This is a genomic window from Aeromonas sp. TW 6 (assembly GCF_013168745.1).
GTDB lineage: Bacteria > Pseudomonadota > Gammaproteobacteria > Enterobacterales > Aeromonadaceae > Aeromonas > Aeromonas caviae.
Genome location: NZ_JABERS010000029.1, coordinates 1 through 53287, shown reverse-complemented (window position 1 = coordinate 53287; position 53287 = coordinate 1). Strand labels below are relative to the sequence as shown.

The 53287-nt window shown below is 60.8% G+C and carries 50 protein-coding genes, 9 tRNA genes and 2 pseudogenes; 36 read left to right on the top strand and 25 right to left on the bottom strand.

Annotation, left to right across the window (positions count from 1 at the left end):
- Window positions 1-187: 187 nt before the first annotated feature.
- Window positions 188-1015, bottom strand: coding sequence for a M23 family metallopeptidase (locus HKD46_RS14595; RefSeq protein WP_010673811.1), 828 nt, complete (start codon window positions 1013-1015; stop codon window positions 188-190).
- 484 nt (window positions 1016-1499) lie between these two features.
- On the opposite strand from HKD46_RS14595, the gene HKD46_RS14585 reads away from it, so the two are divergent.
- Entirely contained in the window at window positions 1500-2282 is a 783-nt protein-coding gene (locus tag HKD46_RS14585; RefSeq protein WP_042880272.1) for a BPSS1780 family membrane protein, read from the top strand.
- A gap of 60 nt (window positions 2283-2342) precedes the next feature.
- Here the strand turns inward: HKD46_RS14585 and HKD46_RS14580 are convergent, their stop codons facing one another.
- Window positions 2343-3257 (bottom strand): LysR family transcriptional regulator, encoded by a 915-nt coding sequence (locus HKD46_RS14580; RefSeq protein WP_041212561.1) that lies wholly within the window; start codon window positions 3255-3257, stop codon window positions 2343-2345.
- 120 nt (window positions 3258-3377) lie between these two features.
- On the opposite strand from HKD46_RS14580, the gene HKD46_RS14575 reads away from it, so the two are divergent.
- The 3 genes from HKD46_RS14575 (at window position 3378) to oxyR (ending at window position 5980) form a co-directional block, all read left to right on the top strand.
- Entirely contained in the window at window positions 3378-4235 is an 858-nt protein-coding gene (locus HKD46_RS14575; protein WP_010673815.1) for a Vmh family MBL fold metallo-hydrolase, read from the top strand.
- 74 nt (window positions 4236-4309) lie between these two features.
- Entirely contained in the window at window positions 4310-4954 is a 645-nt protein-coding gene (locus HKD46_RS14570) for a DsbA family protein (RefSeq protein WP_010673816.1), read from the top strand.
- 129 nt (window positions 4955-5083) lie between these two features.
- Entirely contained in the window at window positions 5084-5980 is an 897-nt protein-coding gene (gene oxyR / locus HKD46_RS14565) for a DNA-binding transcriptional regulator OxyR (protein ID WP_010673817.1), read from the top strand.
- 70 nt (window positions 5981-6050) lie between these two features.
- Here the strand turns inward: oxyR and HKD46_RS14560 are convergent, their stop codons facing one another.
- Window positions 6051-8540: a penicillin-binding protein 1A gene (locus tag HKD46_RS14560; RefSeq protein ID WP_010673818.1), complete on the bottom strand. Its 2490-nt coding sequence runs from the start codon at window positions 8538-8540 to the stop codon at window positions 6051-6053.
- Between the two features lie 298 nt (window positions 8541-8838).
- On the opposite strand from HKD46_RS14560, the gene tapM reads away from it, so the two are divergent.
- The 19 genes from tapM (at window position 8839) to HKD46_RS14465 (ending at window position 27357) form a co-directional block, all read left to right on the top strand.
- Complete coding sequence (gene tapM, locus HKD46_RS14555) at window positions 8839-9900, top strand: PilM family type IVa pilus assembly protein TapM (protein ID WP_171865584.1); 1062 nt, start codon at window positions 8839-8841, stop codon at window positions 9898-9900.
- Entirely contained in the window at window positions 9888-10445 is a 558-nt protein-coding gene (gene tapN, locus HKD46_RS14550) for a PilN family type IV pilus biogenesis protein TapN (protein WP_161470102.1), read from the top strand. Before tapM ends, tapN begins: the two co-directional genes overlap by 13 nt.
- An 8-nt stretch (window positions 10446-10453) precedes the next feature.
- Window positions 10454-11050, top strand: a complete 597-nt coding sequence (tapO, locus tag HKD46_RS14545) for a PilO family type IV pilus biogenesis protein TapO (protein WP_041212566.1) — start codon at window positions 10454-10456, stop codon at window positions 11048-11050.
- A gap of 2 nt (window positions 11051-11052) precedes the next feature.
- Window positions 11053-11580, top strand: coding sequence for a pilus assembly protein PilP (locus HKD46_RS14540; RefSeq protein ID WP_039039609.1), 528 nt, complete (start codon window positions 11053-11055; stop codon window positions 11578-11580).
- A gap of 16 nt (window positions 11581-11596) precedes the next feature.
- A complete protein-coding gene (locus HKD46_RS14535) occupies window positions 11597-13822 on the top strand; it encodes a type IV pilus secretin PilQ (RefSeq protein WP_053288716.1) in 2226 nt (741 codons plus the stop codon).
- Between the two features lie 191 nt (window positions 13823-14013).
- Window positions 14014-14532 carry a shikimate kinase AroK gene (gene aroK, locus HKD46_RS14530; RefSeq protein WP_010673824.1) on the top strand — a complete coding sequence of 173 codons (519 nt, stop codon included), beginning with the start codon at window positions 14014-14016 and terminating at the stop codon, window positions 14530-14532.
- A gap of 17 nt (window positions 14533-14549) precedes the next feature.
- On the top strand, window positions 14550-15632 hold the full coding sequence (aroB, locus tag HKD46_RS14525) for a 3-dehydroquinate synthase (RefSeq protein ID WP_039039582.1): 1083 nt from the start codon (window positions 14550-14552) through the stop codon (window positions 15630-15632).
- The gene (locus HKD46_RS14520) at window positions 15622-17178 is read left to right on the top strand and encodes an SPOR domain-containing protein (protein WP_053288714.1); all 1557 of its coding nucleotides are present in this window, start codon (window positions 15622-15624) and stop codon (window positions 17176-17178) included. Before aroB ends, HKD46_RS14520 begins: the two co-directional genes overlap by 11 nt.
- A gap of 70 nt (window positions 17179-17248) precedes the next feature.
- A complete protein-coding gene (locus HKD46_RS14515; RefSeq protein WP_029314124.1) occupies window positions 17249-18121 on the top strand; it encodes a Dam family site-specific DNA-(adenine-N6)-methyltransferase in 873 nt (290 codons plus the stop codon).
- A gap of 201 nt (window positions 18122-18322) precedes the next feature.
- Window positions 18323-18997, top strand: a complete 675-nt coding sequence (gene rpe / locus HKD46_RS14510) for a ribulose-phosphate 3-epimerase (RefSeq protein WP_010673828.1) — start codon at window positions 18323-18325, stop codon at window positions 18995-18997.
- Window positions 18984-19649 (top strand): phosphoglycolate phosphatase, encoded by a 666-nt coding sequence (locus HKD46_RS14505; RefSeq protein WP_010673829.1) that lies wholly within the window; start codon window positions 18984-18986, stop codon window positions 19647-19649. The genes rpe and HKD46_RS14505 overlap by 14 nt, the downstream gene beginning before the upstream one ends.
- 39 nt (window positions 19650-19688) lie before the next feature.
- Entirely contained in the window at window positions 19689-20693 is a 1005-nt protein-coding gene (trpS, locus tag HKD46_RS14500; protein ID WP_010673830.1) for a tryptophan--tRNA ligase, read from the top strand.
- A gap of 119 nt (window positions 20694-20812) precedes the next feature.
- Window positions 20813-21028: a hypothetical protein gene (locus HKD46_RS14495; protein WP_010673831.1), complete on the top strand. Its 216-nt coding sequence runs from the start codon at window positions 20813-20815 to the stop codon at window positions 21026-21028.
- A 321-nt stretch (window positions 21029-21349) separates the two neighbouring features.
- Window positions 21350-21931 carry an aminodeoxychorismate synthase component II gene (locus tag HKD46_RS14490; protein ID WP_041215622.1) on the top strand — a complete coding sequence of 194 codons (582 nt, stop codon included), beginning with the start codon at window positions 21350-21352 and terminating at the stop codon, window positions 21929-21931.
- A 278-nt stretch (window positions 21932-22209) separates the two neighbouring features.
- Entirely contained in the window at window positions 22210-23427 is a 1218-nt protein-coding gene (locus tag HKD46_RS14485; protein ID WP_039039586.1) for an aspartate aminotransferase family protein, read from the top strand.
- Between the two features lie 75 nt (window positions 23428-23502).
- On the top strand, window positions 23503-24522 hold the full coding sequence (gene astA, locus HKD46_RS14480) for an arginine N-succinyltransferase (protein WP_039039587.1): 1020 nt from the start codon (window positions 23503-23505) through the stop codon (window positions 24520-24522).
- A 67-nt stretch (window positions 24523-24589) separates the two neighbouring features.
- On the top strand, window positions 24590-26059 hold the full coding sequence (gene astD, locus HKD46_RS14475) for a succinylglutamate-semialdehyde dehydrogenase (RefSeq protein ID WP_171865583.1): 1470 nt from the start codon (window positions 24590-24592) through the stop codon (window positions 26057-26059).
- A gap of 69 nt (window positions 26060-26128) precedes the next feature.
- Window positions 26129-26926 carry a DUF1338 domain-containing protein gene (locus tag HKD46_RS14470; RefSeq protein ID WP_039039589.1) on the top strand — a complete coding sequence of 266 codons (798 nt, stop codon included), beginning with the start codon at window positions 26129-26131 and terminating at the stop codon, window positions 26924-26926.
- Window positions 26927-27105: 179 nt separating this feature from the next.
- Window positions 27106-27357, top strand: coding sequence for a hypothetical protein (locus HKD46_RS14465; protein ID WP_161470106.1), 252 nt, complete (start codon window positions 27106-27108; stop codon window positions 27355-27357).
- Window positions 27358-27396: 39 nt separating this feature from the next.
- Here the strand turns inward: HKD46_RS14465 and HKD46_RS14460 are convergent, their stop codons facing one another.
- Complete coding sequence (locus HKD46_RS14460) at window positions 27397-28023, bottom strand: HAD family phosphatase (protein ID WP_161470107.1); 627 nt, start codon at window positions 28021-28023, stop codon at window positions 27397-27399.
- A 164-nt stretch (window positions 28024-28187) separates the two neighbouring features.
- Here HKD46_RS14460 and HKD46_RS14455 point away from each other — a divergent pair, with 164 nt between their 5' ends.
- On the top strand, window positions 28188-29552 hold the full coding sequence (locus HKD46_RS14455) for an MDR family MFS transporter (RefSeq protein ID WP_171865582.1): 1365 nt from the start codon (window positions 28188-28190) through the stop codon (window positions 29550-29552).
- Between the two features lie 104 nt (window positions 29553-29656).
- Here the strand turns inward: HKD46_RS14455 and HKD46_RS14450 are convergent, their stop codons facing one another.
- The 3 genes from HKD46_RS14450 to yqfB all read right to left on the bottom strand — a co-directional run bounded on the left by HKD46_RS14450 (window position 29657) and on the right by yqfB (window position 31444).
- The gene (locus tag HKD46_RS14450; RefSeq protein WP_010673839.1) at window positions 29657-30043 is read right to left on the bottom strand and encodes a DUF1622 domain-containing protein; all 387 of its coding nucleotides are present in this window, start codon (window positions 30041-30043) and stop codon (window positions 29657-29659) included.
- 60 nt (window positions 30044-30103) lie between these two features.
- On the bottom strand, window positions 30104-31024 hold the full coding sequence (locus tag HKD46_RS14445) for an alpha/beta hydrolase (protein WP_069651502.1): 921 nt from the start codon (window positions 31022-31024) through the stop codon (window positions 30104-30106).
- 87 nt (window positions 31025-31111) lie between these two features.
- Window positions 31112-31444 (bottom strand): N(4)-acetylcytidine aminohydrolase, encoded by a 333-nt coding sequence (gene yqfB / locus HKD46_RS14440; RefSeq protein WP_171865581.1) that lies wholly within the window; start codon window positions 31442-31444, stop codon window positions 31112-31114.
- 270 nt (window positions 31445-31714) lie between these two features.
- On the opposite strand from yqfB, the gene HKD46_RS14435 reads away from it, so the two are divergent.
- Window positions 31715-33547 (top strand): SLC13 family permease, encoded by a 1833-nt coding sequence (locus tag HKD46_RS14435; RefSeq protein ID WP_171865580.1) that lies wholly within the window; start codon window positions 31715-31717, stop codon window positions 33545-33547.
- A 244-nt stretch (window positions 33548-33791) separates the two neighbouring features.
- Here the strand turns inward: HKD46_RS14435 and HKD46_RS14430 are convergent.
- From HKD46_RS14430 to lolB, 14 genes are all read right to left on the bottom strand, one after another.
- Window positions 33792-33875: transfer RNA gene (locus tag HKD46_RS14430), tRNA-Leu, on the bottom strand.
- Between the two features lie 8 nt (window positions 33876-33883).
- Window positions 33884-33960: transfer RNA gene (locus tag HKD46_RS14425), tRNA-Met, on the bottom strand.
- A gap of 36 nt (window positions 33961-33996) precedes the next feature.
- Window positions 33997-34071 (bottom strand) — tRNA-Gln (locus HKD46_RS14420).
- 46 nt (window positions 34072-34117) lie between these two features.
- Window positions 34118-34194, bottom strand: a tRNA-Met gene (locus HKD46_RS14415).
- A gap of 39 nt (window positions 34195-34233) precedes the next feature.
- Window positions 34234-34308, bottom strand: a tRNA-Gln gene (locus HKD46_RS14410).
- A gap of 41 nt (window positions 34309-34349) precedes the next feature.
- A tRNA-Gln gene (locus HKD46_RS14405) sits at window positions 34350-34424 on the bottom strand.
- Between the two features lie 42 nt (window positions 34425-34466).
- Window positions 34467-34541, bottom strand: a tRNA-Gln gene (locus HKD46_RS14400).
- Window positions 34542-34549: 8 nt separating this feature from the next.
- Window positions 34550-34626: transfer RNA gene (locus HKD46_RS14395), tRNA-Met, on the bottom strand.
- 235 nt (window positions 34627-34861) lie between these two features.
- Window positions 34862-35953, bottom strand: a complete 1092-nt coding sequence (gene ychF / locus HKD46_RS14390; protein WP_010673843.1) for a redox-regulated ATPase YchF — start codon at window positions 35951-35953, stop codon at window positions 34862-34864.
- A 131-nt stretch (window positions 35954-36084) separates the two neighbouring features.
- Window positions 36085-36681, bottom strand: a complete 597-nt coding sequence (gene pth, locus HKD46_RS14385) for an aminoacyl-tRNA hydrolase (RefSeq protein WP_041215615.1) — start codon at window positions 36679-36681, stop codon at window positions 36085-36087.
- A gap of 248 nt (window positions 36682-36929) precedes the next feature.
- Entirely contained in the window at window positions 36930-37877 is a 948-nt protein-coding gene (locus HKD46_RS14380) for a ribose-phosphate pyrophosphokinase (RefSeq protein ID WP_010673845.1), read from the bottom strand.
- 239 nt (window positions 37878-38116) lie between these two features.
- Window positions 38117-38191 (bottom strand) — tRNA-Gln (locus HKD46_RS14375).
- Window positions 38171-39049 carry a 4-(cytidine 5'-diphospho)-2-C-methyl-D-erythritol kinase gene (gene ispE, locus HKD46_RS14370; RefSeq protein ID WP_103244666.1) on the bottom strand — a complete coding sequence of 293 codons (879 nt, stop codon included), beginning with the start codon at window positions 39047-39049 and terminating at the stop codon, window positions 38171-38173. Before ispE ends, HKD46_RS14375 begins: the two co-directional genes overlap by 21 nt.
- Complete coding sequence (gene lolB / locus HKD46_RS14365; RefSeq protein ID WP_039039599.1) at window positions 39049-39627, bottom strand: lipoprotein insertase outer membrane protein LolB; 579 nt, start codon at window positions 39625-39627, stop codon at window positions 39049-39051. The genes ispE and lolB overlap by 1 nt, the downstream gene beginning before the upstream one ends.
- Before the next feature lie 125 nt (window positions 39628-39752).
- Here lolB and hemA point away from each other — a divergent pair, with 125 nt between their 5' ends.
- The 7 genes from hemA to HKD46_RS14330 all read left to right on the top strand — a co-directional run bounded on the left by hemA (window position 39753) and on the right by HKD46_RS14330 (window position 46661).
- Window positions 39753-41012, top strand: coding sequence for a glutamyl-tRNA reductase (gene hemA, locus HKD46_RS14360; RefSeq protein WP_041212583.1), 1260 nt, complete (start codon window positions 39753-39755; stop codon window positions 41010-41012).
- A gap of 50 nt (window positions 41013-41062) precedes the next feature.
- Complete coding sequence (prfA, locus tag HKD46_RS14355; RefSeq protein ID WP_039039601.1) at window positions 41063-42151, top strand: peptide chain release factor 1; 1089 nt, start codon at window positions 41063-41065, stop codon at window positions 42149-42151.
- Window positions 42151-42984: a peptide chain release factor N(5)-glutamine methyltransferase gene (gene prmC / locus HKD46_RS14350; protein ID WP_039039602.1), complete on the top strand. Its 834-nt coding sequence runs from the start codon at window positions 42151-42153 to the stop codon at window positions 42982-42984. Before prfA ends, prmC begins: the two co-directional genes overlap by 1 nt.
- A 42-nt stretch (window positions 42985-43026) precedes the next feature.
- Window positions 43027-43410, top strand: coding sequence for a SirB2 family protein (locus tag HKD46_RS14345; protein WP_042880800.1), 384 nt, complete (start codon window positions 43027-43029; stop codon window positions 43408-43410).
- An 11-nt stretch (window positions 43411-43421) separates the two neighbouring features.
- Window positions 43422-44222, top strand: coding sequence for a SirB1 family protein (locus HKD46_RS14340; protein WP_041212584.1), 801 nt, complete (start codon window positions 43422-43424; stop codon window positions 44220-44222).
- Between the two features lie 11 nt (window positions 44223-44233).
- Window positions 44234-45088 carry a 3-deoxy-8-phosphooctulonate synthase gene (gene kdsA / locus HKD46_RS14335; RefSeq protein ID WP_171865579.1) on the top strand — a complete coding sequence of 285 codons (855 nt, stop codon included), beginning with the start codon at window positions 44234-44236 and terminating at the stop codon, window positions 45086-45088.
- Window positions 45089-45377: 289 nt separating this feature from the next.
- A complete protein-coding gene (locus HKD46_RS14330) occupies window positions 45378-46661 on the top strand; it encodes a dicarboxylate/amino acid:cation symporter (RefSeq protein WP_041212586.1) in 1284 nt (427 codons plus the stop codon).
- Window positions 46662-46740: 79 nt separating this feature from the next.
- On the opposite strand, the gene grcA is transcribed toward HKD46_RS14330, so the two are convergent.
- Window positions 46741-47121 carry an autonomous glycyl radical cofactor GrcA gene (gene grcA, locus HKD46_RS14325; RefSeq protein ID WP_010673855.1) on the bottom strand — a complete coding sequence of 127 codons (381 nt, stop codon included), beginning with the start codon at window positions 47119-47121 and terminating at the stop codon, window positions 46741-46743.
- 614 nt (window positions 47122-47735) lie between these two features.
- Between grcA and ung the strand changes: the two genes are divergently transcribed.
- On the top strand, window positions 47736-48416 hold the full coding sequence (gene ung, locus HKD46_RS14320; protein WP_010673856.1) for a uracil-DNA glycosylase: 681 nt from the start codon (window positions 47736-47738) through the stop codon (window positions 48414-48416).
- A gap of 160 nt (window positions 48417-48576) precedes the next feature.
- Window positions 48577-49122, top strand: a complete 546-nt coding sequence (locus HKD46_RS14315) for a hemerythrin domain-containing protein (protein ID WP_010673857.1) — start codon at window positions 48577-48579, stop codon at window positions 49120-49122.
- A gap of 93 nt (window positions 49123-49215) precedes the next feature.
- Here the strand turns inward: HKD46_RS14315 and HKD46_RS14310 are convergent, their stop codons facing one another.
- Together HKD46_RS14310 and tal are read right to left on the bottom strand one after the other, a co-directional pair.
- Window positions 49216-49395: a DUF3545 family protein gene (locus tag HKD46_RS14310; protein ID WP_010673858.1), complete on the bottom strand. Its 180-nt coding sequence runs from the start codon at window positions 49393-49395 to the stop codon at window positions 49216-49218.
- Between the two features lie 180 nt (window positions 49396-49575).
- A complete protein-coding gene (gene tal / locus HKD46_RS14305; protein WP_010673859.1) occupies window positions 49576-50526 on the bottom strand; it encodes a transaldolase in 951 nt (316 codons plus the stop codon).
- A 724-nt stretch (window positions 50527-51250) separates the two neighbouring features.
- Between tal and HKD46_RS14300 the strand changes: the two genes are divergently transcribed.
- Together HKD46_RS14300 and HKD46_RS14295 are read left to right on the top strand one after the other, a co-directional pair.
- Window positions 51251-52681 (top strand): sodium:alanine symporter family protein, encoded by a 1431-nt coding sequence (locus tag HKD46_RS14300; RefSeq protein WP_103243556.1) that lies wholly within the window; start codon window positions 51251-51253, stop codon window positions 52679-52681.
- Between the two features lie 179 nt (window positions 52682-52860).
- A pseudogene (locus HKD46_RS14295) lies at window positions 52861-53151 on the top strand (serine hydrolase); the annotation flags it as partial.
- 20 nt (window positions 53152-53171) lie between these two features.
- Here the strand turns inward: HKD46_RS14295 and HKD46_RS14290 are convergent.
- A pseudogene (locus HKD46_RS14290) lies at window positions 53172-53287 on the bottom strand (IS630 family transposase); the annotation flags it as partial.

Sequence of the window (53287 nt, the reverse complement as noted above, 5' to 3'; positions counted from 1 at the left end):
GAGGACAGGCGTGAATGAAGTCGAGAGCTTGGTCGATACGCATAAAAAAATCCGAAACCCAACAAGGAGTTTCGGATTCTTACACAGCCTGAGGATCGGTCAATGGATCCTTAACTGATCGGCATTACAGCCTTGGCTGCCTTTTTCATTTTGAGTGCCCCTGCCTGTGGGCGGCAGGTCGCCGGCCTCAGGGCTTGAAGGCGCCGATAAAGATGGCGGGGTCGACGCGGGCGTCGTTGAGGCTGACGTTCCAGTGCATGTGGGGACCGGTGGCGCGGCCGGTGGCGCCGACCCGGCCGACGATGCCGCCGCGGGGCAGGCTCTGGCCCAGCTTCACGTCCACCTTCGACATGTGACAGAACATGCTGATGAGGCCCTGGCCGTGGTCGACGAACACCGTATTGCCGTTGAAGAAGTAGTTGCCGATGAGGATGACCTTGCCAGCGGCTGGTGCCTTGATGGGAGTGCCGGCTCCGACCGCGAAGTCGAGGCCGGAGTGGGGGTTGCGCTCCTCGCCGTTGAAGAAGCGGCGCAGCCCGAAGGGGCTGGAGAGCGGGCCCTGGACCGGCTTGTCAAACAGCAGGTTGCTCGGCTGAGCCGGGCTGAAGGTCTGGTAGGCGCGGGTCTGTTCGGCAAGCTCCCGGTTGATGCGGGTCATGTCTTCGGCCAGCGGATTGACCTGGCGGCTGTTCTTGAGCTTGATGTGCTGCTCACGGTAGTGCTTGGTGCCGACCTTGAAACTCAAGGTGCGGCCATCGCTGGTGGTCACCTGATGGGGGCCGGGCGCGCTCTTGAGCGGGATGCCGACGATGGCGATCCACGTCTTCCCGTCTTCCTGTACCACCAGCACAGGCTTGTCCTGATAGCGCACTGCGGGCGCCTTGGCCCCGCTTCCCAGTGGTACCACGGCCACGCCCCCCGGCACCGGGTGGTTGAGCAGGCGGCTGATAAACCCCGGTTCGGCGTGAAGCGCAGGGCTGCCGAGCAGCAGGAGAAGAAAGAAGAGGCGGCGCATGATGGCTCCATCGGATCAGGGGGAAAGCAAGAGGGGGGAGATGATGCCACATTCTGGCGGTGCTGTCCGTCAACCGTGGCCGATAAACTCATCGGCTGCGGCCCAGAAGGACGCAACGGACACGCCATTGCAGCGAGGTGAATGCTCTGGTTGCGGGTGCCCGCCTTCCCTTCGACCTTGCCAGCCTGAGCAGGGGCCGCTGCGCTACCGCATCTTGGGGGCGCTCGCGAGCGACAACCGCTTCATCACCACCAGCCTGGTCGAGGTCGGGGTGGGCATGGCCGGACAGGGGCCCTGACCCCTATTCCATTCGATACCGCCATCGCGGTACCCTACTCGGCGGCGACCCAGGTCACCGACTGCAAGATGAGGCTCTCCCCGACCCGGTTGCCGGGCCAGGTAGTACGCACCGGCCCCATCATGGTCACGGTGAGCGTGCCCTGGGGAGACGCCGCTTCGCCCCTATTTTTCGACGAGGTCAATGATGAACAGTGACAGGGCCCTGCGCCGCGAACCCAAACGCCATGGCATAGGACAGGGCTGGATCTGGATCCGCACCGGATTCGACATCTTCAACAAGGGGATGGGTGCCAGCGTGGCCATGATAGTGCTCTGGTTTGTGGTGGGCATCGTGCTGGATCAGCTGCCGGCGGGGGGCTTGATCTCCCAGTTGCTCTACATGGTGTGGGGGGCTGGCTGGGTGGCGGTGGCGCGGCGGGGTCACCATGGCGAGGCGCTGCAATTTGGCGACTTCTTTGCCGGTTTCCGCCATCGGTTGACCCCCTTGATGCTGGGGGGCCTGATGGTGCTCGGCCTCATCATGGGGATCCTGATGATCTGTGTGTTCCTGCTGCACCAGTGGGGACTCACCGGCCTGTTGTCCGCTGATCCGGGCTCCCTGGCGCTGACCCCGGAGCAGGCACAGGGCTTCCTCGTCTGCGCCCTGGTGGGATTGGCACTGTTCGTTCCCGTGCTGATGGCCATCACCTTCGCCCCCGCCCTTATCCTCTTCCATCAGGTCGGGGTCTGGCAGGCAGCCATGCTCAGCTTCAAGGGATGTCTGCGCAACATGTGGCCCTTCCTCTGGTGGGGGCTGCTCGGGGCCGTGCTGATCTTCTTTGGCGCACTCCTGATGCTGGTGGGCCTGCTGGTGGTGCTGCCTGCCATCAACTACTCCATCTATGCCGCCTATCACGACATCTATCTGGAGGATCAGGAGGCCGAGGAGGGAGAGACCCCGGTCAAGGCATTCGGTTTCGAAGCCTGACCGGCACAGGATGGAGCAAAGAGGGGCCGCGAGGCCCCTTTTTTGTGCGGCTCGCAGGGATCAGAGAGAGGGAGGGGCTTCCTGCCACAGGGGATCGTCCGCCATCCGCTCCACGAGAAAGTCGAGGAAGCTGCGCAGCAGGGGGGACATCTGTTTGCGGGTGCCATAAACGGCATAGACGCCGAGGCGCTTGGGCTGCCACGGGGTGAGCAGGGGGACCAGTGCGCCGCTTGCCAGATGGGGGTGAACCGAGTAGGCGGGTTGCAGGCTGATCCCCGCCCCGTCCAGGGTGGCGGCCAGCAGCAGGTTGGAGATGTTGGCGCTGAGGTTGCCGCTCACCGGGACGGATTCGGGACCATCGGGCCCCAGAAACTCCCACAGGCTCTTGCCGAAATAGGTGTAGGTGAGGCAGTTGTGCAGTGCCAGATCCTGCACCTGCTGCGGCAGGGCATGGCGGGCCAGGTAGGCGGGGCTGGCGCACACCACCGAGTGGCAGGTGCCGAGCCTGCGGGCCACCAGGTTGGGATCGAGGTCGTTGGTGATGCGCAGGGCGAGATCGATTCGCTCCTCCACCAGATTGACCGTCCGGTCCAGCAGCAGGATGTCGATCGCCGTGCCGGGGTAACGGGCCAGGTAGTCGTTCGCCGCCCCGACCAGCAGGGCTTCGGAGAGAGAGTAGCTGCAGGTGATGCGCAGTTGCCCCTTGGGGGCCTCGTCATGGCGGATGGCCAGGTGTTCCATCTCTTCCCCCAGGGCCAGCATGGCTCTGGCCCGGTTCAGCGCCTCTTCTCCCGGCCCGGTCAGGCTCAGCCGGCGGGTGGTGCGGTGCAGCAATCTGGCCCCCATCCAGCGTTCCAGCTCGGCCAGGTAGCGCGACACCATGGCGCGGGACATCTCCAGTTTCTCCCCGGCGCCGCTCAGGCTGCCCTGTTCCACTACGCAGACAAAGACCCGCAATGCGGTCAGCCTATCCATCTTGTGCCCCTATATGCTCGATTTGTGCAACAGTGATGCGCCCATTATGCGGTATTTGTATCGATGGTGATGCAATAAACTGCGCTCATTCCATTAATCCACACCGATGAGCGTTATCTGATGAACAACACACTGCGTACCCTGACCCTGACCAGCCTCCTGATGACGGGTTCCGCCCTGGCGGCCCCCCTGACCGTGACCGTCTACAACCCCGGCGAGAAGGCCATCTTCCCCGTCTCCTCCTCACTGGTAACCGGTGACAAAGAGGCCATCCTGATCGATGCCCAGTTCGATGTGCAACATGGTCAGGCGCTGGTGGACATGATCAAGAAGAGCGGCAAGAAGCTGACCACTGTCTATATCAGTGCCGGTGACCCCGACTTCTACTTCGGTCTGGAACCCGTCATGGCGGCGTTCCCGGATGTCAAGGTGCTGGCCGACCAGCATGTGGTCGACCATATCAAGCAGACCAAGGATGCCAAGCTGAGCTACTGGGGCCCGATCCTGGGCAAGGATGCACCCAAGAGCCTTACCGTGCCGCAAGTGATGACGGCCAGCCACCTGACGCTGGATGGCGAGAAGATTGAAATCAAAGAGATGAACACCCCGAATGCCTACCTCTGGGCCCCTTCCATCAAGACGGCCTTTGGTGGTGTGCCGGTCTACAGCGGCGTGCACGTCTGGATGGCGGACAGCCAGTCCAAGGCCGCTCGCAGCCACTGGGTCAAGGCGCTGAACAATCTGCTGGCGCTGAAACCTGAGCGCGTGGTGCCGGGTCACTTCCTGGGGACTGCGCCCAAGGGTACCGAAGCCGTGACCTTCACCCGTGACTACGTGCAGCGCTTTGAGCAAGAGCTGGCCAAGACCAAGCACTCCGGCCAGCTGATTGAAGCGCTGAAGAAGGCTTACCCCTCCCTGCCGGTCGATGATGGCCTGGCCATCGGTGCCAAGGTCAATACCGGCGAGATGAAGTGGTAACTCCCTGACGCCTACATCCCTGTGTTTTTTTCCGGGCCCGAGGGCCCGGTTTTTTATCCAGCATTGAAGCGAGAATGATGATGAACGAAGCGCAAACAACCCTCCATTATGTCTATGACCCCCTCTGTGGCTGGTGCTATGGCGCCGCCCCCCTGCTGAAAGCCGCTGCCGAGATCCCGGGCCTTCGCATCGAACTGCATGGGGGGGGCCTCTGGATGGGCGCCAGGCGCCAGGCCATGGGACAGCCCCTGCGGGACTATGTGCGCCCCCATGACGAGCGCATCCATGCCCTCACCGGACAGCGCTTTGGTGAGCGCTACTTCAACGAGCTTCTGCTCAACGAGTCACTGCTCCTCGACTCCGAGCCGCCCATACGCGCCGTTCTGGCGGTGAGCGAGCTTGGCGGCGACGGCCTTGCCTTGTTGCACCGCATCCAGGAAACCCACTACCGGGATGGGGAATGGGTCGGTTCCCCGACACGGCTGGCGGCGCTCGCGCGGGAGCAGGGGCTGACACCGGAAGCATTCGCCCTGGCCTTTGGTCGGGTCGATCTTGTGGGCCATCTGGCCACAAGCCAGGCGTGGCTGCGCCGGCTCGGCGGGCAGGGGTTCCCGACCCTGGGATTGATGCAAGGGGAGCGCGTCGTTGTGCTGCCTGTCTCCTCCTATCTGGGAGAGCCAGCGGCGTTCGCGGATCACATCACCTCCCTGATGGGGTGAGTCTCTCGCCCATCGCCTGCGGCTTGTCAAAGGAGAGGGAGAGGGCAGACCCGTCTGCGCGCCTCCCTTGTCCCCCGCACCGTTCTTGTGCATGCTATCGGCCTCATTGAACGGCAGGATGCAGTACCTATGAACCTTCGCGATCTCGAATATCTGGTAGCGCTGGAAGAGGAGAAACACTTTCGCAAGGCAGCGGAGCGCTGCTTTGTCAGCCAGCCGACCCTGAGTGGTCAGCTGCGCAAGCTGGAAGATGAACTGGGAGTGATCCTCATCGAGCGCACCTCCCGCAAGGTGCTGTTCACGCCCGCCGGCGATGCCATGGCCCGTCAGGCGCGCAAGGTGCTCAAAGAGGCGCGAGAGCTCAAGAGCATAGGCCAGCACTTCGCCGAGCCCATGTCCGGCGAGATCCACATCGGTTTCATTCCCACCGTGGGCCCCTACCTGCTGCCCCACATCATCCAGGATCTGCGTGAACACTTCCCCAAGCTGGAGTTCTACCTCTACGAAGATCAGACCCAGGTGCTGCTCAAGCGGCTGGAGGAGGGGGAGCTGGATTGCCTCGTGCTGGCGGAGCTGGAAGGGATGGAGGGGTTTGGCGCCATCCCCCTCTATCAGGAGCCCATGTGGCTGGCCGTGCCTCAGCATCACCCGGAGGCGAGCGCCAAGGCGGTGCCCCTGCACAATCTCAAGGGCAAGAAATTGCTGATGCTGGCCGACGGTCACTGCCTGCGGGATCAGGCGATGGGTTTCTGTTTTGCCGCAGGCATCGGTGAGGATCAGCGCTTCAAGGGCACCAGTCTGGAGACCTTGCGCAACATGGTCGCCGCTGGCAGCGGCATGACGCTGGTGCCCAGGCTCGCCGTGCCCGCCAACCCGGAGGAGGGGGGTGTCAGCTATCGCCCGGTAATCAACCCCGTGCCGGGGCGCACCATCTCCCTGCTCTATCGTCACTACTCGGTGCGCCGCCCCTGCTTCAATGAGCTGGCGGCCCGCATCTCGAGTCTGATGAAAGCCCTGCTGGGCTGACGCAGCCCGCTCGTCATCCCGAAACAAAAACCGGCGCCTGGGCGCCGGTTTTTGTTGTTTCCAGGGGGACCTAGAAGATGTCGTCGGTGGAGACGGGACCGTCTGTGGTCGCATCGTCACCGCCATACACCTGGTTGCCATCGGAGATCTGGCTCGCGTAGCGGGTGGGCTCTGTGCCCTCCTTGAAGAACTCCTCCGTAGTACTGCCATCGGCGCGATTGGTCAGCAGACCGGTTTCACGATCGATGCGGACCTGCATGATCCCTTCGGGGACCGGCATCTTGCGCTCGGGCACCTGTTGCAGAGCCGTCTTCATGAAGTCAATCCAGATGGGCTGGGCGGCACCACCGCCAAACTCGGCCCGGCCCAGACCGCGCTGGTGGTTGTCAAAACCGATCCAGGAGGTGGCCACCAGATTCGGGGTATAGCCGGAGAACCAGGCATCCCGGGATTCGTTGGTGGTCCCCGTCTTGCCCGAGATGTCGTGACGCTTGAGGTCACGGGCTGCCCGCCAGCCGGTACCACGCCAGCCATTGCCACCCCAGATGGCGGTGGTCAGGGTGTCGGTGATGAGGAAGGCGCTCTGGGCGCTGATGGTCTGCGGTGCCATGTTGTTGGGCACGACAGGATCGATGGGGCACTGGGCCTTCCAGTCTGCCGTGGTATTGGCATAGGCATCCGCGCTGTCGAGACCGGCGGCGGCCAGCACGCCGCAGTCGCGGCAGGCGGCGGCCGGGTTGGCCTCGAACAGGGGGGTGCCGAAGCTGTCAGTCACTTCGGTAATGAAGTAGGGGGTGACCTGGAAGCCGCCATTGGCCAGCACCGAGTAGCCGCGCACCACTTCCAGCGGGGTGAACTCCGCCGCACCCAGCGCCAGGGATTCGTTGGCGGAAATGTGATCACGGGCGAAGCCGAAGCGGGTCAGGCCGTCGATATAGGTATCCAGCCCGATGGCGCGCATCAGGCGGACCGACATCACGTTCTTGGACTTGGCAAGGCCGAGGCGCAATGTGGTCGGCCCTTCATAGATGGCGGGCGAGTTCTTGGGCTGCCACATGGGGCCCTTGGCAGGATCCCACTGGTTGATCGGTGCATCGTTGATGAGGGACGCCAGGGTATAGCCCTGCTCCAGCGCGGTGGCATAGAGGAAAGGCTTGATGTTGGAGCCGACCTGACGACGGGCCTGATCGACCCGGTTGAACTTGGAGAGCTCGAAGCTGAAGCCGCCGACCAGGGCCTCGATGGCGCCGTCTTGCGGGTTCATGGCCACCAGGGCGGCGTTGACGTCGGGGATCTGGGAGAGCAGCAACTCTTCCCCCTTCTCCCTGACCCAGATCTGGGCGCCGACTTTCAGTACATCCCGCGCCGATTTCGGGGCAAAGCCCTGGCGATCGTCGGTGATGAAGGCACGCGCCCACTTGATGCCATTCCAGCCCAGTTCGGCCTGTTTGCCATTCTTGAGCACCAGGGTGGCGCTCTTGTCGCCGAGCTGGGTGACCACGGCGGCCATCAGGGGCTGATAGGTCGGCTGCTTGGCCAGATGGGCCATGATCTGCTCGTAGTCCCAGGCCGTTTCACCGGCTTTCCACAGCAAGGCGGTCGGGCCACGGTAGCCGTGGCGGGTGTCGTAGTCGAAGACACCGTCCAGCAGCGCCTGATGGGCGGCGCGCTGACGCTTGGCGGTGACGGTGGTGTAGACGTGCAGCCCCATGGTGTAGGCATCTTCACCAAACTGCTCCACCATCTTCTGGCGTACCATCTCGCTCAGATAGGGGGCGTTCAGCGTAGTTTCGGCACCGTGAAAACGGGCCTTGACCGGCATCTTGGAGGCTTCGTCATACTGGGCCTGGGTGATCTTGCCGGTTTCCAGCATGCGACCCAGTACCACGTTGCGGCGGGCGAAGGCGCGCTCCGGGGAACGGATCGGGTTCAGCATGGAGGGGGCCTTGGGGAGACCCGCGATGATGGCGATCTCGTCCAGGGTCAGATCTTTGACCTCCTTGCCGAAGTAGACCTGGGCGGCCGCGCCGACCCCGAATGCCCGGTAGCCGAGGGGGATCTTGTTGAGATAGAGGGTGAGGATCTCGTCCTTGGAGAGGTTCTGCTCGATGCGCCAGGCGAGGAACACTTCCTTGATCTTGCGTACAAGAGTCTTCTCGTTGCTCAGGAAGAAGTTGCGAGCCACCTGCTGGGTAATGGTACTGGCGCCCTGGCGCGCCTGGCCGGAGACGGCCCAGACGGTGGCGGCACGGATGATGCCGATGGGATCTATGCCCGGGTGCTCATAGAAGCGGGCATCTTCGGTGGCGAGTACGGCATCGATCATGGACTGGGGAATTTCGTCCAGCCGCAGAGGGATGCGACGAATTTCGCCAAACTGGGAGATCAATTCCCCGTCCCGGCTGTAGACCTTCATGGGGGTAGCCAGTTTGACATCGCGCAGAGCGCTGACGTCCGGCAACTGGGGCTTGATGTAGAAGTAGATGCCGATGAGGCTGGCAACGCCCAGCACAGCACCCAGCATCATGACAATAAACAGGCGAACGAGCCATTTCAGCATGGAAGAACTACCAATCGTCTTAAAATTAGCCAACGGGCGCAGAGTATAGCCTTTTTACCCTCGCGGATTCGAGGTTTTCCTCTCCGCAAACAGGCGACCCCGAGAAGAGGCGGGAGGGTAGCACTCCAGGGCACAATTACCAAGGGGGCCGCAATCAAGGCCGAAAGGAGAGGGGCGTCAACTTTTGACACAAACTTTATGACATTGATAGATAGAGCATTATATTGAGTTAAGCCGTCACATCATGACGCGCTGTCCTACAATAAGTCCGAAAACCCAATAACGCATGGATGTGTATATGTTTGGGCTATTAAGTAAGGGATCCCTCGTCTCCTTGGCGGGCATTGATTTTGGCAGTCAAACCATCAAGGCCGTCACCATCAGCGGACGTCCCGGCAAGGTGCACCTCGGTTCGGTTGCCGAGATCCCCATGCCAAGGGGGACGCTGGTCGACTATCAACTTCAGGACATTGAACGGGTCAGTCAGTCCCTCAAGTCGCTCAAGCGGCTCGTGCAAGGGGATTGCCAGAACGTGGCCACGGCCGTGACCGGTTCCAACGTCATCACCAAGATCATTCAGGTCGATACCAACATCAACGAGAGCGAGCTGGAGAACCAGGTTCACCTGGAGGCTGAGCAGCTCATCCCCTTTCCCCTTGATGAAGTGAGCCTGGATTTTGAAATCCTCGGCATGGCGGGCGACAACGGGCGTCAGGAGGTCCTGCTCAGTGCCGCGCGGACCGAGAGCGTCAGTGGCCGGGTCAGTGCCCTGACGGAGGCAGGCATGACGACCATGGTGGTGGATGTGGGGGCCCATGCGCTCGGACGCGCCGTGCTGGCCTGCCTGCCCGACCTGCAAACCTCGGAGAAACCGGTTGGCATCGTCGACATCGGTGCCAGCGCCCTGACTTTCGCCGCCCTGCTACGGGGCCAGGTCATCTATTCCCGGTTGCAGAATTTTGGTGGTGATCAATACAGCCAGGCATTGGCCTCTTTTTACAGCATGAGTATGGAAGAGGCGGAGCTGGCTAAGCTCCAGGGCTCCTTGCCTGCGGATCATGAGGTGGATGTCCTGTTGCCTCACCTCAGCACCCTGGTGTTGCAGATACGGCGCAACGTGCAGCTGTTTTGCAGCTCTTCGGGGAACAAGGAGCTCTCCAGGCTGGTGCTGACCGGAGGGGGGAGCCTGCTGCCGGGGCTGGCCGGACAAATCGGCAGCGAGCTCAACTGCGAGGTGCTGCATCCCGATCCCTTTGCACTCTTTGGCAAGCCGCAGGGAGAGGGGGGGCTGACTCATGGGGCCAAGTACATGACGGCGCTCGGGCTGGCACTGAGGAGCTTCACACCATGTCAAATATAAACCTTCTGCCCTGGCGGCAGGCTCGGGCGCAGCGTCAGAAGAAACAATTCGGCATCCTGTTCGGTCTGTTCCTGGCGGGGACGGCAGCCATCGCCTTTGCCGCAGACTGGCTGGTGCAGCAGCAGATCGGTTACCAGCAGCAGCGCAATCAGCGGTTGCAGCAGGAGATGGCAACCCTGGACACCCAGCTTGGGGAGATCAGGCTTCTCAAGGAACGGCGCAAGGAGTTGATTGACCGCATGCAACTCATCGAGCAGTTGCAGATGCGCCGCAACATCCCTGTGCGTCTGTTCAATCAGCTGCCGGTGCTGGTCCCCAACGGGGTGTATCTTGATAGCCTTGCTCTGCAAAACAACAAGATAGACGTGAAGGGAAAGACTGAAGCCTATGGCAGGGTAGCCAGCATGATGCGCCGAATCGACGGTTCCGGCTGGCTGACACAATCCCAGCTCAGCACCATTTTCACGGCCGAGGTAGCCCCCATCGCCCTGAGCCAGTTCTCCATGATGTTCCAGATTGCCACGGCGCTACCCAACGTGGCTTAGGGGCAAAAATGAACCTGCAACAACTCAACGACCTGGATCTCAATGACATTGCCCGCTGGCCGCCGATCGCCAAGGGCATCTTTGTCTTCTTCTGCTGTGCTCTGCTTGGCGGGGCACTCTATTACTACGTGATTGCCAATTCCCTGGCGGCTCTGGGTCGTGAAGCCGCAAAAGAGACCGAGCTCAAGGGACAATTCGAGAGCAAGGCCATGCTGGCCGCGAACCTAGAGGCATACAGAAAGCAGATGGTCCAGCTGGAACATCTGGTCGACACCCAGCTCAAACAGCTGCCCAACACCCACGAAGTCGCCGGTTTGCTGGATGACATCAGCTTCATTGCCACCGACAACGGTTTGACATTGAACAGGATCAACTGGGAGCCAGAGGTGAAACACGAGTTCTCCACCGAGCTGCCCATGCGCATCGAGGTCGTGGGCACCTATCACGAACTTGGCAAGTTCACGGCGGACATGGCTGCTTTGCCGCGCATCGTGATCCTGGATTCTTTCCAGCTCAGCCAGGGGAAGGGGGGGGAGCTGATCGGTATGTCCATGCAGGCCAAGACCTACAAGTACAACGGCAAAACCGTGGAGAAAAAGCCATGAGCATGAGAGCGGGCGTACTTCTCTTGTCGGCGCTGCTGTTGACGGCCTGTGGGGGACAGGAGGACATGGATGAATATGTCAAACAGACCAAGGCCAGAAAGCCGGTACCGATCGAACCTTTGCCGGAGATAAAGCCCTTCTCTCCCATGGTCTATCAACGCAGCGATCAGCGCAGTCCGTTCATTGCACCCCAGCCGGAAACCAGTTCCAGGCTGGACGCCAAGGCCAAGCCGGACTGTGCCCAGATAGTGGCCAATCGGGAAAAGGAGGTGCTGGAACGCTACTCGCTTGCCAGCCTGAGCATGAAAGGCTCCATCGGCAAGCAGGGGCAGTTGTGGGCATTGATCAAAACCCCGGACGGGCAAGCCGTGCGCGTCGGGCTCAACCAGCACATGGGGCTGGATCAGGGCAGGGTCATCAAGATAACGAACACGCATGTTGACTTGATGGAGACGGTACCGGATGGCAAAGGATGCTGGGTCACCCGAGAAACCCAGCTGGCCATGGCCAATCTCGACGCAAAACTATGATCAGGGATGAGCAGAGATGAGAACAACAATAAGAAGGATGACCGGTGTGGCGCTGCTGTGGCTGGGCGGATGCACTCAGGTGTGGGCAGTACCCGCGTTGCAGGAGGTCAAGGTGAATCCCCTGCTGGCCGATCAACTCCTGCTGGAGCTCAGCTTCAGCGAACCGGTCAGCGGTTTTACGGACAGGTTGACCTATGAACCCAATCAGCTTCTGCTGCACGTACCCGGGGCCATCGGTGCCCTGACGGTCAATCCCCTGCCCATCAAGCAGCAAGGGGTGAACAACCTCCTGGTTGAGGGGAAGGGGCAGGGGCTCGACATCAAGATCGCCCTCGATCAGCTCACCCCCTATCAGGTCCATCAGCAGGGCAATAAATTGCTGGTGGCGCTGGGAGACAAGGCAGGGCAGCCGGTCGCTTCCTCGGCGGCGCCTGTTGCAGCCAGCCAGTCTGCGCTCGTCAGAAGCCAGCCGGTGACTCAGTCTGCATTGATTGACACCCAGCGAGTTGCCCAGAACCAGTCCCAGTATCAGGCTCAGCCTGCCGTGGCTGCCACGCCTACTGTGGCTCCTTCGCCCGTTGCCCCCAGCAAGCCGGTGTTGTCCGTGTCTCAGGCAAACATGGGTGGCGCATACTTCAACTCGGTCAAGGGCGTGGATTTTCGTCGTGGCAAGGAGGGGCAGGGGGAGTTCCTCGTGACGCTGGACAACAGTTCGGCGGCGGTGGATGTCAGCAGCCGTGGTCAGAAAGTGCTGGCCAAGTTCCACGGTACCCGGGTGCCTGATGATCAGCTCAACCTCATCAATGTGCAGGACTTTGCTACCCCGGTCTCCCAGGTGGAGGTGTTCCGCCAGGGCAATGACACCCTGTTCGAGCTCTCGGTGAACGGCCAGTTTGACTACCGTTACGATCAGGCCGACAAGATGTTCATCATCGAGGTGAAAAAACGGGTGGCCACCACGGCGGCGAAGCAGTACCAAGGCAAGCCCATCTCATTGAACTTCCAGGATATTCCTGTTCGTACCGTGTTGCAGATCATCGCCGATTTCAACAATCTGAATCTGGTGACCACGGACTCGGTCTCCGGCAACATCACGCTGCGTCTCGATGGCGTGCCCTGGGAGCAGGCGCTGGACATCATCCTCAAGGTCAGAGGGCTGGACAAACGGCTGGACAACAACATCCTGCTGGTGGCACCGGCGGACGAGATTGCCGCTCGCGAGAAACAGCAGATGGAGAGCCGCAACCAGGTGGCGGATCTCGCTCCCCTCTACACCGAGTATCTGCAGATCAACTATGCCAAGGCATCGGAAGTGGCGGCCCTGCTCTCCTCCGAGAGCACCAAGCTGCTCTCCCCCAGAGGGGCGGTCAGCGTGGATGAACGTACCAACGTGCTGGTGGTCAAGGACACGGCGGATGTCATCAGCAACGTCAAGCGGATGCTGGATATCCTCGATATCCCGGTCAAGCAGGTGGTGATCGAGGCGCGCATGGTGACCATTGATGATGGTTTCGATGAGGCACTGGGGGTGCGCTGGGGTGTGACCAAGACAGACGGTCATGGCAACGGCACCTCGGGTACCATAGAGGGTAATGATGGCGCCGGAAACAATGATGGCAGTTCCACCATCACTCGCCCCAACGTAGAAGACAGACTCAACGTCAACCTGCCGGTGACCAACGCGGCCGGCACCCTGGCGTTCCAGGTTGCACGTCTTGCCAATGGTACCCTGCTGGATCTTGAACTCTCTGCTCTGGAAAAGGAGAGCAAGGCCGAGATCATCGCCAGTCCGCGTGTCACCACGGCCAACCAGAAGCCGGCCCTGATCGAGCAGGGGACCGAGATCCCCTATGTGGAGTCCTCTTCCAGTGGGGCGACTTCGGTCACCTTCAAGAAGGCGGTGCTGAGCCTCAAGGTCACGCCGCAGATCACCCCGGACAACAGGGTGATCCTGGACTTGACCGTGACTCAGGATACCAAGGGTGAAACCGTGCCGACCGGGACCGGGGATGCGGTGTCCATCAACGCCCAGTCCATCACCACCCAGGTGTTGGTCAACAACGGTGAAACTCTGGTGCTTGGCGGCATCTATCAACAGACCATCAAGAGCGATGTCAGCAAGGTGCCGCTACTGGGGGATATCCCTGGGTTGGGCTATCTGTTCAAGAAAACCACCAGTGAAAACAAGAAGCGTGAACTGCTGATCTTCGTGACCCCGAGGATAGTGACCGACGCCCTCTGAAAACTTTACTTGTGAGAGTAAAACACATATAACCTTACGCCCCGATGAGGCTGGGGCGTAAGGGCTGCGGTTGCCAGTCCTGGTTTCTACTGAGATAATCCCCCTCCTGATCCAACGCAAGATAAGGTTCATAGGTACCCCGGTCGAGTGTTTACCGGGGCCATACAGTTTGTAATTACTAACGAAAAGACATGGCTGAGAAACGCAATATTTTCCTGATAGGTCCCATGGGTGCGGGCAAGAGCACCATAGGTAGACATCTGGCAGAACAACTGCACATGGAGTTTTTCGACTCAGATCATGAGATTGAGCGCCGCAGTGGTGCCGATATTGGCTGGGTGTTCGATGTTGAAGGCGAAGAAGGCTTCCGGATCCGCGAAGAGAAGGTGATCGGTGAGCTCGCCGAACAGCAGGGTATCGTGCTGGCAACGGGTGGCGGTGCCATCAAGAGCCGTGAAACCCGCAACAAACTCTCCGCACGCGGCATCGTGGTCTACCTCGAAACCACCATTGAAAAGCAATTGGCGCGAACCCAGAGAGACAAGCGTCGTCCCTTGCTGCAAACCGAAGAGCCGCCCCGTGAAGTGCTTGAGCGTCTTGCGCAAGAGCGCAACGCCCTGTACGAAGAGGTTGCCGATTTTGTCATCCAGACGGATGACCAGAGTGCCAAAGTTGTCGCTAATCAAATCGTCAAGTTGATTGGTATGTAATTCATTAGAGGACGTCCATGGAAAGGTTGAAGGTCGAACTGGGTGAACGCAGCTACCCGATAGAGATAGCTGCCGGTCTGCTGCAACGCCCCGAGGTACTGGCGCAGACGATCAAGGGCAAGCGGGTCATGATAGTGACCAATACCGTGGTCGCGCCCCTGTATCTTGAACAGATCATTCAGTTGCTGTCCGGTTTTCAGGTGGAACACCTGATCCTGCCCGATGGCGAGGCCTACAAAACCCTGGCGACCTTCGAGCGGATCATGTCTGCTCTGCTGGAAACCAGCCATGGTCGTGATACCACTCTGATCGCTCTGGGGGGCGGTGTGATAGGTGATGTTGTCGGCTTTGCTGCGGCAAGCTACCAGCGAGGCATTCCGTTTATTCAGGTGCCTACCACGCTGCTCTCCCAGGTTGACTCTTCCGTCGGCGGCAAGACCGCCGTCAACCATCCCCTCGGCAAGAACATGGTGGGTGCCTTCTATCAGCCCAAGCATGTGATCATCGATACCGACTGCCTCAAGACCCTGCCTGCCCGGGAATTTGCCGCCGGCATGGCCGAGGTGATCAAATACGGCATCATCTGGGATGCCGCCTTCTTCTCCTGGCTTGAAACCAACATGACCCGCCTGCAGCGCCTCGACGGTGATGCACTCTCCTATGCCATTCGCCGCTGCTGCGAGATCAAGGCCGATGTGGTCGGTCAGGACGAGACCGAGCACGGCGTGCGCGCCTTGCTGAACCTGGGACATACCTTCGGCCATGCCATCGAGGCGGAGAAGGGTTATGGCAACTGGCTGCACGGTGAAGCCGTGGCGGCGGGAACCATGCTGGCGGCCGAGACGGCCCTGGCCCGTGGCGACATGACGGCGCAAGAGGTGGCACGAGTCCGCGATCTGCTGTTGGCCGCCGATTTGCCGGTCAAGGCACCGTCCGATATGGATTTTGCCGCCTTCATTCGCCATATGCGCCGTGACAAGAAGGTGCTGGAAGGCAAACTGAGGCTGGTGCTGCCGATCGGGATCGGACAGGCCCAGGTCGTGGCCGATGTGACAGACGAGCAATTGATGGCGGTGATCGAGTCTGGTCGTGACCACTAATAAATTGCTCAAACTGCCTTCTCAGCGGCAGTTGGTTGACCGGCTGCTGCACCTGATCGAGTTCAACCACCCCTTTGTTTTTCTCTCCGGCAAGCCAGGCAGTGGCCGTGGCACACTGTGCGAGTCGCTGCTTGCCCAACTGCCCGATGCGGTGCGGGTGGCCAGCCTCATCGGCAGCCCGTCCATGAAGATGGCGGATGTGCGCCAGTTGCTGTTGCAGCAGGTGGTGGCTCGTCCCCTGTTCAACGCGCAGGATGCCCTGGCGGACAGCTTCTTTCGCATGGTGGGTGACAAGCCTGCCAGACTGCTGCTCATCATCGAACGTGCCGATACCTTGCCTGCCGAGCTGGTGGGGGAGTTGTGGGCGCTCTGTCGTCACAACGATACCCTGGCATCTCCTCATAAACTGGCCATCCTGCTCTCGGGTGATGACGCCTGGTGTCGCAACCAGAAGGCGCTCCTCAAGGGACGGGCCATGCCAGCCCTCGAGCTGGAAGTCGCGCCACTGAGCGCTCCTGAGCAACGTATCTTCTTGTATGAGAAGGCCAAAGAGCTCAAGATCCCGACTGCCCTCTTGCCCAAGCCGAAAGTGGAAGAGATCCTGAATGGGGCGGGCGGACATCCGTCAGCCATCATGCTGTTACTGGAGGATACCATGACCGACAGAAGGCCCAAGAAACGTCAGGCCGAGTTGCCCGTCAAGAAGATAGCGATCGTGCTTGCCCTGGTGGCGGGCGGGTTGCTGGCCCTGAGCTATCTGCCCCTGTTCGACAGTGCAGGCCAGGACCCCGCCCAGGCTCCGTCCCAGGGGATGGCGTTGCCCGATCCCGTCTCAAGCGATCCTGTGAACGTCGGTGCGGCGAGCGGGGCCTTGAGTACTCAGGCGAACAGTGGCGCCGCTGCCATCCCGTCAGGGAATCAGGTTGCCCGCGATTGGCAGTCCGATGCCAAGCCCTTGCCCAAGAAGGTCGAGAGCGAGACGGTCACCACGGAGTCAACCAACTATGAGGGGCGCCGGGTCGTCATCTCCGACGAAGTGGTCGAGAAATTGATGAACCAGCCGAACGTCAGCGGCGCCTTGCCCACGGCCGTGGTGGATGAGCTGGTGGGGAGCGGTTCCCGTGCGGTCCCGACCGGAACGACGGCCCAGGTCAAGAATCCGGCCCTGAACAGTGTCCCCGCCCGGACAGAGGCTCAACCGGCCAGTGGCGCGCAGACAGCGCCGGTCGCGGCCCCAGCGGCCAAGGTGGCATTGACGCCGGTGGCGACTCTCAACAAGAAGCCGAAGAATCACTACAGCATCCAGTTGATGGGGGCGAGCAACACCAAGGCTGTAGACAGCTTTGTGGCCGAGCATGGCTTGGCGGGCAAGGTGTGGGTCTACAAGACCCGTTTCCGTGGCAGTCCCTGGTATGTGGTGGTGCAGGGAGACTACGCCAGCAGTGCCCAGGCCAAGGCGGCCATTCGCAAGCTGTCGCCTGCCTTGCTCAAGGGACAACCCTGGCCCAAGTCATTCGCCCAGATACAAAAAGAATTGAAGCAATAGCCAGCCACCCGAAGAAGGGGGTAGAATCACCCCCCTTTTTTGGGCATAGCCTTGTCAACACCGGACTTCCATGAAAAAAACACGCGCGTTTTTAAAATGGGCCGGGGGAAAATACTCCCTGGTCGAAGAGATCGCCGAGCGTTTGCCGGCCGGGCGTGTGTTGCTGGAGCCCTTCGTCGGGGCGGGATCCGTGTTTCTCAACACGGATTACGACGCCTATGTGCTCAACGACATCAATCCGGATCTCATTGGCCTCTACAACCACCTCAAGCAGCAGCCGGACAGCTTCATCAGCGAGGCCCGCAAGCTGTTCGTGGCCGAGCACAACCACAAGACCGCCTATTATCGGCTCCGTACCCAGTTCAACCAGACCGCGGCCGGTTTTGAACGGGCTCAGTTGTTCCTGTTTTTGAATCGCCATGGTTTCAACGGCTTGTGCCGTTACAACAAGAAGGGGGGGTTCAACGTTCCCTTCGGTTCCTACAAGAAGCCCTACTTCCCGGAGAAAGAGCTGTGGGCGTTTGCCGAGAAGGCGCAGAAGGCGACGTTCATTTGTGAAAGCTATGCCGACGCCATGGCCCGTGCAGAGGAAGACTGGGTGATCTACTGCGATCCGCCCTATGCCCCCCTCTCCACCACGGCGAGTTTTACCACCTATTCGGCAGGCGGTTTCACCCTGGACGATCAGGCGCTGCTGGCCAGGCTGGCTCGCCACACCGCCGCCCATAAAGGGGTGCCCGTGCTCATCAGCAACCATGACATCGAGTTGACCCGCGAGCTCTATCGTGGCGCCCGGCTCGACGAGATCCTGGTCAAGCGCACCATCAGCCGCAACGGCGGTGGTCGCAACAAGGTGGCCGAGCTGCTGGCGCTCTATCCGCCCGGCATCGAGCCCGAACAGGGCTATTATCCCGGTGAGGCGGAGCTGGTTGCCGTCGGCTGAGTGAACAACGGTCCCTGAGGGGCCGTTGTCATTTCTGATGCGGCCTCTGGCGATCCCGCTGGCATTCTGTGAGACGGGCCTGGCATCGTGTGCCAGCCATGGTGCCGGAGCGGCGTGTTCTGTAGATGCGGGTCGTTTTCATCGCCCTTTTGCGATAAAATTGCGCCGTTTTTTCTGCCACGCTGCCAATGGATGACGCTGATGAAAGACTTTCTGATTGCCCCCTCTATCCTCTCCGCCGACTTTGCCCGTCTGGGTGAGGATGTGGCCAAGGTGCTGGCCGCCGGGGCCGACGTGGTCCATTTCGATGTGATGGACAACCATTATGTCCCCAACCTGACCATAGGCCCCATGGTCTGTCAGGCGCTGCGCGATTACGGTATCGAAGCGCTCATCGACGTGCACCTGATGGTCAAGCCGGTGGATCGCATCGTGCCTGATTTTGCCAAGGCAGGTGCCAGCCTGATCACCTTCCACCCGGAAGCCTCCGATCACGTGGATCGCACCCTGGGCCTCATCAAGGAGCAGGGTTGCCAGGCTGGTCTGGTGCTGAACCCCGCGACCCCGCTCACCTGCCTGGAGTACGTAATGGACAAGCTGGACGTGATCCTGCTGATGTCGGTCAACCCGGGTTTTGGCGGTCAGAGCTTCATCCCCGGCACCCTCGACAAGCTGCGCCAGGTGCGTCGCCTGATCGACGAGAGCGGCCGCGACATTCGCCTGGAAATCGATGGCGGCGTCAAGGTCGACAACATTCGCGAGATTGCCGAGGCGGGTGCCGACATGTTCGTGGCGGGCTCTGCCATCTTCGGCAAGCCGGATTACAAGGCGGTGATCGACCAGATGCGCGCGGAGCTTGCCCATGTCCGTCGCTGATCGCCCCTTTGACCTGGTGCTGTTCGATCTGGATGGCACCCTGATTGACAGCGCCCCGCAACTGGCGCTGGCGGTCAACCGTACCCTGGCGGAGCTGGGGTTGGCCGAGGCCGACGAGTCCGTGGTGCGTACCTGGGTCGGCAACGGCGCCGACAAGCTGATCCAGCGGGCTCTCGATTACCGCGACGCCCCGGAGCAGTTTGCCAAGGCCCGCCCCCTGTTCGACCGTCACTATCAGGCCTGTCTGCTGGAAGGCCTGGCCATGTATGACGGAGTGGCCCGGAGCCTGCGCCGTCTGCAGGGGCTGGGTTACCAGCAGGCCGTGGTGACCAACAAACCGAGTCACTTCGTGCAGCCCATTCTGGAGGCCCTCGGCATCAGCGACTGTTTCGCACTCTGGCTCGGGGGCAACTGCGTACCCGTCAAGAAGCCAAGCCCGGAGCCGCTGTTGCACGCCTGCCACGAGCTGGGTGTCAGCCCGTCCCGCACCCTGATGGTGGGGGATTCCGAAAATGACGTACTGGCCGCCCAGGCCGCCGGCATGAAGGTGGTGGGGCTCACCTATGGCTACAACTATGGCCGCCCTATCGCAGACTCGCGCCCCGACTGGGTTTGCGAGCAGTTTGCCGAACTCGACGCCCTGCTGGTCTGATCCCGACCGGGCTGGCGGATAACAAGGATTACTACTCTGATGACTAAACCAATCGTATTGAGCGGTGCCCAACCCTCGGGCCAGCTGACCATCGGCAACTACATGGGAGCCCTGCGTCAGTGGGTCAGCATGCAGGATGACTTCGACTGCCTCTATTGCATCGTCGATCTGCACGCCATCACCACCCGCCAGGATCCGGCCGCCTTGCGCAAGGCGTGCCTCGACGCCGCCGCCCTCTATCTGGCGGTGGGCATTGACCCGGCCAAGAGCACCGTCTTCATCCAGTCCCACGTGCCCCAGCACGCCGAGCTCGGCTGGATCCTGAACTGCTACACCCAGATGGGCGAGCTGTCGCGCATGACCCAGTTCAAGGACAAGTCCGCCCGTTTCGAGAACAACGTCAACGTCGGTCTGTTCGGTTATCCGGTGCTGATGGCAGCCGACATTCTGCTTTATCAGGCCAATCAGGTGCCGGTTGGCAATGACCAGAAGCAGCATCTGGAGCTGACCCGCGACATCTGCACCCGCTTCAACAACCTCTATGGCGAAGTCTTCACCCTGCCGGAACCTTTCATTCCGACCGAAGGGGCCCGGGTGATGAGCCTGCAGGACCCGACCAAGAAGATGTCCAAGTCCGACGACAACGAGGCCAACTTCATCGGCTTGCTGGAAGATCCCAAGCAGATCGTCAAGAAGATCAAGCGGGCGATGACCGACTCCGACGAACCGGCCGTGGTGCGTTTCGATCCCGAAAACAAGCCGGGGGTTTCCAATCTGCTGACCCTGATGTCCGGTGTGACCGGCCGCTCCATCCCGGAGTTGGAGCAGCACTTCGAAGGCAAGATGTACGGCCACCTCAAGAGTGAAACGGCCGATGCCGTGGTCGCCTTGCTGGAACCCATCCAGGCGCGCTTCCGCGAGCTGCGTCAGGATGAGGCCCATCTGCAGGCCATTTTGGCGGCTGGCGCACAAAAGGCGCGTGAAAGGGCTGAAAAAACCCTGATCAGCGTATATGATGTCGTCGGCTTCGTTCCTCGAGCCTGACATACTGGGAAGGTGTAGTAGAAGAGAGCTGGGTGGATGCCTGGCTTTCTTTGTTTTACACCTTCCGGTTTGTCGCAACCTCCCCAATGTCAAACACGGGCTTTGCCCCAAGAGAAAGCATGTCTGTCGAATCACAAACCCTGAGTGAAGAGTTGGGTGACAAGGGTCACTGGCTGCGCAAGTTTCGCAAGGCCAAGAGCCTCAATACCTTGCAGTTGATGGTCTCCAACGCCATCGACAAGCACCACAAGACCCCGGCCATCGCGGCTGCCATCTATCTGGCCGAGTGCCAGCGGGAACGGGAACTGGAACAGGGCCGTTATCTGGACCGCTGAGGTCCGTTGTCAGCCCTTGCCAAGGTGACTCCTTCCCATCTGCCTGTCACGACCTGTGCCCTTTTCCCGGTCGCCTCCCGTCTCTTTTACCTTGCCATCCTGACATGGAGCGGCTGATGCTGCCCGATCGGGGACAGGCCCACCGCCGGGTGGGGTCGACAGGCCCGGATCGCCATTGAAGAGCGGACAGACTGCACAGCAGGTGAGGTGATCGCCGGTTTATTAACGCAATGAGACATGCCAGAATGCGCGGCGTTTGTCTGCCCGCGCTCGCAACGGGCTGTCCGATCACCGTCTCTGTCTTATTCCCAGGGTGTTTGCATGCTGCTACTCATCGACAACTACGACTCTTTTACCTGGAACCTGGTGCAATACTTCGGCGCTCTGGGGCAAGAGGTGGTGGTCAGGCGCAACGATGAGCTGAGCCTGGAGGAGATAGCCCGGCTTGCCCCCCGCCATCTGGTGATCTCTCCCGGCCCCTGCACGCCAAACGAGGCGGGCATCTCTTTGGCCGCCATCTCCCGTTTTGCCGGCGAGATCCCCATCCTCGGCGTCTGTCTCGGCCATCAGTCCCTGGCACAGGCCTTTGGTGCCCGGGTGGTGCGTGCCCGTCAGGTGATGCACGGCAAGACATCTCTCATCCGTCACAAAGGGGAGGGGGTGTTCAAGGGGCTCAACAACCCGCTGCGGGTGACCCGCTATCATTCTCTGGTGGTGGAGGCGGCGTCGCTCCCCGACTGTTTCGAGGTCACCGCCTGGAGCGAACATGCCGACGGCAGCCAGGACGAGATCATGGGGCTGCGGCATAAAACGCTGGCGCTGGAGGGAGTGCAGTTCCATCCGGAGAGTATTCTGAGCGAACAGGGGCACCAGTTGCTGGCCAACTTTTTGGCCGTTTCCTGAAAAAATTGCGATGTCTGTCTCAAAACCGTCATGAGGCAAAAAAAAATTTCCCTGAGACTTTATTCACCCTCCTCCCTGTCCAAATTATCTCTTGCCAACACCCCCTGAGCCGTTATGCAATGCGGTTGCCTAAAATCTCAAAGGCAATCGAACATTGTTCCTTATAGGCGGTTAAGTTACAGACTTTTTACTTTTTTTCTGTGATAATTCCGCCACGTTTACACGGATTTAACTTTTGGGCGGTGGATTATTCTGCCGCGAGATAGCAGGAGAGCAATATGTCAGAGTTGTTGGCAGTGACACGTGAAGTGTTTGATGAAGTGATGGTTCCCAACTATGCGCCGGCCAAAATCATCCCGGTGCGCGGCGAGGGGTCACGTGTCTGGGATCAGGAAGGCCGCGAGTATGTGGATTTCGCGGGCGGGATCGCGGTCAATGGCCTGGGCCATTGCCATCCCAAACTGGTCGAGGCCCTGAAATCCCAGGGTGAGAAGCTGTGGCACCTCTCCAACGTGATGACCAACGAGCCGGCCCTGCGCCTGGCCAAGAAACTGGTCGCCGCCACCTTCGCCGAGAAGGTCTATTTCTGCAACTCCGGTGCCGAAGCGAACGAAGCGGCCCTCAAGCTGGCCCGCCGCTACGCCATCGAGAAGTTCGGGGCCCACAAGACCCAGATCATCGCCTTCCACCAGGGCTTCCACGGCCGTACCTTCTTTACCGTCAGCGTCGGCGGCCAGGCTGCCTACTCCGATGGCTTCGGTCCCAAGCCTGCCGACATCACCCACGTCGCCTACAACAACCTGGAGGAGCTGGCTGCCGTCATCTCCGACAACACCTGCGCCGTGGTGATGGAGCCGCTGCAGGGCGAGGGTGGCATCATCAGCCCCACCGACGAGTTTGCCAAGGGGGTGCGCGAGTTGTGCGACAAGCACAACGCCCTGCTGGTTTATGACGAGGTGCAATCCGGTGTCGGTCGTACCGGCGAGCTGTTTGCCTACATGGGTCTGGGCATCACCCCGGACATCCTCACCAGCGCCAAGGCGCTGGGCGGCGGCTTCCCCATCGGGGCCATGCTGACCACCACCGAAATCGCCTCCCACCTGAAAGTGGGCACTCACGGCTCCACCTACGGCGGCAACCCGCTGGCGTGTGCCGTGGCCGAGGCGGTGATCGACGTGGTCAACACCCCGGCAGTGCTGAGCGGCATCAAGCAGCGCGAGCAGCTGTTCCGCGAAGGGCTGGAAGCCATCAACGCCAAGTACCACTGCTTCAGCGAAGTGCGCGGCAAGGGCCTGCTGCTGGGCGCCGTGCTCAACGATGACTTCAAGGGCCGCTCCCGCGACTTCCTGCTCGCCTCCATCGATCAGGGCCTGATGGCGCTGGTTGCCGGTACCAACGTGGTGCGTTTTGCCCCCTCCCTGGTGATCCCGGAAGCGGACATCAAGGAAGGGCTTGCCCGGTTCGAGAAAGCGGTCGCTCAGGTGGTCAACGCCTGATCCAAATTGAGGTGGGGAGCCCTCCCGGCAGGAGCCGGGACCCCACCTGTCGTCAATGAAAGGGAGTTGTCATTTATGTTGGTTATCCGTCCTATCGAGCAGCGCGACTTCGCCGGCCTCAAGACCTGTGCCATCGAATCCGGCACCGGCATGACATCCTTGCCGGTCAACGACGAGCTGCTGCAACGCAAGATCGATGCCTCGACCCAGACCTTCCTGGACAAGCCCGCCGGCAAGGGCGAGTGCCTCTATTTCTTCGTGGCCGAGGATCTGGAGACCGGGGAGATGGTCGGTACCTGCGCCATCGACGCGGCGGTCGGCCTGTCCCAGGCGTTCTACAACTATCACATCGGCAAGGTGGTGCACTCCTCCCCCAAGCTCGGCATCTACAATGTCGTGGAAACCCTCACCCTCTCCAACGACTACACCGGCAATTCCGAGCTCTGCACCCTGTTTCTGCGTGAATGCGCCCGCGAGGGGCTCAACGGCCGTCTGCTCTCCAAGCACCGTTTCCTGTTCATGGCCGAACACCCCGAGCTGTTTGACAGTACCGTCTTTGCCGAGATGCGTGGTGTCTCCGATGGCAACGGCCACAGCCCCTTCTACGAGTGGCTGCAAAAACATTTCTTCTCGATGGATTTTCCCACCGTCGACTATCTCACCGGCATCGGCAAGAAGCGCTTCATCGCCGAGCTGATGCCCAAGTACCCCATCTATGTCAATCTGCTGAGCAACGAGGCGCGCGCCGTCATCGGCAAGACCCACGAAAAGACCCGGCCTGCCCTCAAGATGCTGCAGGATGAGGGGTTCGTGAATCGCGGTTATGTCGACATCTTCGACGCCGGCCCCACCGTCGAATGCGAGGTGAAGAACATTCGCAGCGTGCGCCGCAGCCAGAAGCTGGCGGTGCTGGTGGGTGAGCCCATCGGCGGCCATACCTACCTCATCTGCAACACCAGGTTCGAGCAATACCGCGCCTGCTACGGCAACATCCGGGTCGATCTGGACAAGCACGAAGCCATCATTCCGCCCAAGATGGCGGCCGCCCTCAAGGTGGAAAATGGCGACATGGTGCGCGTCGTCGATCTGGATTGACCCACCCCGCAGCACAGCATTGAGACAGGCTGCCGAGGCGGCCTGCGTACCCACAGGGAGTGAATTGATGATGTCTTTAGTCCAGTTTATCGATGGCCAGTGGCTGGCCGGTGAAGGCAAGCCGTTCGAATCCATCGACCCGGCCAAAAACGAGGTGATCTGGCGGGGTGAGGCGGCAAGCCAGTCCCAGGTGGATGCGGCCGTCAAGGCGGCCCGCACGGCCTTCTACCATTGGTCCGATCTGGCCCTTGAAGAGCGCCTTGCCATCGTGCGCCGCTATGCCGACCTGCTCGGCGAGCACAAGGAGGCGCTGGCCCTGACCATCGCCCGTGAAACCGGCAAGCCCCTGTGGGAGACCCGCACTGAAGTGGCGGCCATGCAGGGCAAGATTGCCATCTCCATCCGTGCCCATGACGAGCGTACCGGCACGGTGGAAAACCCCATGCCGGGCGCCAAGGCGTTCGTGCGCCACAAGCCCCATGGCGTCGTGGCCGTGTTCGGCCCCTACAACTTCCCGGGCCACCTGCCCAACGGCCACATTGTGCCGGCGCTCATCGCCGGCAATGCGGTCGTGTTCAAGCCTTCCGAGCTGACTCCCATGGTGGCTGAAGCCATGGTCAAGGTGTGGCAGGAGGCGGGGCTGCCCAAGGGGGTGCTCAACCTGGTGCAGGGGGAGGTCGACACCGGCAAGGCGCTGGCCGGCAACCCGGACATCGACGGCCTCTTCTTCACCGGCTCCTCCCGTACCGGCCACTTCCTGCATCAGCAGTTTGCCGGCCAGCCGGGCAAGATCCTGGCACTGGAGATGGGTGGCAACAACCCGCTGATCGTGAAAGATGTGAGCGACATCGACGGCGCCGTCCATGCCATCGTGCAGTCCGCCTTCATTACCTCCGGCCAGCGTTGCACCTGCTCGCGCCGTCTGTTTGTCGAGCGCGGCGAGCGGGGCGATGCCCTGGTCAAGCGCCTGGTGGAGGTGGTCGGCCAGATCAAGGTCGGCTTCTATGACGCCGCCGAGCAGCCGTTCATGGGCGCCATGATCAGCGAGAAGGCCGCACTCGGCATGGTCGAGGCGCAAGCCAACCTGCAGCGCCTCGGTGGCGAAAGCCTGCTTGCCCTCAAGCACCTGGAAGCGGGCACCGGCTTTGTCTCCCCGGGCATCATAGACGTGACCGCGGTCAGCGCGCTGCCGGATGAAGAGTACTTCGGCCCGCTGCTGCAGCTCATTCGCTACGACGACTTCGATGCGGCCATCGAGAAGGCGAACGCCACCAGTTTCGGTCTCTCGGCCGGCCTGCTCGGTGACAACGAAGCGGACTGGAACCACTTCTTCAAGCGCATCCGTGCCGGTATCGTCAACTGGAACAAGCCCATCACTGGCGCCTCCAGTGCCGCCCCCTTCGGCGGCATCGGTGCCTCTGGTAACCACAGAGCGAGCGCCTACTATGCCGCCGACTACTGTGCTTACCCGGTCGCCTCCGTCGAAGACAGCAAGGCTGCTATGCCGGATCAGCTGTCTCCCGGTCTGACCTTCTGATAACAAGAAAATAAAAGAGGGGCACTGAACAGGTGCCCCTGTCTGTACCCGCAATCAAAGGAAAGAGAGATGCAAAAGGATATCGACACCCTGTTTGGCCATCTGTGGGACAACTACATTCAGGTCACCCCCAGTGCTCACAAGGTTCATCAACTGCTGGGCGGCGGTGCCCCCATCATCAACGATCACGTGGCGTTTCGGACCTACAACCTGCCCAAGCTCGGTCTCGAGAAACTGGCGGCCCACTTCCGCGCCCTGGGGTATGAAGAGAAGGGCGAGTATGTATTCAAGGCCAAGAAGCTCTATGCCAAACACTTCGAGCATAAAGATCCTGATGCGCCCAAGGTGTTCATCAGCGAGCTGAAGGTGGAAGAGCTCTCCGAAGGTGCCCAGGCCATCATCCACAAGCTGGTGGATCAGGTACCCGATCACCTCACCGACACCCCGGCTTTCCTCTACGCCGGCGCGCCCTGGCAGGTCTCCCACACCGACTACCAGACCCTGCTGGCAGAGAGCGAGTACGCCGCCTGGATGGCCGCCTGGGGTTATCGTGCCAACCACTTCACCGTCAACATCAACCGCCTGAAGGACTTCGACACCATCCAGCAGGTGAATGCGGCGCTCAAGGCGGCAGGCTTCGTGCTTAACACCGTTGGCGGCGAGGTGAAGGGCGATCCCGAGGTGATGCTGGAGCAATCCTCCACCATGGCAGACAAGGCCGAGGTGCCCTTCAGCGACGGCGTGCGCACCATCCCGAGCTGCTTCTACGAGTTTGCCCTGCGCTACCCGCAGGCCGACGGCGTGCTCTACCCTGGCTTCGTCGAAGCGTCGGCCGACAAGATCTTCGAATCCACCAACGCCATGTAATGGCCGCCATGAAAACAACGCCCCGCCTGGGGCGTTTTTTATGGATTTACGCCGACCTGACACCTCTTTACCTCCCCTTGACCCATCAGTTCGCGGCGATTCGCTAGCATGATGCCGCCCGCTGCCGTGGGCCATCGCCGCACCGTGCCGGTGTATGCCACCCGTTTTGGAGTCATACCATGAAGATTGTTCTGCCTTTGCTGTTTTCCCTCACTACTCTGACCGCCGCAGCGGGCGATCAGGGCAGCCGTACCCCGCCCAAGCCTCCGCACGAGCTGTCGGCCGAGATGAAAGCGGCGTTTGAGAGCTGCAGGGAGCATGGCAAACCGGGGGAGTCGGAATTTGACAACTGCATGTCAGATCTGGGATTTGAGCGGCCGGACGGCCCGGTACCGGCAGGTGGGAAGGAGGTGGAGAATGAGGCCGAGTAAGCTGGTGCGGGCCCGTCGGTTAGGATGGGCCCGCACCGCTCACACCCGTTGCAGCGTCCCTTCGGTGACCAGCAAGGTGGTCATGCCGGCGGCCTTGCCCGCCTGAATGCCTATCCGGGTGTCTTCAAACACCAGGCAGTTGGCGGGGTTGGCGCCGAGCAGCTCGGCCACTCTCAGGAAGGTGTCGGGGTGAGGCTTGTGGTTGGTCACGTCGTCGGCGCTCACCAGCACGGGAATGAAGGCATCGAGGCCGGTCTGACGCAGGATGTGCGCCGCATGTTCCCGGGTTGAGCCGGTGCCTATGCCCATGGGCACCTTGCCGTGGTACTGCCTGACCAGCTCCCACATGGCGGGAAACACCCGGACGTCGTCGATCCGTGCCAGGTAGAGGGCCACCTTGCGCCGGGCAAAGGCTTCCACGTCGATGGTCATCCCGTGCTGCTCTGCCAGCATGGTCACTATCTTGCGGGTGGGGATGCCGCCGTACTCGTTGAGCTGTGCCCGATCAAACGGCAGGCCGAACTCGGCACTGGTGATTTCCCAGGCATCCAGGTGCAGAGGCATGGAGTCCACCAGGGTGCCATCCATGTCGAAGATCAGGGCGTCGTACTCGTCGAATCGGGGCTGTTCACTCTGGTGATGATCGCAGGGGGATGACTGGGGCATGGGGGGCGTCCTCTTCGGCAAAGACTCACCCTAGCAGATCCGGCGCGCAGATGTCGCGACCTTCATCATGGTTGGCAGTGGTTTTGACCATCGGCTAATGATTTATGAGACAATAATGTGCCTTGCACCCCCTGTGCCGATATCTCACATGAGCGAGCCTGCCTATGTCCCCCAAAACCGTCTTCTCGAGCGTGGCCCTGGTGATCGCCCTGGGCTCACTGGAAAAGAGCATCGTCACCACCCCCTTGCCCATCATAGGGGGTGAGCTGAACGCCGGTGCCGCCCTCACCTGGGTCGTGACCGCCTATCTGCTGGCGGCCACAGCGGCCCTGCCCATCTATGGCAAGTTGAGCGACATGTTCGGCCGGGTACGCATGCTCAACATCGGTATCGGCCTGTTTCTGGCGGGATCAGTGGCCTGCGCCCTGGCCCAGGATCTGCCGACCCTGCTGGCCGCCCGCGTGCTGCAAGGGTTGGGGGGCGGGGGGCTGATCGCGCTCGCCTTCACCGTCATCGCCGACTGTATTCCGCCACGGGAGGTGGGCAAGTATCAGGGGTATATCTCGGCGGTCTATGCGGTCTCCAGCATCGCAGGCCCGCTGCTCGGTGGCTATTTTACCGAGCAGCTCAGCTGGCGCTGGATCTTCTGGATAAATCTGCCGCTCGGCGCTATCGCCCTCTGGCTGGTGAACCGCAATCTGGGTCACCTCAATGTGCGTCGCCACTGCCGCTTCGACTGGAAGGGAGCGGCACTGCTCATTACGGTCACCACCCTCACCCTGTTGCTGCTCTCGCCGGAGGCGGCCTTGCCCGCCGTCTGGCTCGCGGCTGCGCTGGGGGCGGCCTTGTTGCTGCTGATCCTGGTGGAGCGGCGGGCCCACGACCCCATACTGCCGGCCCACCTGGTGCGCCTGCCGGGTTATCTGGTGAGCGTGCTGCTGGCGCTGGCCTCGCAGCTGCTGATGTTTGCCGTGCTGGTCTACCTGCCGTTGCAGATGCAGTGGCAAAAGGGGATGAGCGCCAGTGACAGTGGCGGGATCATGGTGATCTTCATGGTCTGCATCACGGCAGGGGCCTTCGTCGGCGGCAAGCTGATCGGTCGCACCGGTCACTACAAGCGTTTCGTGGTGGCAGGTTTTGCCCTGGCAGCGCTGGCCCTGTGGCAGATCCACTTCGACGTCTGGGCCAGACTGGGACTGGGGTTTGCCGGATTGGGGCTGGGTCTGGTGCTGCCGGCGCTGTCGGTGGTGGTGCAAAATGCCCTGCCGCGGGAAGATCGCGGCATCGGCATGTCCCTGTTCAACTTCGGCCGGGAGCTGGGTGGGGCGGTCGGTGTCGCCATCTGCGCCGTGTTGTTCCATGCCGCCCTGCCAGCAGGCAGCAGCCACAACCTGGCCAGCCTGAGCCCGGCCGAGCTGGCGCCCGGTTTCAGCGCCACCTATATCGGCATGGCGCTGATCGCCAGCGCCGCCCTGCTCATCACCCTGCTGGCCTTGAAGCGCCACGAGCTGGCCAGCAAGCACGTCTGATGGTTGCTATCGGATACAAAGAGGGCTCCCCGCGGGGAGCCCTCTTCATGGGATCAGGCAGGTGCCTTTCCTTCCGTGTCGTGGCCTTGTGCCACTCAGCCCGCTCATCGGGCGTCGGGGCGGGAAGGTGACCTGACAGGCTCGGGTTGCTGGCGCTCGGCCTGGGCATCGAGTTCCTTGCCGAGGAAGTAGTTCAGGAAGGTGCGGATGACCGCGATGATGGCGAGGCGCACCAGCTCCTCCTTGCTCGGGGCCACCGTGGTGGCCAGGATGTCGGCGGCGAGCTGGAACTCCAGCGCCAGGATGAGCCAGCTGCCGAAGCAGAGGCGGATACGGGGAAAGCCGGGCTCGTGATCCCGCACTCTGGCCGCCAGCCAGAGGGTCTTGCCAAGGCCGATGACCACGCAGGCGATGGAGATGATCTCCAGCAGCAGCTGGAACAGCTCCACCCCGTGCATCATGCCCTCTTTCAGGCTCGCTATCTCGAACACTCGGTTACCTCCATGATTCAAAAGAGACACTTTTAACACGGCTTGGGGGCCGGTTCCAACTCAGAGTCTTCTGAGCATCATGGCTATCTGGTCGATGAGCTGACGAGCGGCAGGGCTGATGGCCGCCAGTTGGAAGTAGCCATGAATGACGCCATGCTGCCGCTGGCAAGTGGCATCGACGCCAGCCTGCACCAGCTTGCCATACAGGGCTTCCCCTTCGTCGCGCAGCGGATCATATTCCGCCGTGACGATATGGGTCGGCGGCAATCCTGACAGGGCGGGATGGTGGAGCGGGCTGGCTTCGGGATGGCAGGGGGGCTGGCTGCCCAGGTAGGCGTGAAAACCGCTTGCGAGCATGTCCCGGGTGATGAGGTAGTCGTCACCGAGATCGCGGTAGCTTTGGCTCTCGCAGAGGGCATCCAGCATGGGATAGAGAAGCAGCAGGGCCTTGGGCAAGGGGGCGTTGGCAGCCTTGAGCCGCAAGGTGGTGATCAGGGCGAGATGACCCCCTGCGCTGTCGCCAGCAATGGCGAGACGTGCCGGATCCCCATGCCATTTCTCCACCTCGGCCATGATGGCCCGTGTGGCGGCCAGCGCATCGTCGTGAGCCGCAGGATAGGTGTGTTCCGGGGCGAGGCGGGTGTGTACGGCGAAGATCAGGGCGCTGGCCCGGTTGCACAGCATCCGCATCTGGCGATCGTGGGTCTCGAAATCCCCGCTGACAAAACAGCCGCCGTGAAAATAGATCAGCACCGGATACGCGGGGTCCGGTTTGTCTGCGGGCCGATAGCAGCGGATGGCGTGGTGATCGGCCTGCCACTCTTCGATGGCGCCCACCTCTTCCCGCTCACCGCCCAACAGGGCAGAGGCTAGGTAGCCGTCACGGCGCGCCTGCCAGCTCAGCTGGCTCGCCTTGGGACGACCTGCGGCGATGAAGTCTGCCACCATGGCTGCGATGGCCGGTTCGAGTTGTTTTTCCATAAGACACCAATGACTGTATATAAAAACAGTTATTGTGCGCTTTTGGCCCGTGAGCGCAACCGGCGTTAGCTGAGGCAGCTCACAAAATCAGGCTTCAATCAGCACGAATTCAATCACATAGAGGGGCGGCAGTGCGGGGTAGATATCGCGGATCACATCTTTAAGCTCGGGGAGGGTCATGTTCTCCTGACGGGCGTGCTCGTCGCTCAGCGCCTCGAAGGCGACCGCCTTGACCGAGATGACCTCAATGGTGCCAAAAGGCTGGTGTTCCGGGTTGGTGAACAGGGCCAGGCGCTGGCCGGGCTGCCAGTTTGCCTCGCTCTCGTCGCGGATGGTGATGGTCTTTCGGCCAACCTGGATGTCGGCGACAAAGCGGCTGAAGAAGGTGAATGCCGGGTAGGCCGGGGTGTGCTGGGTCATGTCGTCTCCGAAGGGCAAGGGGTGAGAGGGCGGCTCAGGCCGCGGCGGGCCCATTTTAGGAGGGGCAAGGGGAGCGTGCAGCACTTTTTACCCCGACATGTGAAGGGCGACCGACTGCGTTCACGGACCGGTAAAATGGCCGCAACTGAACCTGAATGTGAGATGATGCGGCCTCCTCTTTCTTGATATGTAACAAATCAGGGGGACGGGCTCTGTGGTCTGATGGCGTCCGAGGCCGGCCGTGGTTGACGTTGAACAAAAGGAGCAAGTGTGAATTCCGAGTTGATCTGGGTGCTCAGCATGCTGGTGGGTGCCATTCTCCTGTTTATTACCAACAAGGTCCGCATGGACGTGGTCGCCTTGTTGATCATCATCCTGTTCGTGTTGAGCGGCACCCTGACCCTGCCGCAGGCGCTGGCAGGATTCAGCGATCCCAACGTCATTCTGATTGCCGCCCTGTTCGTGGTGGGGGAGGGGCTGGTGCGTACCGGCATCGCCTATCAGGTGGGAGATGCCCTGGTGAAGGTGGCCGGCAGCAGCGAAACCCGCATGCTGGTGCTGCTGATGGTGGCGGTGGCGACCCTGGGGGCCGTGATGAGTTCGACCGGGGTGGTGGCCATCTTCATCCCCGTGGTGCTGAGCGTGGCGAACCGGGTGGGGATCCCGGCGGGCAGACTGATGATGCCGCTCGGCTTTGCCGGCCTTATCAGCGGCATGATGACGCTGGTGGCAACCCCTCCCAACATGGTGGTGAACAGTGAACTGATGCGCCACGACATCCAGGGGTTCGGCTTCTTCGGCTTCACCCCCATGGGGGTCATCATTCTGGGGATGGGGATCCTCTACATGCTGCTGATGCGCACCTCCTTGGTGCGTGAAGGAGAGGAGGGCAAGGGCAAGCAGATGGGACGCAGCACCATGCGGGATCTCATCCGTGACTACCGGCTGGCGGGGCGCGCACGCCGACTGGCGATCCGGCCCGACTCCCCCCTGATCGGCCAGACCCTCGACGAGCTGCAATTGCGTGCCCGCTTCGGGGCCAACGTCATCGGGATGGAGCGCTGGCGCAAGTTCAGGCGGGTGATGGTCAGTGTCACCGGGGTGACCGAGTTCCAGGCCAAGGATGTGCTGCTCATCGACATGTCGGATCCCGAGGTGGATGTGCGGGAGTTTTGCAGCGAGGCGCGGCTAGAACCCATGATATTGCGCGGGGAGTATTTCTCCGACCAGGCGCGGGAGGTGGGCATGGCGGAGGTCTCCCTCATCCCCGGCTCCCGGCTGCTCGGCAAGAGCATCCGCGAGGTGACCTTCCGTTCCCGTTACGGTCTGAGCGTGGTGGGGATCCGCCGGGATGGAGAGGCGCTGACCGGCAAGCTGGTGGACGAGGCGCTGCAGATGGGGGATACCCTGCTGGTGGTGGGGAACTGGAGCCTCATTCGTCAGTTGCAGACCCATCATCGCGATTTTCTGCTGCTGGGCCTGCCTGCGGAAGTGGACGAGATGGCGCCGGCCCGCAGCCAGGCCATTCACGCCCTGATTGCCCTCGGGGTCATGATAGTGCTGATGGTGACGGATCCCGTGCCCAACGTGATTGCGGCGCTCATCGCCTGCCTGCTGATGGGCAAGTTCCGCTGCATCGATCTGGAGAGCGCCTACAAGTCCATCCACTGGCCGACCCTGATCCTCATCGTGGGCATGCTGCCCTTTGCCCTTGCATTGCAGCAGACCGGCGGGGTGGATCTCATCGTCGGCGCGCTCATCTCGGCAGTGGGGGAGATGGGCCCCAGGGTGATGCTGGCCAGCCTCTTCGCGCTCTGTGCCGTCATCGGGCTCTTCATCTCCAACACGGCGACGGCGGTGCTGATGGCGCCCATCGCGCTGGGTACGGCCCATCAGATGGGGGTGTCGCCTTATCCCTTTGCCATGACCATCGCCATCGCCGCCTCGGCAGCCTTCATGACGCCGGTCTCGTCGCCGGTCAACACCCTGGTGCTGGGCCCGGGCAACTACAAGTTCATGGATTTCGTGCGCATCGGCGTGCCCTTCACCTTGCTGGTGATGGTGGTGAGCGTCATCGCCATCCCCTGGTTCTTCCCGTTCTGACGACAGCAAACGATATGGCGGCCTGCGGGCCGCCTTTTTATTGCCCGCAGCGCTCTGCGAGATGAAAAGGGCGGCATCACGCCGGAGCAGGACATAGCGCCGTCGCAGAGGAGAGCACAAGGCTCAGCCGTTGAGACATGAGGTGGCGTTGCGGGCGCACGATGGCATGGAGAGGGGAAGAAGAGCGGCAAACGCCGGATACAAAAAAACCAGCCTGAGCTGGTCTGTTTGGTACTGCTTTCGATGGTGCGGAAGGAGAGACTCGAACTCTCACGCCTAGGGCGCCAGAACCTAAATCTGGTGCGTCTACCAATTTCGCCACTTCCGCAAGAATAATGGTGGCTATGACGGGATTCGAACCTGTGACCCCCGCATTATGAGTGCGATGCTCTAACCAACTGAGCTACATAGCCGTCTTGTGCACGACTTGCGTCGAATACAAGCAAAAATGGCTGGGGCACTAGGATTCGAACCTAGGTATGGCGAGATCAAAACCCGCTGCCTTACCGCTTGGCGATGCCCCAACAGTGTTCTTTGCAATCGGATGATTGAAGGAACGTTTTTCAAACATGGTGGCTATGACGGGATTCGAACCTGTGACCCCCGCATTATGAGTGCGATGCTCTAACCAACTGAGCTACATAGCCGTTTGTTGTCAACCACAAACGTGGAAGAGAACAGAAAAATGGCTGGGGTACTAGGATTCGAACCTAGGGATGGCGAGATCAAAACCCGCTGCCTTACCGCTTGGCGATACCCCAACAGCGATGCCCGACAGAGACTGTCACACATCATTCAAAAATGGCTGGGGTACTAGGATTCGAACCTAGGGATGGCGAGATCAAAACCCGCTGCCTTACCGCTTGGCGATACCCCAACGACGATGCCTGACAGAGACTATCAAACATCATTCAAAAAATGGCTGGGGTACTAGGATTCGAACCTAGGGATGGCGAGATCAAAACCCGCTGCCTTACCGCTTGGCGATACCCCAACTAGAGATGGTGGCTATGACGGGATTCGAACCTGTGACCCCCGCATTATGAGTGCGATGCTCTAACCAACTGAGCTACATAGCCAACCGTGCTTCCAGTGAGTCGTTGCCTCGTCACTGTGCGGCCGGAATTATGCGTATCTGGCTCTGGGGCGTCAACCCTTTTTTTGTTTGAAAAAACGAATTTGGGTGCGTTTGGCGAGTTATTGGCCGCTGTCGTGCAAAAGCCCAACAATCTGGTTTTTTTTACGACATTCGCACCCAGATCGCGCCTCTGGCCAGATAAAAAAGAGGCCAGCAAATGCTGGCCTCTCATGGGGTTAGACGTTGAACAGGAAGTTCATGATATCGCCATCCTTGACGATGTAGTCTTTCCCTTCCGCGCGCATCTTGCCTGCTTCCTTGGCGCCTTGCTCACCCTTGTAGGTGATAAAGTCGTCGAAGGCGATGGTCTGGGCGCGAATAAAGCCTTTTTCGAAGTCGGTGTGGATCTTGCCAGCGGCCTGCGGGGCGGTGGCGCCTACCGGAATGGTCCAGGCGCGCACTTCTTTCACACCGGCGGTGAAGTAGGTCTGCAACTTGAGCAGCTCGTATCCGGAACGGATCACCCGGTTCAGGCCCGGCTCCTCGATGCCCAGATCCGCCATGAACTCGGCGCGGTCTTCGTCGTCCAGCTCGGCGATGTCCGCCTCGATGGCGCAGCAGACGACCACAACAACGGCGTTTTCGGCGGCGGCTATCTCACGGACCTGATCCAGGTAGGGGTTGTTCTCGAAGCCATCTTCCGCCACGTTGGCGATGTACATGGTGGGTTTGAGGGTCAGGAAGTTGAGGTGGCTGACGGCGTCCAGCTCATCCTTGTCCAGCTTCATGCCGCGGATCATCTGGCCGTTTTCCAGGGCAACCTTGATCTTCTCCAGCACTTCCACTTCCAGCTTGGCATCCTTGTCGCCGCCCTTGGCACGCTTGGACTGGCGATTGATGGCGCGCTCGCAGGCATCCAGGTCGGAGAGGGCCAGCTCGGTGTTGATCACCTCGATGTCGTCGGCCGGGGAGACCTTGCCCGCCACGTGGACGATGTTCTCGTCCTCGAAGCAGCGCACCACGTGACCGATGGCTTCGGTTTCACGGATGTTGGCCAGGAACTGGTTGCCAAGGCCTTCGCCCTTGGAGGCACCGGCCACCAGGCCGGCGATGTCCACGAATTCCATGGTGGTCGGCACGACACGCTGCGGATTGATGATGGCCGCCAGCTGGTCGAGGCGGGGATCCGGCATGGGGACCACACCCGTGTTCGGCTCAATGGTGCAGAACGGGAAGTTGGCGGCTTCGATGCCGGCCTTGGTCAGCGCATTGAACAGGGTGGATTTGCCTACATTGGGCAGGCCCACGATACCGCATTTAAAACCCATGGATTGTTACCTTGTTGATGGATGCTTCAAGGGGCCGCGCGGGCGGCCCGTGTCGTGTTGCTTGACCCCGAGGCGAGGGATCTCGCCAGGGGCCGGTCATCTTGAACTGCCTGGCGATGCAGGCTGAAGGCCTAGACTTTCTCGGCCTTGAAACTGTGCAGGCGATTCATGGCCTTGGTCATGTCCTGCTTGAACAGGATGTCGGTGGCGCGCAGGGACTCGTCCAGCGCGGCCTCGATCAGACTCTGCTCACTGCTGGGCGCCTTGGTCAGCACGAAGCCGGCGACCAGCTCCTTGGCGCCCGGATGGCCGATGCCAAGGCGCAGCCGGAAGAAGTTATTGTTGTTGCCCATCCTGGCGATGATGTCCTTGAGGCCGTTATGGCCGCCGTGACCGCCCCCTTGCTTGAACTTGGCGATGCCGGGAGGCAGGTCCAGCTCGTCGTGGGCCACCAGGATCTCTTCCGGGGCGATCTGGTAGAAGCGCGCGAGCGCCGCCACGGCCTTGCCGGAGAGATTCATGTAGGTGTTCGGGATGAGCAGCCGCACATCCTGCCCGTCCACCAGGAAGCGGGCGGTGTGGCCGAAGAACTTGGGCTCTTCGCGCAGGCTGACATTGTGCCAGCGTGCCAGTTGCTCCACATACCAGGCGCCCGCATTGTGGCGGGTCTTGGCATATTCGGGGCCGGGATTACCCAGCCCGACAATCAGTTTGATTTGACTTGTCACGCTTGATGTCTTCACTCGCTACTTGCCATGGGCGGATGGCCCGGGGCAATGGGACGCAATATTCTAGCCGCCGAGTGGCGATCACTCAACCAAAGTGCGGCAAGGTCGGGGAAAAGCCGGACAGAAGGGCTCGGGTGGGGTGGCTCGTCCGAGGTTTTCGTCTCTTGCCGAGTGAAGGCTGGCGGTTGGCGCCAGGCACCCAAAAAACAAAAACCGCCATTCGGCGGTTTTTGTCACGACAGGGTCTATCAATGCTCGAACATGGCAGAGATGGACTCTTCGTTGCTGATGCGGCGAATCGCTTCGGCCAGCACGGAGGAGAGGGTCAGCTGCTTGACCTTGCCGACTGCCTTCATCTCCGGGGTGAGCGGGATGGAGTCGGTGATGATCAGCTCGTCGATGACCGAATTCTTGATGTTTTCAACGGCGGTGCCGGAGAAGACAGGGTGGGTCGCATAGGCGAACACGCGCTTGGCACCACGCTCTTTCAGCGCTTCGGCCGCTTTGCACAGGGTGCCGCCGGTGTCGATCATGTCGTCGACGATGACGCAGTCACGACCGGCTACGTCGCCGATCAGGTGCATGACTTGGGAGACGTTCGGACGGGGACGACGCTTGTCGATGATGGCGATGTCGGTGTCGTCCAGCAGCTTGGCGATGGCACGGGCACGGACTACGCCGCCGATGTCCGGTGACACGACCACGGGGGATTCGAGGTTCTTGGCCTTCATGTCTTCCAGCAGCACCGGGCTGCCGAACACGTTGTCGACGGGGACGTCGAAGAAGCCCTGGATCTGCTCGGCATGCAGGTCAACGGTCAGCACACGGTCCACACCCACGCTGGAGAGGAAGTCGGCGACGACCTTGGCGGTGATGGGCACACGTGCGGAGCGGACGCGGCGGTCCTGACGGGCATAACCAAAGTAGGGGATAACGGCAGTGATACGGCCAGCTGAAGCACGACGCAGTGCATCCACCATGACGATCAATTCCATCAAATTGTCGTTGGTCGGGGCACAGGTGGATTGAATGATGAAGATATCGCCACCGCGTACATTCTCGTTGATCTGTACGCTGATCTCGCCGTCGCTAAAGCGACCTACGGCAGCATTGCCGAGTTTGATAAACAGGCGATCTGCGATCTTCTGGGCTAGTTCCGGCGTTGCGTTACCAGCAAACAGCTTCATGTCAGGCACGGTTTGAAACCTCGGGGTTGCATCCAGTATGTGGGGAGTCTGATTTTAGACCCGTATCGTTTGGGGGCAAACGATTTAGCAAGATGACGGACAAGGTCTCTGGGCGATGTCGAGGATGGCATCTCATCACCCGCAGGGTGGGTGGACGGGAATCCACCTTGAGCGCCATCGCGTCAGATTGGCCCAAGACACATCGACGAGGTCAACACCTCCCGATACGGCCTCAACAAGGAGAGAGTTGGCTGGGGTACTAGGATTCGAACCTAGGAATGGCGAGATCAAAACCCGCTGCCTTACCGCTTGGCGATACCCCAATCACTCACTTGTTGCAAAGTGACGAAGAGTGGTGATATGTTCTCGCCCTTGGCGACAAACCCATCCCAGCCTTCCGGCACTCTTGCCAACACCTTCCGAGCAGCCATTTCGTCTTCAAATCGAGCAAAGACGCAGGCGCCAGTGCCCGTCATTCTTGACGGCGCGTATTCTAGCAACCAGCCGAGCGCATTGGCAACCTCGGGGTGGCGCTTTTTCACCAGCAGCTCGCAATCGTTTTTCCACTCTCCTGCCAGCAGATTGTCCAGGGTCATCTTGGGGGTGTTGCGGGGCAGGTCGGGATCCTGGAACACGGCGGCGGTGGCCACATGGCAATCCGGCTTGAGTACCAGGTACCAGGCATCCGGCACCTCGATCTGTTGCAACCGCTCCCCCACGCCTTCGGCGAAGGCGGCCTTGCCCCGCACGAACACCGGCACGTCGGCGCCCAGCTGCACGCCGAGCTCGGCCAGCTCGTCTTCACTCAAGCCGGCTTGCCAGAGGTGGTTCAAGGCCACGAGGGTGGTGGCCGCGTCCGACGAGCCGCCCCCGATGCCACCGCCCATGGGCAGTACCTTCTCCAGCCGGATATGGGCTCCCTGCGGACTGGCCAACCGGCTCTGCAACAGTCGCGCAGCCCGGATGATGAGGTTCTGTTCATCGGGCACGCCGGGAATGGCCGGGCTCAAGGTGAGCTGGTCGCTGCCGGGGATCGGCTCGAATTCGAGCCAGTCGCCGTGGTTGAGAAAGATGAAGAGGGTCTGCAGTTCGTGGTAGCCATCGGGGCGGCGGCCGTTGACGTGCAGGAAGAGGTTGAGCTTGGCCGGGGCGGGCCAGCGGATCGGCGCCTGGTCGTGCATCATGGTGCCAGGGTCCACTCGTTGATCTGCAGCTTGAGACGGCTCTCCTGCCCGGTCATGGTGAGCAGGTGGGGCAGGCGATAGCCGTCCTGATCCCGATAGTCTCCGTAGACGATCTGCCACTGGCCGTCGCGCACGCTGGCGAGGCTGGCATCGGGGTTGAGCTCGAATTCGGCCTGCCCCGGCAATCCCTTGATCCACTCAGGCAGCCCAGCCACCGGAATGTGCCAGCCGGTGAGCTGATAGACCAGGAGCTCGGCATCCTGGCTCTGGTGCTGTTTTCCGTCGTTGTCGAGCAGAGTCACCTCGCCGCCGGTGCGGGAGAGTTCCAGAATATGGGTGCCGATGAGGCTGGTGAGGTTGAGGCGATAGTCGTCGCCGTTTTGCTGCCAGTTGAGGCGGGCGCTGCCCTTCTGGCGGGCGGTGATGATGGCCATCTTGCCCGACAACTGCCAGTGTGTGAGGCGTTCGAGGCGGGCGCGCTCCTGCTGCCAGTTGACCTGATCCCGCTGGGGTTGGGTGGTGGTACAGCCCGCCAGCACCAGCAGGCAGGCGAGGGAGAAGATACGCAACAACAAGGTGGAGCTCCGCAGATGAGGTTTGCGACAGTATAAGGGGCGGCCGTATTGCTTTTAAAGACTTACCCTTTCTCGTACAATTGTCGGCCTCTACACCCTGTGCATGAAACGATCATCACCCACCCATGAGTCTGCTTGCCCTCGGAATCAACCACAACACCGCCAGTGTCGCCTTGCGGGAGCGGGTCGCCTTTGGCCCGGACCGCATCGATCGCGCCCTGCGTGAGCTGGTGGAGCAGCCTGGCGTCAGCGAGGCGGTGATCGTCTCCACCTGCAACCGCACCGAGCTCTATTGCAGCCTGGAGCAGGGGCAGGGGGAGCAGGTGCTGAACTGGTTGCAGCGGTTCCACGCGCTGGAGGCGAGCGAGGTGCTCTCCGCCATCTACCGGCACCAGGACGAGGAAGCGGTGCGACACCTGATGCGGGTGGCCTGTGGCCTCGACTCCCTGGTGCTCGGGGAGCCGCAGATCCTGGGGCAGATCAAGCAATCCTACGCCCACGCCCAGCAGGCGGATGCGGTGAAAGGATCCCTGGAGCGCCTGTTCCAGAAATCCTTCTCGGTGGCCAAACGGGTGCGCACTGACACCGAGATCGGCGCCAGCGCGGTGTCGGTGGCCTTCGCCGCCGTGAGCCTGGCCCGCCGTATCTTCTCCGATCTCTCCCAGACCAAGGTGCTGCTGGTGGGCGCCGGCGAAACCATCGAACTGGTGGCCCGCCACCTGCGCGAGCAGAGCGTGACCCGGATGATGGTGGCGAACCGCACCCTGCAACGGGCCCAGTTACTGGCAGAGGAGTTCGGTGCCCAGGTAATGACGCTCGAAGAGATCCCGGACTACCTGCACGAGGCGGACATCGTCATCAGCTCCACGGCAAGCCCCCTGCCCATCATCGGCAAGGGCATGGTGGAGCGGGCGCTCAAAGCGCGTCGCTTCAAGCCCATGTTCCTGGTGGACATCGCCGTGCCCCGCGACATCGAAGCCGAGGTGGACGAGCTCTCCGATGCCTATCTCTACACGGTGGACGATCTGCAGGGCATCATCGAGCAGAACCTGGAGACCCGCAAGCGGGCGGCCGCCGAGGCGGAACTCATCGTGCAGGAAGAGCGCGACGAGTTCATGGGTTGGTATCGCAGCCAGCACTCGGTGGATCTCATTCGCGATTATCGCCATCAGTCACAGCAGGTCGCCGACGAAGAGTTGCAGCGGGCCCTGCTGGCCCTGCAACAGGGTGAAAATGCCGAGCAGGCGCTCAAGGCCATGGCCCATCGCCTCACCAACAAGCTGATCCACGCACCGACCCAGGCCCTGCGCCAGGCCGCCGCCCAGGGGGACAGCCACAAGCTGGCCCAACTGCGTCAGGTGCTGGGATTGTCACAAGAATCATAGTGTTGGGACGGCCCTTTGCCGTCCCGTCCTCCATCGAGAATCCAAGAGTCATGAACCCCTCATTGATCAGAAAGCTGGAAGGCCTCATCGAGCGCCATGAAGAAGTACAGGCCCTGCTCGGGGAGCCCGGGGTCGCCTCGGATCAGGACAGATACCGCGCCCTGACCCGGGAATACGCCCAGCTGGAAGATATCGTTCACGCCTTCCAGCGTTTCCGCCAGGCCGAAGAGAACCTCGACACCACCCGGCTGATGCTGGAGGAAGAGGATGCCGAGCTGCGGGAGATGGCGCAGGAGGAACTGCCGCTCGCCAAGGCGACCTTCGAGGAGCAGGAGCAGGCGCTTCAGGTGATGCTGTTGCCGCGCGACCCCAAGGATGACAACAACTGCTATCTGGAAATCCGCGCCGGTGCCGGTGGCGACGAGGCGGCCATTTTCGCGGGGGATCTGTTCCGCATGTACTCCCGCTACGCCGAGCGTCAGGGGTGGCGTGTCTCCATCGTCAGCTGCAATGACGGCGAACACGGTGGCTACAAGGAGGTGATCGCCAAGGTGGACGGCGAGCACGTCTACGGCCGCCTCAAGTTCGAGTCCGGCGGCCACCGGGTGCAGCGAGTCCCCGAGACCGAATCCCAGGGCCGGGTGCACACCTCCGCCTGTACCGTGGCCGTGCTGCCGGAAGTGCCGGAAGCCGAGCAGGTGGAGATCAACCCCTCCGAGCTGAAGATCGACACCTTCCGCGCTTCCGGTGCCGGCGGCCAGCACGTCAACAAGACCGACTCCGCCATCCGCATCACCCACCTGCCCACCGGGCTGGTGGTGGAGTGCCAGGACGAGCGCTCCCAGCACAAGAACCGCGCCAAGGCGATGTCGGTGCTCTCTGCCCGCCTGCAGGCGGCCGAGGACGAACGCCACCGCGCCGCCGAGCAGAGTACCCGCCGCAACCTGGTGGGCTCCGGGGATCGCTCCGAGCGCATCCGCACCTACAACTATCCCCAGGGGCGTCTCTCCGAGCACCGGATCAACCTCACCCTCTATCGTCTGGGCGACATCCTGGAAGGGGATCTGGACTGCGTGATCACCCCCCTGGTGCAGGAGTATCAGGCGGATCAGCTCGCCTCCCTGGCCGAGAGCAACTGATGCAGATCCAGCAGGCCCGCGCCCATATCATGGCGACCCTGGCCTCCGGGGAATCCCCCCGTGCCGACGCCGATGCCCTGCTCTGTCATCTGCTGGATTGTCGGCGCAGCTATCTGATGACCTGGCCGGAGCACGAGCTCGATGCCGCCCAGCAGGCGACCCTGGCGGGCTGGCTTGCCCGTCGCCTCAATGGTGAGCCCATTGCCCACCTCATCGGCGAGCGGGAGTTCTGGTCGCTGCCGCTGAAAGTGAGCCCGGCCACCCTGATCCCGCGCCCCGATACCGAGGTGCTGGTGGAACAGGCGCTGGCTCGCCTGCCGGGCGGCCCCTGCGCCCTGCTGGATCTGGGCACGGGCACCGGTGCCATCGCCCTTGCACTCAAGTCTGAGCGACCGGATGCCGATGTATGGGCGGTGGACAGGATGCCGGCCGCGGCCGCGTTGGCCCGCACCAACAGCGCCGCCCTGGGGTTGCCCATCGAGGTGCGCGACGGCAGCTGGTTTGCGCCGCTCTCGGATGCACCGCGCTTTGCGATGATCGTCTCCAACCCGCCCTATATCGACGGGACGGACCCCCATCTTCACGAGGGGGACGTGCGCTTCGAGCCGCGCTCCGCCCTGGTGGCGGAGGAGCAGGGGCTGGCGGATATCCGCCTCATCGTCACCCAGGCGCCCGCCCATCTGGTGCCAGGTGGCTGGCTGTTGCTGGAACACGGCTGGGATCAGGGGGAGGCGGTGCGTCAACTCCTGCTGCAACAAGGCTACGTCCAGGTGGAAACCGTGCGCGATTACGGCGATAACGAGCGGGTGACCCTGGGGCGCCTGGCTCAGTGATATGACGGGCGGGCCCGGTCTGCCCCTGTTCAAGGAAATCTTATGTATGTTGTTCTCAAGCATCTGCACCTCACCCTGATTGCCGGGGCCGTGCTGATGTTTATCCTGCGCTTTTACTGGTTGCAGACCGGCTCCGCGCTGGCAGGGGGCGCCCGCACCCTCAAGATCAGCGGCTGGCTCAACGGCCTGGTGGTGCTCTCCGGTGCGCTGCTCTGCATGGTGCTGGGTCTCAACCCCCTCAACAACGCCATCCCCTGGCTGGCCGAGAAGCTGACGTCCATCCTGGTGGTGGCGTTTCTGGCCATGATGGCGCTGCGCCTGGCCCGCAGCAACGGCATCCGCTGGTTTGCCTTCCTGGGCGCACTGGGGTGGATCTTCTTTATCGCCAAGCTTGCGGTGCAAAAGCAGGCCAGCCTGTTCGGCTAGGAAGGATGACGATGATACGTGTGGATGAGTGGACCGACTTCGAGGCTCACGATCTGGCCGAGCTGGCGCTGTCGGTGAGCGACGAGATCCGGGGCCATGGCGGCACGGGAGAGGCCGAGCTTGCCCGCCTCGATGCCTGGCTGGACGAAACGATTGCCGAGGGAGACTGCGACGAGGTGCGCCGTCAGCTGTTGCAGGGTTTCTACCAGACCCTGGGCTTTCGTGGCGACTGGCAGGATTACTTCTCGTCCGCCAACTGCGATCTGGACCAGGTGCTGGCAAGGCGCAAGGGGATCCCGGTCAGTCTCGGCATCCTCCTCATCCAGCTGGGTCGCAAGATAGGGCTGGATGTGGAGGGGATCTGCTTCCCCGGCCATTTCCTCCTGAGTTTTGCCGGTCTGGACGGGGAGGTCTATGTGGACCCCTTCAACGGTGATGAACTGAGCCGGCACCGCATCGAACTGCTGCTGCGCGGTGCCCTCGGCAACCTGGCGAGTCTGAGCGATGATCATCTGCAGCCATCGGGGCAGTGGGAGATCATCGAGCGCTTGCTCAATGTCAGCAAGGGCGCCCTGCTGCGCGAGGAGCGCATGACGGAGGCGTTGCGCTGCAGCGAGCTGCTGCTGCGCATGAAGCCCGGCGATCCGCTGGAGACGCGGGATCGGGGCTTCATCTATGAGCAACTCGATTGCCCGCGCTTTGCCGCCGACGATTTCGAATACTTTATTGAACAATGCCCTGATGATCCCGTGGCCGATGTGCTGAAAACCCAGCTGGCCACCCTGGACCTCAGTCCCAAGCCCCTCCATTAAGGATCCCTGAGATGGAACAGAAGAATATCAAGGTCAACCAGATCGACGTCGCTAACGACAAACCTTTCGTGCTGTTCGGCGGCATGAACGTGCTGGAATCCCGCGACATGGCGATGGCGGTGTGCGAGAAGTACGTGGAAGTGACCAGCAAGCTCGGCATCCCGTTCGTGTTCAAGGCGAGCTGGGACAAGGCCAACCGCTCCTCCATCCACTCCTATCGCGGCCCGGGTCTGGAAGAGGGGATGAAGATCTTCCAGGAGCTGAAAGCGACCTTCGGCATGCCGGTGATCTCCGATCTGCATGAGCCCCATCAGGCCAAACCGGTCGCCGAGGTGGTCGACGTCATCCAGCTGCCCGCCTTCCTGGCGCGCCAGACCGATCTGGTGGAGGCCATGGCCCGCACCGGCAACGTCATCAACATCAAGAAGCCGCAATTCCTGAGCCCAAGCCAGATGAAGAACATCACCGACAAGTTCGAGGAGTGTGGCAACGATCGCCTGATCCTCTGCGAGCGTGGTGCCAACTTCGGCTATGACAACCTGGTAGTGGACATGCTGGGTCTGGGCGTCATAAAGAAGAGCACCGGCGGCTATCCGGTCATCTTTGACGTCACCCACTCCCTGCAGTGCCGTGATCCCCTGGGAGCGGCCTCCGGCGGTCGCCGCGAGCAGGTGACCGAGCTAGCCCGTGCCGGCATGGCGGTGGGCCTCGCCGGTCTCTTTATCGAATCCCACCCGGATCCGAAAATTGCCCGCTGCGACGGCCCGAGCGCCCTGCCGCTGGAGAAGCTGGAAGGCTTCCTCAAGCAGATGAAGGCCATCGACGATCTCGTCAAGGGCTTCGAGCCCCTCGATACCTCCGCCTGATCGCGATTTCTACTATCAAAAATGCCCCGCCATGCGGGGCATTTTTATTTCCGTCATTTTCATTTGGTGCTCTTCGGCGTCCATTGCGACCATGTTTCCGTGGTGTTAATGATGTTAAATATATTGTGTGATTGATGTCTCTTATTTGCTTCTTATGACATGCAAAAGTAGCGACCGTCAGGATGGCAAAAAGGTATGAAGCGGGTGAGATAACCCTATTTCTCGCCGCAGACTGCTGCATGCGTTATTTGCTGTCAGTGGAGTCACACTTATTAACAGGACGTTGAGCATGCACAAGAAAATTGTCAGTAGCCTCTATTTTCAGGTGATATTGGCAATCACCATCGGAATATGTCTGGGACATGTCTATCCGAGTCTGGGCGCAGATATGAAACCCCTTGGTGATGGCTTCGTTAAATTAATCAAGATGATCATCGCCCCCGTCATTTTCTGTACCGTGGTCACCGGCATTGCCGGCATGGAAAGCATGAAGGCGGTGGGCAAAACCGGTGCCATTGCGCTGATCTATTTTGAAGTGGTGAGCACCCTGGCCCTGATCATCGGTCTGTGCGTGGTCAACGTGCTGCAGCCAGGGGCCGGTATGAATGTGGATCCCTCCTCACTCGACGCCAGCGCCATCTCCGTCTATGCGGATCAGGCCCAGTCCCAGGGGATAATTCCCTTCCTGCTGGATGTGATACCGGCCAGCGTCATCGGTGCCTTTGCCGGCGGCAATATACTCCAGGTGTTGCTGTTTGCCGTCCTGTTCGGATTTTCCCTGCATCATATCGGGGAGAAGGGAAAACCCATCTTCAATATCATCGATGGTTTCTCCCAGGTTATTTTCGGCATCATCAACATGATCATGAAACTGGCGCCGATCGGGGCATTTGGCGCCATGGCATTCACCATAGGGAAATACGGTATTGGTTCTTTGGTTCAGCTGGGGCAATTAATTGCTAGCTTCTATCTGACCTGCCTGCTGTTTATTTTTCTGGTGCTCGGCAGTATCGCCAAAGCCAATGGCTTCAGCATTGTGCGCTTTATTGCCTATATCCGGGAAGAGCTGCTGATCGTGCTCGGAACATCCTCGTCGGAATCCGTATTGCCGCGCATGCTGGTGAAAATGGAGGCGCTGGGCTGCAAGAAATCGGTGGTGGGTCTGGTGATCCCGACCGGTTACTCCTTCAACCTGGACGGCACCTCCATCTATCTGACCATGGCTGCCGTCTTCATCGCCCAGGCGACCAATACCCCGCTGGACCTGTTCCATCAGCTCACCCTGCTGGTGGTGCTGCTCATCTCCTCCAAGGGGGCGGCCGGGGTCACGGGCAGCGGCTTCATCGTGCTGGCGGCGACCATCTCGGCGGTGGGACATCTGCCGCTGGCCGGGCTGGCGCTGATCCTCGGGATTGATCGCTTCATGTCGGAGGCGCGCGCCCTGACCAACCTCATCGGCAACGGGGTGGCGACCCTGGTGGTAGCTCGTTACTGCGATCAGCTCGACGAGGCCACCATGCAGGACGCCCTGGCGAAACCCGTGGTGGCAAGGCCGGTGGACCTGCGAAGCTGAGCCAGGTTCCGGCGGTGATCATCACCCATGAAAAAACGGCCCGAGGGGGCCGTTTTTTTATCTCTTTACGCAGGGCGCCTTACAGGCTCTGGGTGAAGGTGCGGGTGACCACGTCACGCTGCTGCTCCGGGGTCAGGGCGTTGAAACGCACGGCGTAACCGGAGACGCGGATGGTGAGCTGCGGGTATTTTTCCGGGTTGGCGATGGCGTCTTCCAGGGTTTCGCGGCGCAGTACGTTGACGTTCAGGTGCTGACCCCCTTCGACCACAGGCTCTTGCTGAACCGGCAGTTCACGGTATTCGAATTGACCCAGGTCGGAGAGGCTGACTTCCTGATCGGCGGCAAAGCTGTCGCCCTTGGCGCAGATGCAGCGAGCCTGTTGTTTCTCTTCGTCCAGCAGCCAGAAAGAGTTCAGCAGAGCGGCGTTGGCGGACTGGGTGATTTGGATGCCCTTGATCATGGTATGACTCCTCATAGGAAAGCGGATTCAACGGTAAGCACATTACCCTGATGTTTTTAAACCACCTCTTGGAAGGAATGATTTAACGGGGCCTTGCCTTACACCTTTACTTCGTTGGGGCCATATATACCACGACGGTAATATTACGAAAATTGATCCAAATCAATAAAACCCCATTTTGCACGCATTAAAAGGGATTAAATCATTGAGTTGAATCAAAAACAGATCATTTTTCTGTTTTTGTAAGATATATGAATTATGCATTTTTTATTATTCATATCTAGTAATTTAACTACACCTTTAGGGTTTATTTCTGGCGTCAGCGAAAACCGGCCTGCCCATGAGGCTTGTCCGAAGGACATCCTGTTATTCCTGTGTCGACGCAGCCCCGGTCATTGCCCGTGAACGCCGCCGCCACTTCCCAGGCTGGCCAGGCTGAGCCTGACCTCCATGCGGTTGCGTCTTGGGGGCGAGGACCCTATCCTGAGCCCCTTGCTCTATTGACCGAGGAGATAGCGGTGCCAAGCTGGACAGAAGGCGGGGAGTGGGGAGAGGGAGAGGCTGGCATGCCAGCCAGGATGGAAGGAGTGGATTCGCAACGAGAGGAGACGGGTGTGCTGACCTGGAAAGATGTGATTGGTTCGGAGAAAGAGCAGGCGTATTTCATGGACACCCTGGCCACCGTCAGGGCCGAGCGGGAGGCGGGCAAGGTGATCTATCCCCCGGCGACCGAGGTATTCAATGCCTTCAAACTGACCGAGCTGGATGACGTCAAGGTGGTGATTCTGGGGCAGGATCCCTATCACGGCCCGGACCAGGCGCACGGCCTCTGTTTCTCCGTCTTGCCCGGAGTGCGCACGCCGCCGTCCCTCGTCAACATCTACAAGGAGATGCAGCGGGATCTGCCGGGTTTTGTCACACCCAATCACGGATTCCTGGAATCCTGGGCCAGACAGGGAGTGCTGCTGCTCAATACGGTGCTGACGGTCCAGGCGGGCATGGCGCACTCTCACGCCCACCTGGGGTGGGAGACCTTTACCGATCGGGTCATCGAGCGGATCAATGCCCATTGCCAGGGAGTTGTCTTCCTGCTGTGGGGCGCTCATGCCCAGAAGAAAGGGCGCTTCATCGACCGGTCGCGCCACCATGTGCTGAGCGCCCCCCATCCCAGCCCGCTCTCTGCCCATCGCGGTTTCATCGGTTGCGGCCACTTCTCCGAGGCCAATCGCCTGCTGGTCCAGCAAGGACGCAGTCCCATCGACTGGCTCTCGGTCTGCGCCGATCCGGCGGCCTGACGCCGTGCATGCACAGGGGAAATGGTGTCCCCTGTGCCTCCTGTGGTGAGAGGCTGGTGCAGCCGCTGTCTGCATCCGACTTGATTGAGTGCAAAGTTCAGGCAATAAATGACCGTATACTCGAGACAGACGTTTTCTCATTTCAGTGCAAGGAGTGCCCATGTTATCCAGTCTGCATAAGGACCACCTCAACATCACCCGGTTGCTGACGCTGCTCAAGCAAAAGCTGGCGGCCATTCGCAATGAGCAGCCGGTGAGCTACTTCCTGCTGCGGGATGTGGTGGATTATCTGCGCGAGGTATCTGACAAGTACCACCACCCGAAGGAAGACATGATTTATGACTACTACCTGAAATACAGGGTGGTGGAGGGGGAAGTGGCCAACCGGTTGCACGAGGAGCACGCCCGTCTGCTGGATGCAGGGACCGAGCTCAAGGAGATGGTGGAGATGATCCTGATGGATGCGGTCATCCCGCTGGATCAGTTCGTGGCCTGTCTGGAGCAGTTCATCGAGCAGCAGGAGGCGCACATGAACTATGAGGAAGGGGTCATCTTCCCCCATCTGCGCGACTCCCTGACCGAGGATGACTGGCGTCATCTCGAACAGCTCTGGCAGAACCGGGCCATCAATGATCCCCTGTTCGGGGCGGAGGTGAGCCAGCACTTCCAGGCGCTGGCCAAACAGCTCTCGCTGCCTGCAGCCTGACAGGATCACCCATAAAAACAGCGCCCCGGTCAATCCGGGGCGCTGTTTTTATGGCTCCACTCGCTGGAGTGAAACATGGGCGACGTGGGCGTATCAGAGCTCCAGGTCGTCCGATCCTTCATAGGCGATGTCGATGGCCTGCAGCTCCTTTTGCAGGCGGTGCTTGTCTTTAAGCGCCTCAATCTCACGCCATTTGCGTTTTTTTCCCGTTGTCCCGCGGCTACGTGAACCCAGCTCAACGACCTCGTCAAAATCGAAGTTGAACATGTCCATGGCTCCCTCCTTGGTTTTATGGTTTTCACCATCCGTATAACACGACGCCTTTGAAAATAAAACGTTTTTATGACGAAGTTGTGACAACCGGAAACAGGCACAAAAAAACCGGGCTGCCCTTTCGGGAGCCCGGTTTTTGCAGCGCCACTTCGCTCTGTGAGAGCCGTGTGGCGAGCGGCCTTACAGGTGGCTTGCCAGCATGGTTTCCAGCTTGCCCTGGTCGATGGCGAACAGGCGGATGCCTTCCCCCAGTTTCTCGACTGCCATGGCGTCCTGGTTCAGCTCCCAGCGGAATTCGGCTTCGGTCATCGGGGCCGGTTTGGCTGTGCGCTCGCCGGTGTAGTCCAGTTTGCGCACCACGGTGCCTTCGGCCTTGCTCAGCTCTTCCAGCAAAGCGGGGCCAATGGTCAGGCGGTCGCAGCCGGCCAGTTCCAGGATTTCGCCGGTGTTGCGGAAGCTCGCGCCCATGACCACGGTCGGGTAGTCGTGCTGCTTGTAGTAGTTGTAGATGGCGGTGACGGAGACCACGCCCGGATCTTCACTGGCGGTGTAGTCACGGCCGTTCTTGGCCTTGTACCAGTCGAGGATGCGGCCCACGAACGGGGAGATGAGGAAGGCGCCGGCTTCGGCACAGGCACGAGCCTGGGCGAAGGAGAACAGCAGGGTCAGGTTGCACTGGATACCCTCTTTCTCCAGCACCTCGGCGGCACGGATCCCTTCCCAAGTGGAGGCCAGCTTGATCAGGATGCGATCATTGCTGATGCCGGCTTCGTTGTAGAGGCGGATCAGCTTGCGGGCCTTGGCGATGCTGGCGTCGGTGTCGAAGGAGAGGCGGGCGTCCACTTCGGTGGAGATGCGGCCCGGGACGATTTTCAGCACTTCGAGGCCGATGTTGACCGCCAGCTTGTCGCCTGCGTCGATGATTTGCTGTGCCTTGTCCTGGCTCTGGGATTTGGCCCAGGCAATGGCGTCCTGGATCAGGGCTGCGTACTCGGGGATCTCGGAGGCCTTGAGTACCAGAGAGGGGTTGGTGGTGGCATCGATGGGCTGGTAGCGCTTGATGGCTTCGATGTCGCCGGTATCGGCAACCACTGTGGTCAGGGCTTTCAGCTGGGTCAATTTATCGGCCATGGCAAATATCATCTCTTTATGAGGGAGCAATCCCAGGGTGGCGGGCATGAGACGGCAGTTCTGAAATTAAATTACAAGATCCCGGCGGCTCAGGCTCAGAAAGGGGCGATGGGCAGGCCCCATCGTCATTGCCTGCCTAATTAATACGGATGTGGCGCATCCTGCAATAGGGGGGCTTGTATGCGAATCAGCCAGGTGGTGAAAGCGGTACCGGCTGTCGGGTGAAAGTGTTTGATAAAAAAAGAGTTTTATTCATGGTGTGGCGGCTGGCTCCGACATGGAAAAGCGCAATTATTTTGGTGGATTCATGAATTTGTGCGGGAGGTCACATAAATAGTTCTGTCAGCTACTTGAAATTTAATTACGTGTAAAACGTTTTGCGTTACAACCCCTTGCCGATGAGGCATGAGAGGCAAACGCTTGTCTCCCTGGTTTCGTTTCACTCAGCGGTTTTTACCCCCATGGGATGAGTTGTAAAATGGTTCTCTATTGGCTCTAATTTGTGTGGGGCTGGGTTGCGCATCAATTTTTGTTGATTTATTGCGTGCTAAATGAAGCTTTTTTGCATCAAATTGCTCGTTTTTTGTCTCCCCAGTGAGCCCTGTCACTATTCTGAATTCCCTCGCTATGCTAGATTCCGCCCCTTCGGCGCAATGCTGGTTCGGAAATTGACAGAGAGCGGTCAGCGCAGACTGGCCATGGATGTGATAACAACGAGAGAATTATGGACACCTTGATTGCAATGATTAACGACCTGATGTGGGGAGCCGTGCTCATTTACCTGCTGATCGGGGTCGGTATCTTCTTTACCTTCCGTCTGGGCTTTATCCAGATCCGCCACTTCGGCCACATGTTCTCGGTCCTGCGCAACAGTCGCAAATCCGACAGCGCCGGCATCTCCTCCTTCCAGGCTCTGTGTACCAGCCTGGCGGCACGCGTCGGGACGGGCAATCTGGCCGGTGTGGCCGTCGCCATCTATCTGGGTGGCCCTGGCGCCGTCTTCTGGATGTGGCTGATCGCCTTCATCGGCATGGCCACCGCCTTCGTGGAGAGCACCCTGGCCCAGCTCTACAAGGTCAAGGATGAGGATGGCAACTACCGGGGCGGTCCCGCCTACTACATGGAGCGCGGCCTCGGCATGCGCTGGATGGGGGTGGTCTTCTCCCTCTGCCTGCTGCTGGCCTTCGGTCTGGTGTTCAACGCGGTGCAGGCCAACTCCATCAGCCTGGCCATGAACGTCGCCTTCGGCATCCCTGACTGGGTGAGCGGTCTGGCCCTGGTGGTGCTCTCCGGCCTCATCATCTTCGGCGGCATCCGCGGCATCGCCCGTTTCGCCGAGCTGGTGGTGCCCTTCATGGCACTGGCCTACATCCTGATGGCGCTGTTCGTGGTGTTCATGAACATCAGCGAGCTGCCGAGTATCTTCGCTCTCATCATCAAGTCTGCGTTCGGCATCGAGCAGGCGGGTTCCGGCGCCATGGGCTATGCCATCTCCCAGGCGATGATCAACGGCATCAAGCGCGGCCTCTTCTCCAACGAGGCGGGCATGGGCTCTGCCCCCAATGCTGCCGCCACCGCCACCCCCTATCCGCCGCACCCGGCCTCCCAGGGTTATGTGCAGATGCTGGGTGTCTTCCTCGATACCATCGTCATCTGTACCTGTACTGCCGCCATCATCCTGATGTCCGGCCAGTTCGAGCCGGGCTCCGGTGTGACCGGTGTCGAGCTGACCCAGCGTGCGCTCTCCTCCCAGGTGGGCGGCGGTGGCAACATCTTCATCGCAGCGGCCATCTTCTTCTTCGCCTTCACCTCCATCGTGGCGAACTACTCCTATGCGGAGACCAACCTGGTGTTCCTCGAGCACAACCACAAGGGCGGCCTGATGCTGTTCCGGATGTTCGTGCTGGGCATGGTGATGTTCGGCTCCGTGGGCGAGCTGCCGACCGTGTGGGCTCTGGCGGATGTCTCCATGGGGCTGATGGCCATCGTCAACCTGGTGGCCATCCTGCTGCTCTCCGGCGTCGCCATCAAGCTGGCCAAGGACTACAACGACCAGCTCAAGCTGGGGCGCGTCCCCACCTTCGATGCCAACAAGTACCCCGAGCTGCGCAGTCAGCTGGAAGAGGGGATCTGGGACAACCCGGGCAAGAAATAAGCCCGTGTTGCAAGGTGATTGAAGGGGAGCCATGGCTCCCCTTTTTCATGGGTAAAAAGAGGGGGTGGCTTCACACAGACTTCACAGAGCCTCATCGGCAGCACACCTCGTGGGACTATGCTGGGCTCATCAGTCGCCGCCATGGCGATACCTTGCTAACGACAGTCAGGAGACATGCTATGCAACAACGACAATCCATCCTGTGGGGCGCTTTGGCCACCCTGATGTGGGCCGGTCTGGCTCATGCCGGTGACAAGGCGGCGACCGATCCCCTGCGCCCCGTGGTGGATGCCAGCATCCGGCCGCTGCTCAAGGAGCACAGGATCCCGGGCATGGCGGTGGCCGTGCTCAAGGATGGCAAGGCCCACTATTTCAACTACGGTGTGGCCGATCGGGAGCGCGCGGTCGGTGTCAGCGAGCAGACCCTGTTCGAGATAGGCTCCGTGAGCAAGCCCCTGACCGCGACCCTAAATAACTGATCCCAATAGTGCTACACCTTCGCTGTGCCATAGCCATTCCCCGGGAAAGGAGACACGGTATCCATGAAGTGTTTCACTCGGGCCAGCAGGTTTGCCATCCCTCTGCATTGATGATTGCGCGTGATGG

Bases quoted from the DNA above. Each gene is read 5' to 3' on its own strand.
- tal (WP_010673859.1), bottom strand. From the start codon at position 50,526: ATGGCCGATAAATTGACCCAGCTGAAAGCCCTGACCACAGTGGTTGCC.
- tapO (WP_041212566.1), top strand. From the start codon at position 10,454: ATGAACCTGCAACAACTCAACGACCTGGATCTCAATGACATTGCCCGC.
- HKD46_RS14310 (WP_010673858.1), bottom strand. From the start codon at position 49,395: ATGGACATGTTCAACTTCGATTTTGACGAGGTCGTTGAGCTGGGTTCA.
- HKD46_RS14575 (WP_010673815.1), top strand. From the start codon at position 3,378: ATGAACAACACACTGCGTACCCTGACCCTGACCAGCCTCCTGATGACG.
- HKD46_RS14330 (WP_041212586.1), top strand. From the start codon at position 45,378: ATGCACAAGAAAATTGTCAGTAGCCTCTATTTTCAGGTGATATTGGCA.
- HKD46_RS14495 (WP_010673831.1), top strand. From the start codon at position 20,813: ATGTCTGTCGAATCACAAACCCTGAGTGAAGAGTTGGGTGACAAGGGT.
- ispE (WP_103244666.1), bottom strand. From the start codon at position 39,049: ATGCACGACCAGGCGCCGATCCGCTGGCCCGCCCCGGCCAAGCTCAAC.
- aroB (WP_039039582.1), top strand. From the start codon at position 14,550: ATGGAAAGGTTGAAGGTCGAACTGGGTGAACGCAGCTACCCGATAGAG.
- HKD46_RS14300 (WP_103243556.1), top strand. From the start codon at position 51,251: ATGGACACCTTGATTGCAATGATTAACGACCTGATGTGGGGAGCCGTG.
- aroK (WP_010673824.1), top strand. From the start codon at position 14,014: ATGGCTGAGAAACGCAATATTTTCCTGATAGGTCCCATGGGTGCGGGC.
- kdsA (WP_171865579.1), top strand. From the start codon at position 44,234: ATGGAACAGAAGAATATCAAGGTCAACCAGATCGACGTCGCTAACGAC.
- prfA (WP_039039601.1), top strand. From the start codon at position 41,063: ATGAACCCCTCATTGATCAGAAAGCTGGAAGGCCTCATCGAGCGCCAT.
- trpS (WP_010673830.1), top strand. From the start codon at position 19,689: ATGACTAAACCAATCGTATTGAGCGGTGCCCAACCCTCGGGCCAGCTG.
- HKD46_RS14585 (WP_042880272.1), top strand. From the start codon at position 1,500: ATGAACAGTGACAGGGCCCTGCGCCGCGAACCCAAACGCCATGGCATA.
- HKD46_RS14540 (WP_039039609.1), top strand. From the start codon at position 11,053: ATGAGAGCGGGCGTACTTCTCTTGTCGGCGCTGCTGTTGACGGCCTGT.
- oxyR (WP_010673817.1), top strand. From the start codon at position 5,084: ATGAACCTTCGCGATCTCGAATATCTGGTAGCGCTGGAAGAGGAGAAA.
- HKD46_RS14470 (WP_039039589.1), top strand. From the start codon at position 26,129: ATGCAAAAGGATATCGACACCCTGTTTGGCCATCTGTGGGACAACTAC.
- HKD46_RS14460 (WP_161470107.1), bottom strand. From the start codon at position 28,023: ATGCCCCAGTCATCCCCCTGCGATCATCACCAGAGTGAACAGCCCCGA.
- HKD46_RS14485 (WP_039039586.1), top strand. From the start codon at position 22,210: ATGTCAGAGTTGTTGGCAGTGACACGTGAAGTGTTTGATGAAGTGATG.
- astD (WP_171865583.1), top strand. From the start codon at position 24,590: ATGATGTCTTTAGTCCAGTTTATCGATGGCCAGTGGCTGGCCGGTGAA.
- rpe (WP_010673828.1), top strand. From the start codon at position 18,323: ATGAAAGACTTTCTGATTGCCCCCTCTATCCTCTCCGCCGACTTTGCC.
- prmC (WP_039039602.1), top strand. From the start codon at position 42,151: ATGCAGATCCAGCAGGCCCGCGCCCATATCATGGCGACCCTGGCCTCC.
- tapM (WP_171865584.1), top strand. From the start codon at position 8,839: ATGTTTGGGCTATTAAGTAAGGGATCCCTCGTCTCCTTGGCGGGCATT.
- astA (WP_039039587.1), top strand. From the start codon at position 23,503: ATGTTGGTTATCCGTCCTATCGAGCAGCGCGACTTCGCCGGCCTCAAG.
- HKD46_RS14345 (WP_042880800.1), top strand. From the start codon at position 43,027: ATGTATGTTGTTCTCAAGCATCTGCACCTCACCCTGATTGCCGGGGCC.
- HKD46_RS14560 (WP_010673818.1), bottom strand. From the start codon at position 8,540: ATGCTGAAATGGCTCGTTCGCCTGTTTATTGTCATGATGCTGGGTGCT.
- HKD46_RS14465 (WP_161470106.1), top strand. From the start codon at position 27,106: ATGAAGATTGTTCTGCCTTTGCTGTTTTCCCTCACTACTCTGACCGCC.
- yqfB (WP_171865581.1), bottom strand. From the start codon at position 31,444: ATGACCCAGCACACCCCGGCCTACCCGGCATTCACCTTCTTCAGCCGC.
- HKD46_RS14315 (WP_010673857.1), top strand. From the start codon at position 48,577: ATGTTATCCAGTCTGCATAAGGACCACCTCAACATCACCCGGTTGCTG.
- HKD46_RS14595 (WP_010673811.1), bottom strand. From the start codon at position 1,015: ATGCGCCGCCTCTTCTTTCTTCTCCTGCTGCTCGGCAGCCCTGCGCTT.
- HKD46_RS14455 (WP_171865582.1), top strand. From the start codon at position 28,188: ATGTCCCCCAAAACCGTCTTCTCGAGCGTGGCCCTGGTGATCGCCCTG.
- HKD46_RS14445 (WP_069651502.1), bottom strand. From the start codon at position 31,024: ATGGAAAAACAACTCGAACCGGCCATCGCAGCCATGGTGGCAGACTTC.
- HKD46_RS14515 (WP_029314124.1), top strand. From the start codon at position 17,249: ATGAAAAAAACACGCGCGTTTTTAAAATGGGCCGGGGGAAAATACTCC.
- HKD46_RS14505 (WP_010673829.1), top strand. From the start codon at position 18,984: ATGTCCGTCGCTGATCGCCCCTTTGACCTGGTGCTGTTCGATCTGGAT.
- grcA (WP_010673855.1), bottom strand. From the start codon at position 47,121: ATGATCAAGGGCATCCAAATCACCCAGTCCGCCAACGCCGCTCTGCTG.
- tapN (WP_161470102.1), top strand. From the start codon at position 9,888: ATGTCAAATATAAACCTTCTGCCCTGGCGGCAGGCTCGGGCGCAGCGT.
- HKD46_RS14340 (WP_041212584.1), top strand. From the start codon at position 43,422: ATGATACGTGTGGATGAGTGGACCGACTTCGAGGCTCACGATCTGGCC.
- ychF (WP_010673843.1), bottom strand. From the start codon at position 35,953: ATGGGTTTTAAATGCGGTATCGTGGGCCTGCCCAATGTAGGCAAATCC.
- HKD46_RS14580 (WP_041212561.1), bottom strand. From the start codon at position 3,257: ATGGATAGGCTGACCGCATTGCGGGTCTTTGTCTGCGTAGTGGAACAG.
- HKD46_RS14570 (WP_010673816.1), top strand. From the start codon at position 4,310: ATGATGATGAACGAAGCGCAAACAACCCTCCATTATGTCTATGACCCC.
- HKD46_RS14490 (WP_041215622.1), top strand. From the start codon at position 21,350: ATGCTGCTACTCATCGACAACTACGACTCTTTTACCTGGAACCTGGTG.
- HKD46_RS14535 (WP_053288716.1), top strand. From the start codon at position 11,597: ATGAGAACAACAATAAGAAGGATGACCGGTGTGGCGCTGCTGTGGCTG.
- hemA (WP_041212583.1), top strand. From the start codon at position 39,753: ATGAGTCTGCTTGCCCTCGGAATCAACCACAACACCGCCAGTGTCGCC.